This is a genomic window from Bacillus sp. AFS023182 (assembly GCF_002560575.1).
Taxonomy (GTDB): Bacteria; Bacillota; Bacilli; order Bacillales; family Bacillaceae_G; genus Bacillus_A; species Bacillus_A arachidis.
The window spans coordinates 230,687-273,249 of sequence record NZ_NTRO01000020.1 but is presented as its reverse complement, the minus strand read 5'-3'; the positions used below and the strand labels follow the sequence as shown (position 1 = coordinate 273,249).

The window sequence follows — 42,563 nt, the reverse complement described above, 5'->3', positions numbered from 1 at the left end:
AAATGGTGCCCGTGGCACTTACGTTTTCGTTTCATCCCGCCTGCTTCTATAGCTAGTTGATTAAGTGTAGCGGGAGACATATATCGATATAACTCTTCAGCAAATAAAGATAACTCTTGTTTTTGGTGCATATTCATAAAAAGCACGTCACCCTTTCTCATTAACATAAGAGAATAGTAACGTGCTTTTAGCTTCAAAAATAGTCTAAATCCTTAAGTTGATGGGTATGATCCTACACCCCCTTCTCAACCATTTCAAAAGAGCCTTCATTTCACATTTTTTTCACAAATTAATATCCCAAAATGTATAAGAATTCGCGGCTTTATAAGTTCTCATCATAGACATAGTTTTTATTGTATTAATGAACACTTTTTGAAAGCATATTCGGACGTGATGAAATTGTCTAAATTTTTTGTATTATGAAATTGTAAGATTTCATTTATCCAAGGAGGGGTATCATGGGTGAGCATAAACTGCATCAGCAACAATCCGAAAGTAATGAAAAAAATTCATTAAAAGGTACATTAATCTCTGTTTTTTTTGTTGGATTTTTCATTATTTTCACTTGGTTTAGCGTCTATCAAATTTTTGTCAATCGTTTATAACACATTGTTTTTTAAAGGAGAGATGGGGATATGCACTTACATAAATACGAAAAAATTTGGCTCATTTTCGGTGTCGGCTCACTGTTCGTATTTTTAGCTATTTTAGGAATTAGTGCTTTTTATATGGGAAACAAACCACCGAGTTGTTTAACTACAATTGACCCAGAAAAAGTTCATGCAACCGCACCATTTGATCAACCCGGTGTGAAACAAGTTGGAAAAAATCATTATCAAGTTACGATTGTCTCACAAGCTTTTTCTTTTACACCAAATACAATTAAAGTACCAAAAGGTGCAAAAGTAGATTTTGTTGTTGCGACAAAAGATGTTGTACATGGGTTTGAAATCGCAGGTACAAACGTCAATATGATGATTGAGCCTGGCTATGTAAGCACAGCTTCACAAGTATTTCAAAAAGCTGGAGAGTATTTAATTGTTTGTAATGAGTATTGTGGTACTGGTCATCATATGATGAGCGCGAAAGTGGAGGTGACAGAAAAATGATTGCACTGCAAGATAAAATAAGTAAACGAGATGCAAAATTAGCTATGGCTCATATACATGTCGCATTTATTGCTCTTTTTCTAGGTGGAATATGTGGCTTACTGCAAGTTCTCGTTCGTTCAGGTAAATTCAATTTACCTGCTGGGATTGGCTACTATCAAGTATTAACAACACATGGCGTTTTACTCGGACTTGTATTAACAACGTTCTTCATTATTGGCTTCTTATTTGCTTGTATGAGTAAAACAACGGGTGTCCTATCAAAAGGTGTTCGAAAAACAGGCTGGATTGGTTTTTGGCTTATGACAATAGGGACAACAATCACCACTATTTTTATTCTACTCAATAAAGCTACTGTACTCTATACATTCTATGCTCCATTAAAAGCACACCCTGGATTTTATATCGGACTTACCCTAGTTATTGTTGGAAGTTGGTTCAGCGGCTTTGCAATGTTTGCTCAGTATCGTATATGGAAAAAACACAACAAAGGAAAGATAGGTCCTCTGTTAAGCTTTATGGCTGTTGTAACAATGGCGCTATGGCTTGTTGCAACTCTTGGCGTTGCAGCTGCAGCACTTATTCAATTTATTCCATGGAGCTTAGGTTTAGTTGATAAAATCGATGTTTTAGTCAGCCGAACACTATTTTGGTACTTCGGTCATCCACTCGTTTATTTTTGGCTTCTTCCCGCTTATATGGCTTGGTATGTCATTATACCGAAAATTATTGGTGGTAAAATTTTCAGTGATTCACTAGCTCGGTTGTCATTTATTCTATTTTTACTATTTTCTATGCCTGTAGGATTCCACCATCAATTAACTGAACCAGGTATTGACCCAGGGTGGAAATACTTACAAGTTGTCTTAACATTTATGGTTGTTATTCCATCTTTAATGACGGCCTTCTCTTTATTTGCAACCTTTGAACAGTTCGGCCGTTCTAAAGGAGCTACTGGACTATTTGGATGGCTTCGTATGCTTCCATGGGGAGATGCTAGATTTTTCGCCCCATTCGTCGGTATGCTTATGTTCATACCAGCTGGTGCCGGCGGTCTTGTTAATGCAAGTAACCAACTCAATCAAGTTGTTCATAACACTGTATGGGTAACTGGACATTTCCATTTAACATTAGCGACTTCGGTTGTATTAACGTTCTTTGGAATTGGTTATTGGCTCGTTCCACATTTAACAGGACGCGTCATGACAAAAGAAATGAACCGCCTTGCTATCATCCAAACTTGCGTGTGGGCTATCGGTATGTTCTTTATGTCTGCTGGTATGCACTTTGCTGGACTACTCGGAGCACCTCGTCGCTCTGCATTTTCTACATATGGAAATTCACAACAAGCACTTGAATGGATTCCCTATCAAATTGCGCAAGCAGTCGGAGGAGCGATTTTATTTGTTGGAATCGTAATAGCGATTATTATTTATTTAGATCTTGTCTTCTTTGCACCAAAAGGTCAAACAGAGTTCCCAATCGGTGAAGTAGCGGATGCCTCTGAACGGACACCGATGGTTTTCGATAATTGGAAACTTTGGATTGGCATTACAGCGCTACTTATTTTATTCGCTTATACCATTCCATTTATTGATATGATTCAAAATGCTCCGCCTGGTTCGAAAGGCTTTAAATTATGGTAAGTGAAAAGCAGAGGGGAATCCCCTCTGCTTTATTTCGAGAATAGCTATTTAATCATGCACCTGCAGGCTTAATAAATATATTCCTTTCTCTATTTTAAAAATGTATTCTTCTGAGCTACAAGCATAATAACCATTTAGTTCTACTTGAACTAAATAAACCTCATCTGGTTCTTGTTTAAATTCCTCTAATAAAAGTTCTATTAAATATTGTTTTGGTGTAAGGCCATTTAATTCATATCCTTCTGGAAACTTCCCAAACCAATATATTTCACTACTAGGGTATTGCCTCAAAAACGCTTCCTTCCATTTATTTAATTTTATCAACTCAACTTTATATACATCTGGAAACTTTTCGAATAAATTTTTAATATCTTCATCTTTATTTGATGCTAGAATAACAAATTCATAGTAATTCATCACATATTCATCTGAATTAAATTTTGAAAAGTTATTCAAAAATCTATTAATGTCCTCCATACCCCTTCTTCTACTCTTGCTTTTTCATAAAATCGAACAATCTGGTGAGTCCCCTATAATAAAAAATCATATTGTATTCATTTTTTTGATTACCGACCTTGTAGCTTCTGAAGTAAAGCATATTTCTCCATTTTTATTTACAATTACTTTTTCTTGTATACGTTGCTCTAACCAATCCTCTATAAACGCGGGTGCATATCCGCCACAACTGAAGATATACTCTCCCCGTTTTCCAGCACATGCCATAATTTGAGAATAATCTTCAAAATATTTTTCTTTCGAAACTTTTTTAAACTGGCGAGTATATAACCAGAATTGCAAATCATATAGTAGCATTGACTTTTCATCAGCATGAAGTGAAAAGTGCCCTTTCTCTTCAATTATTTCAGTAGAAAGCGTTCTAATTTTTCTTTCAAGTTCCGGTATCTCATCTATATCTGCGGAAATTTCTAATAAATTCGGTGAAAACTTTGCATTCTTCGCCATTTCTAAATATTCTTCCCTGATTTGTTCGCTATCATCATAAACTTCTCCATTTACAAGCCCTCTAATAAAACTCTCAAAGTCTTTTGCTAACCATGTAATTTTATAATCATATTCTTGATCGATATGCACAACACAAGGCTCTCCTTTTGGGCCGCACTCCCTATAATCAAGAAATATCATATCGTGTCCAGCCGAGGGACAATCACAAATAGCCACTCCTATTTCAGGATATCCCCATTCTTCAATCCAAAATTCACTACCAAATTCTCCACCTAATGAAGAACTTTTTTTATATCCAATACCATAAATACCAGTTATAGCAACATGATCCTCTGCCCAACTTGTAGGAATATCTGTAGGAAAACAATCGTTTATCGGAATTCCCCCATTATACTTCTTCATTAACCAAATATAAGATTCAGGTAGCTTATATCCTAATTCATTTTCTAGTTTAGAAATCATTTCATCTGTAGGATATTCAGAAATATATTCATCCCTTGCATATTCGCTGTCATCCCAAAAGTTATTAAAATCGAAATTATCAAAACAACCCACTTTCATCCCCCCTAAATTTCAAAAAAATGTATTTTTTACATACGATAGAATCCATAAAAAAACATATATCACTACTAAACAAATCGTTTCAAAACTATGTTATCTTGATGGACATAAAGTCACATACATCATTTTTAAAAATTCAAAGCGACTTCCATTTGTCTCTTGAATAAAAGTTCCAACTCCATCAAATCCTGCCTTTTTATAAACTTTAATTGCCCTTTCATTGAACGTGGCCACTGATAATGTTATATACCGCGGTTTGTATTTCCCCTTACAAAACACTAAGCCAGCCTGTACAAAATCTGCTCCTAACCCATTTCCTGTTATACTCGGTTTCATTCCAAGGCCAATATCTACTGTATGTATATCTATTTTATGAAAACTAAAAAAACCAACAAGCTTATTATTCTCACTAACAGCAAATGTGGTTTCTTCGCGTATGTTAGGGTCTAAAAACTCAGCTAAATCTTCTTGATCTGCTTCCAAGTCATAAAAAGAATATTCCCCTTCATAATGCCAATTGTATGCAATATCCTCTGCCTGATCTTGTGTCATCACTTCAAAAGTATAATTCACTCTTCCTCCTCCTTAAGTAACGCACATATACAGTAAAATGTTAATCCATAAAAAGAAGCTGCACATAAAAGCAGCTCCTTCTCTTTTTTATAACCCATAAATCTCTTTATATTTCGCCTCTAAATAATCAGCTAAATAATTCGCATTTAGCCCTTCACCTGTTATATCTTCTAATATTTGTAATGGTTTTTTTGTTTTACCATACTGGTGAATATTTTTTGTAAGCCATTCACGAATTGGCGTCACATTTCCTTCTTCTAGCAATGCATCGAAGTTAGGAATTTCTTCTAGCATCTTATGTTTAAATTGCGCTGCGTACATATAACCAAGCGCATAAGATGGGAAGTAGCCAAACGATCCATCTGACCAATGTACATCTTGTAGCACACCTTGTGCATCCGTTTCTGGACGGATACCTAAATAACTTTCCATTTTATCATTCCACGCCGCCGGCAAGTCCTTGACTTCCAATGTTCCATCAAATAATTCCTTCTCCAGTTCATAACGAACCATAACGTGAAGCGGATATGTGAGTTCATCTGCCTCAATACGTATAAAGGAAGGTTTTGATTCATTAATAGCATCATAAAATTCATCTACAGACATATTTTCAAACTGCCCATCGCTAAATTGTTTCAATACATCATAATTTTTCTTCCAGAACGATTTATTACGCCCAATAAAGTTTTCAAAGAATAGTGATTGCGATTCGTGAATTCCCATCGACGTACCACTGCAAAGTGGCGTTCCTTCTAATTCTTCTGAGATATTTTGTTCATATACAGCATGTCCACATTCATGAATTGTTCCAAAAACCGCCATCCGGAAATCCTTCTCGTCATAACGAGTCGTAATGCGGACATCCCCTCTATTTAATGTAATTTCGAAGGGATGTATTGTTTCGTCTAGACGGCCAGCCTCGAAATTATAATTTAATTGTTTTAGTAACTCTAAAGTGAAATTCTTTTGTTGTTCTTTTGAGAAATGCTCAAATAAAGCATTTGTTTTTAATTTTTTATTTGAGTCAGCAATTTCTTTTACAAGCGGAACAATCCGCTCACGTAGTTGTCCAAACACATGGTCTAATACTTCTACTTTAACTCCTGGCTCATACATGTCTAAAAGCGTATTATATTTATAAGTGTCATAACCCCAATATGCAATAAATTTCTTCTTATATTCAACAATTTTTTCTAAGTATGGTCGGAACATTTCAAAATCAGATTTTTCACGTGCTTCTCCCCAAACACTTTCCGATTTTGCTTGTAATTTGACAAACTCTTCATACTCGGCCTGTGGAATTTTTTTATTTCGATCATATTCTTTGCGGCATTCTTCTACAATTTTCTTCGTTGTTTCAGAAATTTTATTATCTGCAATTAACTGTTCTAATTCTTTTAAGTATCTTCCCATCTCATCAGAAGTCGATAATGAAAACACCTCTGACGAAAGCATCCCTATTACCTCAGAGCGCTGATCCACACCTTTCTTCGGCGCACCTGTACGCAAATCCCAAAATATCAGACTCAATGCTTCTCCATAATTTTCTATCTTTTTCACGTATGCTAAAAATTCTTTTTCAATTTCATATGTAGCGATCGTCATATTGTATTGCCTCCTTTTTCTATCTCACCTATATTTCGACATAAAGATATAAAGTCCTTTTCTGCTAAAAAGAAAAAAAGCTCAGCAAATGCCAAGCTTTTACAATACTTTACCTTCTACTGGAAGTACTTTTTTTACAACTTCTATAACTTTTTCATTTTCATCTTCTGATAAGAATAACGAAATAAAACCTTTATCTTCACTTGTACGAATTAAGCGTCCAATTCCTTGACGAAGACGTAAAATCATATACGGTACATCTACATCCCAAAACGGATCATTAACGTGCTTACGTTTCGCTTCAAACACAGGATCGTTTGGAGGGAATGGAAGTGACCAAATAATCACATGTGATAGTGAAGAACCTGGAATATCTAAACCTTCCCATAAGTGAACCGCACAAAGTACAGTCTCTTCTTCATTTTGGAAACGTGAAACAAGCTGACTAATTTCTTGGTCTCCTTCATATAAGAACGGAACAGACATTTGCTCTTTATTCACATATTCTTTGAACGCTGCAAGCTCCCCTGTTGTACGGAATAATACAAGCGTACGTCCATTTGTTTTTTGAATGTTTTCAAGCGTATACTGACATTTTCGTTCCCATTCATTTTCCTGGTTATACGATGGTAAGTACACTTTCATTTGCTCTTCATAGTCAAATGGAGAAGCTACTGAGAATGATAAATAATCTTTTACACCTAAACTATTTGCTGTAAATGCAAACGAATCATTTTCAGATAGTGTAGCAGAAGAGAAAATATACGGAATTTTTTTCGAGAATACTTTCTCCTGTAGTACTTCTTCTACTGCACGCGGCATAATAACTAACGTGAATGCACCATCGCCTTCTTCTCCCCATGTAATTACATTTTTCTCATGCATGAAAAGACGAAGTGAATGCTCTAGTACATCTAAGTGCTCGTCAACGATATTTAAATCGTATGTGTTTACTGTATACATTTCACTTTCAAATACTAATGCATCACCGACTTCCGCGATTTTCGCATAGAGTCGTTTCGCCTCAGCAGTTACTTTTTCTGTCACAGTTATTTCTAGACGATCTGAAGCAGCAATTTCTTTTTTATTCTCTTGTAAAACATCAAAGAATCGCTCTGTTTGCCAAATTGTTTCTTCAACTAAATGAGCAAACTCTTCGCGAATATCATTTTGTAATAACCTTGTTAAGAGTTGTTCCATCATCGTTTGTTTTAAACGGTAAGTTAGTGCTTTTTGCGCTGCATACTCAACAAGATGTCCCTCATCAAAGACAACACAGCTACTTTCTGGTAAAAGTGGCATTTGTCCTTCACGCTTACGAGCATCATATGTCCAAATATGATCCATATAGAAATCTTGAGAACAAATAATTAAATCTGCTGCTTTACGGTAGTGTTCACGAGAGAGCGTTTGACCACAACGATGACGAGAATCACATGTGAAACAATCTTGGAAATAATCCCATGATACTTTTGACCATTCTTCGTCATTTAATAGTGGAAACTCTTTTCGATCACCGTAATGCGTAAAGTTTTGCATCGTTCCATGATCAAATACAAACTGAGGTAATTCATAATATAGATCTTCAATTACTTCTGGAGCTCGTCCACTCATTACATCTTCAAGTTTACGTAAACATAAATAATTATCCATTGATTTCGCTAGACGTACATCAACAGATAACCCTAATGCTTCTGATAATTTCGCAATGTCTCCTTCTTCTTTCACAAGCTGCTCAATTAGCGTTTCGTCTGCACAAGCAATAATAGCTGGCTTTCCTGTATAACGCGCATAACAAATTGCATATAAAAGATATACAATCGTTTTACCCGTTCCTACACCCGCTTCTGCGAACATTACTTTTTTCTCTTGAAACGCGCGTTCTAATTGAAACGCCATAAAAATTTGTTCATCGCGTTCTTCAAAACCTTTTTCCGGGAGGATGTCGTAAAACACATCTCCAATCCACTCATTCAACTTATCATAAAAATTATCTTGTTTCCCTACTTCAAATGGTAATCTCTTCTCAGTAAACATCCTCAGCCTCCAACCAAAAAGTTTTTCTATAAAAAGATATAGCAACTGCTATTTAGAAATAGCAGTTGCTTTCCCCTGTTGTAATACATAGAAATGCGTGAAAAAAGTTTTCCTTTATATAAAGGAAAACTTTTTTCACTCTATTAATGACTTTAAATAACGCTTATCAATTAATGTTTCATGTGATAACGCAGATAAATATTCTTCCTGCGCTCTTTGCATTTCATCTGCTACTGCACCTTGAAAATCGAGTTCTTTTCCGAGTTCATCATACGTACGATGAATCGCTTTTTGAATCATTGACAATTGGAACCCGTCCATAATGATTCCTCCTTTTGCACATTACATAATAGCCAGTATATGCGCAGAAAAGAGGTTTTATACTATGAATTACGAGGTGGGCGTTCCCCAAAGTACTGGTAATAATCTGTACGAATAAAGCCGTTAAATAACTTACGCTTTTTGGATGCATCTTGTCCATAACATTTTTCAAATGCTTCATAGCTCGTTAATAAATACAGCGACCAAGTATCTAACGGGCGGAATACTTCTCCCATTTCTTTATATAATTTTTCAACAAGTGCTTTTTCACTTAAACGTTCTCCGTATGGAGGATTCGTTACAACATAGCCATATTCCTCTTTTGTCGTGAAATCTTTTACTTGCATTTGTTTAAAGGAAATTAAATCACCTAATCCAACTTCATCCGCGTTATCTTGCGCAACTCTTATCATCCGGTGATCAATATCTGATCCGATAATTTGTAATGGCTGATCATAATTTGCTAAATCTTCTACTTCTTGACGTGCTTCTTTCCAATTTTGCTTACCAATCCAGCCCCATTCATCAGATGCAAATTCACGATTAAAACCAGGAGCAATATTTTGTCCAATTAGTGCCGCTTCGATTGGAATTGTTCCCGAACCACAAAACGGATCGACAAACGGACGATCTGGTTTCCAATTTGTCAGTTTAATTAAAGATGCAGCTAGTGTTTCTTTCAAAGGTGCTTCCCCTTGATCCACACGGTATCCACGCTTATGAAGTCCAACGCCACTTGCATCAATTGTCAATGTTGCAATATCTTTTAGCATTGCAATCTCAATGCGGAATAACGGTCCATCTTCTTCAAACCAAGTTGTACGTCTATAAGTTGATTTTAATTTTTCAACAACAGCTTTTTTCACTATACGTTGACAATCTGGAACACTAAATAATGTTGATTTTATTGATTTTCCGATAACAGGAAACTCACCATTTTCAGGAATATAATCTCCCCAATTTAATGCTTTTGTCTTTTCAAACAACTCATCAAAAGTTGTCGCCTTAAACTCACCAACTTTAATTTTTACACGATCTGCAGTACGCAACCATAAATTCGTACGACAAATCGCTTTCGCATCCGCTTCAAACGTTACTTTTCCGTTTTCTACTTGGCACTCATAACCAAGATCGCGAACTTCTCGTGCAACTAAAGCTTCGATACCCATTGCTGCTGTTGCAATTAAAGTAACTTTTCCCATTTGCATTCACCTCTTATGTATAATCAACAATAATTAACAGTTTTTTTCTATTAATTATTAAATATTACGAAGTATGTTCTTATTAACCATTTTAACTCACTAGTTATAACTTCATACAAATAAAAAGCCCTCCTCTTACAAAGGAGAGCTGAGTCATTCCATAATTGGTTCATAACGTTCTGTAAGCCATGTTCTGTTCCTTTGTACTGCAAACGGCCCACGCCTCGTACTCCGGTGGCAATCATCTATCTACAGACTATCAAGTCTGTCCTTTTCCATCGTTCATTTCCTTGGAAAAGATTCCCCTACCATTATTTGGGTTTCTCGCTCGTGGGGTTTACCTCGTTCCACTCCTATCATTTCTTCAAGGACTTCGTCACTGTGGCACTTTAAAGGTAGTCAAACCATATCCAAAAGGACTTAGGTTTTTTCCCTGCCGTTAATCCAGCCTTGCAGCCAGAATACCCTAGCTTATGAATTGGCTAGGCACGAACACTACGACCATCTCAGGTCGTGCGAGCATGGACTTTCCTCTACAACGTTGGCGTTGCAGCGATTACCCAAACGTTATGACAAACATTAGTATAGTGGAAACAAAAAGATTTTGCAATGCTTTTTTATATGTAAAATGCTTCAATCTTTTTCCATCCCTAGATTACTCGTATAACTTACTTCCAAATACAGCTTTTTCCAGATTAGATAAACGCTTTAAGATATCTGTATTCGTATTGTTGTATACAGGTTGTGCAACCGGTGTTGGAGCAGGTTGTTGCGGTGCTTGTGCTACCGCTACTTTCTGCTCTTCTAATTCACGTTTCAAACGAACGTTTTGTTGTTGTAATTGCTCAAGTTCCTTATGAAACGCTTCATAATCTTTAATAATCATATCAAGAAACTTATCTACTTCTTCTTGCTGGTAACCTCTCATACCCGTTTTAAATTCTTTTTCCAAAATATCTTTCGCTGTTAATTTAATTTTATCCGAAATCATTTTCTTCACCTCAAATTTTTACCAAAACTTTCATTAACTAAATTTTTTCAGAAACTACGTCTTTTGTCAATCAAATATACGTGAGCTATATTACATATTACTCTGCATTATTCCACTGTTCCTCTTCTATTATATCTTGTAAATCAGAAAAAAGAATGAAATAACTGTGATAATTTTCTATTTCTCCTCTTTTCTTTGCTACTTCTACGATATATTTAGGACTTCCTGGTTTTTCTTCGTCATACACAGCTAAAAAGGCATCACTTTTTTCAATAAAAAATTGATTTTTTAATCGAAACTGTTCTGGGCTTTCATATTTTCTTTTCGTAATGCTATCCACATGATCTGCTTGTCCTAGAATAAACTCGTATAGTTCTCGGTTTCCTTCTTTCCAATTTTCCTCTTGTTCTAAAAAAGGAGTAAACACAGCAAGCTTTAAATCAGGATATTCTAGCTGCAAGTCAAAGACAACTTCAGCTGTCCATAACTCTACTCCTAACTGCCCACTAATAATAACCCACTCCAATCCCTCTTCTATAAAAGCAAGTAACTTACGATGCAATGCTTTTTTTATACAAATAACACCTGGATGATCATCCTTAAATATCCCAAGTTCAAATGGTTTATATCCTGTCACCGCAACAACTTTCATGTCAACACTCCAATAAAAAAAGAACTAGCATTTTGCTAGTTCTAACATAACATTTACTTTTTAAACATTCCACCTACATTTGGTCCTACATTTGGCCCTGGTCCGAATGGAGATACTTGTGGCCCTACATTTGGTCCTGGTCCAAATGGAGATACTTGTGATCCTGGTCCAAAGCCCCCTCCGAATCCTGGAGCAACAGGTTCTACAACATTCACATTTGAAAATGTTTGCGGGAAGAAATGTTGATTTTTAACTTGTTGATGATGAACATGTGTTGTATGAGTTGGGTGAATATGTGGTACCACTGTTGTGGAAAAAGTGTTCGTTACACATTGTTTTGTTGGATGAATGACAGGAGGTGTTGTGCAAACAGGTCCTACAGGTCCAATAGGCCCTACAGGTTTATGCCCTCCAAAACAAGGATGACAATGATACATAGTTTTTTCTCTCCTCTCTCATAAAAAATCTGACTACACTTTACAATATGAGAAAGAGATAAAAGCCGCTTGTTATATATACCCATTTATTTAATGGAAATTTGTCTATATGACAGCTGTTTACATAAAATAACTTGGACACACAACTATCACCCTTTAGCAAAAAAGCCTCCAACTTGTTTTACAATCCCAGTGACCTGATTCATTGCATTCATCATTTGACCAGCTGTATTCATCATTTTATTCACATCATAGTTACCATCTGCGGTCTTAAATTGAGATACGAAACTAGAAAATTGACTTGGCTGTTGTTTTTGTTTTTGTTTGTTCATCGTTGGATATGGTTGAAAAGGCTGTTTTGGCGGGTAAAACATTGATGGTTGATTCATAAAGGATTGGGGTTGCTGTGGTACATAAAATTGTTGATTTGTATATGGCTGTTGTTGCTGTGGTACATCAGATTGTTGATTCGTATATGGCTGTGGTTGCTGCGGTACATCAAATTGTTGATTCGTATAAGACTGTGGTTGCTGTGGTACATCAGATTGTTGATTCGTATAAGACTGTGGTTGCTGATTCATAAAAGATACTTCAAATGGCTGATAATAATTCATTTGATTTCCGTAATTAGGAGCGAATGGATACATATTATAACGTAAATATGTATCCTCATTATATTGATAAGCATTGGGGTGTGTATATACATTTTGCTGCGTATATGCATGTTGCTGCGTATATGCATTTGGTTGTTGAAACATGTATTCTCCCTCCTCTAACTAAGTTTCTACCTATAGAATATGTACCTATAAAATAAAATGTGTAACCTGATAAATGTCTGTTTTTGTCGGAAGTTTAAATTTTTAAAAAAATAAGAAAGTAAGCCTTTTCATGTTACGATAATAGCGAGGAAGATTCTCATAGGGGAGGAATCAACATGAAATTAGGGGATTTAAAACAGGCTTTCACTCAAAAAAAGGGGTACGCTACAGAGGATATGAATGAGTTGCTTGATTTTGCTAGACATCACTACTTAGAAGGAAAAATCTGCATCTCAGAATATCGAGTATTAATACGTGAATTAGAAATAAATGGGGCGAAACCCACACATACAACTGTAGAATCATAAAAACAAGAGGGTTTCCCCTCTTGTCATTTACATTGTTCTACTATATTTTGCAATGTATATAAAATCGCCTGATGTGTTTCATAAAATCGCTTACCTTTTCCCTTATTTACAAAACATTGCAGTGCATTATTTTGTAAATTCTCATATACTTGATCAATTTGTTGCACATGTATATACTTAGGCTTTTCATGTTTTATCCATTGATAAGCTAATTCTTTCCACACTTCTAACTCCCGATCAACCATATCCACAAAAGGCTTCATATCCTGATAAAAATCAAACTCTTTTTCTGCTCTTTTTTTTATAATTGTTTCATCATTGTACTGTATTAATTTCATTGAAGACTGCATTAATGTTTCATAATCCAATTTATTTCCACCCTCTTATGCGCTTACTATGACATTTTGAAACGTTTGGAGCCAACTCCCTTTTTCTTCGTGATGTAATAATTTATCCTCCATATGTTGAATGTGCATCTCTGTTACTTCTCCTCTATTACATATATCTTCACGTTTATCTTTTAAAGAATGATTAACTCTAATTGAGACATTCATTTCCAGCAAATCAAGAGCACTTAACATTTGATCCATTTTTTTCATTACATTTTCCTTCTGAACCATCGCCATTTATAAAACGCCTCCTTCTTTGCTTTTCCTTTGTCCTGTTATTTCGACGATTCCCTTATCACTCCTGCACGACTGACAAAACTAGTTGATATTCGGCAAAGAAATCGGTTTGTATGGGTTTTATAGAAATGGTAACAATACAAAAGGGAGGTGTTTACAATGGTTAAAAATAAAAATGAGAAGAAGAAAAAACAAAACAAACAACAAAATAAACCTGAAACTGGAAATCCGAAGCTAGATGGCCCGAACTTTCCTGCTACATAAAGCGAAACAATAATCAATTTGAGGGATTCATTCCCTATTGGTTAGTAGCTCTTATCTTCACGGGCAACTTATCTTCCATCTAGCTCCTTTGCTTCCGCTAAATTTTAAGGCGGGAGTATGAATGCCCATGAATAGCGGGATAAAGTGAAATTTAAATGGTGTGACTTCTCCTTTCACCTAGCTTCTTTAATTTTTCGTACCTTTGTATAAAAAATGTCGATTCATTTATGTAATCAAGTAGTCCCACCTCCCTATAAGAGAGTGGGACTTTTCCTATTATATCATGAAGTCATTATTCCTTTTAAAAAAGCTATTCAAGGCAGAAAAAATATGTATTTGATGTTGTTTTTGTAGAAACCATTCTGTAATATCTATTTCTTCTTTCGGTTCCTGGAACAAAAATAATGGCTCAATATTCATTTTTGTATGAAACCAATCTTTCTCTAAGCTATTTTGATGCAGAACAACTGGAAAAGCATCTCTTAACCGGGGTGTATCTTTTTCTTTTGGATTTGTAAAATACTGCTCGTAATCCACTCTCGATCCTGTAGGAAATGTTCGCAAAGAAAAATCATAAAATAACACTTCATATTTAGGGTGAAATAATAACCACGCCAATTTTTTTCCCAATTCTATCCGTTTTTGTAATTCTTCAAATTGATAAACCGAAAAACCATATAGCTTTCCTTTTGTTGTCGGAAAAATTACAGCATTGAAATGAAAGAGCTCTTGAAATTTAAACAGTAAAGTTTGAAATACGTATTTTTGAAAATATGGGTGTTCAATAATCGGTTTTTGAATCTTATTTTGTTCATTAATAACAAGTGCTGTAATAAGACGTATGCAATCTCTTTTATTCCAAAAATCTTTCCATTCCTTCTCCATAAAAATGGATACATTAAAAAACTGTGATAAATGAAAAAGTGGTCTATTCATTTTTTTACTATACTCATATAACAACAATTGTGGGTATGCATCTGAAAAAATAAGCCAATTTGCACTTTCATAAGTAAGGAACAATTGCTTTCTCATTCTTTCAGATAAAACATTCGCATAGTATTCCCCCCCTAGATCTGTTATATTCCACCCAGCGTTTCTCGAAACCATACTCGCCAAAAATGACCACCGGATTTCTTTATTTCTTAAATAATATTCTTGATAAGTATGTGTACGTGAAATATTATCAATATTCGCTAGAGCTGTCTGCTGTTTAATATGCGTTATTAAGTACTTCTCTTCCATTGAACAAGCTATTCCACTACGCTCTCTATTTATTTTCTCATACTCATTCTGCATGAGCATATATGAATCACCACATCTCTCTTGAAAAAAATCGCATCTTTTTTGTTTTTTTTGATATAATCACCTTTGTAAGTGATTCTATGTAAGTTGGAGTGGACAAACTATGACCATTCGTTATCCAAACGGAAAAAGGTATAATCAAGCATTGCAACCTCAAAAAACACAATTTAAAAAGCATACTTATAGCAATAGAGGTATGTCTCTTGAAGAGGAATTAAATGAAACAAATCAATATTATTTAACTCATAATATTGCCTGTATACATAAAAAACCCACCCCTCTTCAAATTGTAAAAGTGGATTATCCCGCTCGAAGTGCTGCAGTTGTGAAAGAAGCTTATTTTAAACAGCCTTCTACAACAGACTACAATGGTGTATATAGAGGAAAATATATCGACTTCGAAGCAAAAGAGACAAAAAATAAAACAAGTTTCCCGCTGCAAAATTTTCATCTTCATCAAATTAAGCATATGGAACAAGTAATGGCTCATAACGGAATTGCATTTGTTATTATTAAATTTACACTTTATGATGAATTTTATTTACTAGATGCAAAACATGTCATTTCATTTTGGAATCGCCAAGATGCTGGTGGACGTAAATCGATTAAGAAACAAGAAATCGAAGAACACGGATACTTGTTATCATGCGGTTATCATCCTCGAATTGATTATATTCGTGTACTAGACATGGTTTATTTTTCGTGATAGAGTCAACAATAAGGCTCTTTTTTCGACTTTTGGGGAGAAAATGAAAGGTAGGAGAAAGTATAATGTCAGAGAATTATCGTTCTCGTACAGAACGAAAACATGCACAACATCAAAAACAAGAAACAAACAAAACGGAGAAACCAAAGAAGAAAGGTTCCTTTTTCAAGAAATTTTTAATTGGCTGCCTACTTCTTGGCATTGTTGGTCTTATAGCTGGAGTTTCCGCCTTTTTTATAATGGTAAAGGATGCTCCAAAGCTAGATAAAGCTAAACTTGTCAACCCACTATCAACTAAATTTTATGATAAAGACAAGAACTTCATTTATGAATATGGTGCCGAAAAACGAACGAATATTACTTACGATCAAGTTCCGAAAGTAGTAGAAAGTGCATTCCTAGCGACAGAAGATGCTCGCTTCTATCAACATAATGGAATCGACTTTAAACGTACAGGAAAAGCAATTCTTGAAAATGTCACAGGTGGTTTTGGTTCTCAAGGTGGTAGTACAATTACCCAACAAGTAATTAAAAACTATTTTCTAACGATGGAAAAAACATCAAAACGTAAAGTACAGGAATGGTATCTAGCTTATAAATTAGAGCAACAATATTCCAAACATGAAATTTTAGAAATGTATTTAAACAAAATCAACCTTGGCAATCGCTCTTATGGTGTTGCAACGGCAGCACAAAATTATTACGGGAAAGAGTTAAAGGATCTAAAATTACATGAAGCTGCGATGCTTGCTGGATTACCACAAGGTCCTAATATGTATGATCCAACAAAAAAAGAAAATATCGATCGAGCAACAAAACGTCGTAATACAGTCTTATCATTAATGAATCGACATGGCTTTATTTCAAAACAAGAAATGGATGAAGCGATAAAAATCCCAGTAACAGAAGGGCTTCTTCCATCTAAAGAAGTAACCGAAATGCCTTATCAAGCATTTATCGACGCGGCTGTAAAAGAAATCGAAAAAGAAATGCCCGATGTAAATATTGGATCTGACGGATTACAGATCTATACAACAATTGATACAAAAGCACAAGAATACGCTGACCAATTACTAGATGGAGATATTATTAACTATCCAAATGATCGTTTCCAAGGTGCTTTCGTATTTATGGATACAAAAAATGGTGAAGTTCGTGCAATTGGTGCTGGCCGTAAAGAAAATAAAGCAGCATTTAAAGGACATAATATGGCCGTTGATATGCAGCGCCAAGTAGGTTCAACTATGAAGCCAATCTTTGACTACGGTCCTGCTATTGAATATATGCAATGGTCTACATACCATCAATTAAATGACTCAGAATATACGTATTCTAACGGTAAAAAAATCCGAAATGCTACAAACAGCTATAAAGGTGACGTATCGTTACGTGAAGCATTGAAAAAATCATTAAACATCCCTGCTTTAAAAACAGCACAAGCAGTTGGATTAGACAAATCAAAAGCATTTGCTGAAGGACTTGGAATGACTTTCAAGGACAACACAGTATACGAATCAACAGCAATTGGTAGTAACACCGCTTCTCCATTACAAGTAGCTGGTGCATATGCTGCCTATGGTAACGAAGGAAATTATAACAAGCCACATTTCGTAACAAAAGTTGTCTTTCCTGATGGAAAAGAGAAAAGCTTTAAACCAAAAGAAGAACGAGTAATGAAAGACTACACAGCATTTATGATTACGGATGTTCTTCGTGATGTTGTAAAACCAGGTTCTGGTGGTACAGGTCCAACAGCTTATGTATCAGGAATTGATGTTGCTGGTAAAACAGGAACACAAAACTTTGATCCAGATACATTAAAAAAATATAATATTCCAGAAAGTGCTAACAGAGATAGTTGGTTTGCAGGTTATTCACCGCAATATACGATGTCGGTATGGACAGGGTATGAAAGAGATTCTGAAGAAAACTATATTCCAGATAAATCACCTTCGGTCCGAATAGCCCAACAAATTTTCAAAGAAATGATGAGTAAGTTCGCAACAGATACATCTCGTTTTGAGCAACCTTCTTCTGTAGAACGTTTAAATGACGAACTCTATGTGAAAGGTGCGAAAAAGGATGCTGTTAAGCAGATCAAAGTAGATCCACCGACTGGTGTAACGCCATCTTATGACGCAGCATCTAATACGATTTCACTAAGCTGGTCCGGTCCTTCAGATGCTGAATCATACTCCGCAAGCTATAAAGCGACTGATGGTTCTAGTGGCGGTCTCTCCGTAAGCGGCACAAAAGCTTCACTTAGCGGAGTGAAACCAGGTGTAACTTACAGCTTCTCAGTAGTAGCGAAAAAAGGAACAGGCACAAGCAATGCGGCTGGTGTATCCTTTACTGTTCCTGGCGAGAGTGAAGATGCTAAGAAGAAAACTGAGGACGAAGCTAAGAAAAAAGCTGAAGACGAGCTGAAGAAAAAGGCTGAGGATGAAGCTAAGAAAAAGCAAGATGAGCAGAAAAAATTAGAAGAAGTCAATAAAAAAGCTGAGGATGAAGCTAAGAAAAAAGCTGAAGACGAGCTGAAGAAAAAGGCTGAGGACGAAGCTAAGAAAAAAGCTGAAGAAGAAGCTAGAAGAAAAGCTGAAGAAGAAGCTAAGAAAAAGGCTGAAGAGGAAGCCAACAAGCCAAAACCAGATCAACCAACAGGTGGTGGAGATGTTCCTCCAGCAGAAAATGTTAATCCAGCACCATAATATAAAAAAGAAGTCACCTTTCTCTATTGAGACGGTGACTTCTTTTTTATTATAATTTTTTTCGCATATAGTTTTTCTATTTCTAGATACAGCTGCGTTAATTGAATATATGAATGATAATGATTTGGTTGCTCTATCATATATAAATATCGTTCCATAAAATTAACAGGTTTTATATTTAGCTCTTCAATTTCTCTACACATATCTTTCAGCCCTGGTACGCGTTTTCCATTTAACCAGTATAAAACTGATAATACATGAGCGATAAATTGAATCATGGGATCTCTCGCTTCTTTTCGCTTTCTATTTCGAAACAATCTAGCTATATCCCCTTGCTTACTTTTCCATACATCTAATACAATTGGGATACTCTTATCAATTCCATTCCATGGCTCGTATTGTTTTTCAATATCAAATAAAAAATAAGTACTTTGTAACAGTTCTTCAAAAGTTTGCTCTGAACAATATACAATCTTGTCTATATTCCCTTCAAAAAAAGGAGTGCATCGAAATTCATCCGGTATTTGTACGACTTGTTCCATCTTTTTATTTTCCTTTCGTTCGCTTCTTACCTTCACGGCACACTTCTAGTAGCGGACATACTTCGCATTGCGGTCGCTGTGCTTTGCAATGATAACGTCCAAAGAAAATCATGCGGTGATGCGTAACTCCCCACTCTTCCATTGGAACTTTCTTCATTAACGTTTTCTCTACCTCTAGCACTGAATCTTTCCAACGGCAAATAGCCAAGCGTTTACTTACCCGTTCCACATGTGTATCAACAGCGATAGCTGGGATATCAAATGCTACAGAAACAACTACATTTGCAGTTTTTCTACCAACTCCTGGTAGTTTTGTTAGTTCATCACGATCTTGTGGTACCTCTCCATTATAGTCTTCAAGCAACATTCGGCATAACTTTTGAATATTTTTCGCTTTGTTCCGATACAATCCGATCGAACGAATATCCTGTTGTAATTCTTCTAAAGATACATTTAGATAATCTTGGGGTGTCTTATATTTTTGAAATAAGCTTTTCGTTACTTTATTTACAAGGACATCTGTACATTGTGCAGATAATGCAACCGCAATTACAAGTTCAAATGGATTGTCATGATTTAATTCACAGTGTGCTTCTGGATACATTTCTGCCATTGTATCTAAACAGTAACGAATTTGTGTCTTGTTTAACATACCTTTCCTCCTATATCACTGCTCCAACCAATTATAAAAGGGAACTTTCCCTGTATATTTCGTCTCTTGTTTCGTTACTTGCTGCGATCGTTGTTGATTCGCTCTAAATTTTCGCCCTTGATCTTGCGCTTGATCAACCGTCTTAATTCCGTTCTTTTTCCACTCAAAGAGAATGCGATCAATATATCGAAAATTAAGTTTTCCACTCATTACAGATTCTCGAAGGGCTGCTTGAATTAAATTCGGATGATGTTGATCCTGATCTTGCCACATCGCTAATGTTTCACATTCAAAAGGCGATAACGGTCTACCAAATTCACGTTCAAAAATTGTATATAAATTTACTTGGAGCTGCTTTTGTTCTTCTTTTTCTTCTTCTATTGTCTCGTTCATTAAAAAATGCAAGATCTTTTCCCAAAGCGGTTGTAAGGAATAACTTTCGCACATCATCGCTTCAGATTTTTGACTACCTTCTAAGGCTAAAAAACCTTTTTGAATTAATGCTTGAATGATCTCCATACATTTCATTTCTGTTATTGTCATTCGTTCTGCAATCTCTGAAGGGGTTGGAAAAGAATTCCCCGACTCTAAAAAGGTATGGACATGGAGTACAACCATAAATTCCATCTCATTTAAACCTAATTTTCTATAATGCATCATAAGTAATTTCGGAATTGCGATGCTGCCTTGTTCAAACCATTGTAACATCATTTTTTTCTTCATAACCATACACCTCGCTTTCTAGTATAACACACCTGTTATGATTTCCTTTTACCACAATTCGTCAAAAAACCTCCCTATAGAATAGATAGGGAGGTCATTTTCATTTGCTCAGAGTTACTTATGTGATAAAAATGAACATAAGTAACTTTTTAAGCCTGTACTTTACTTCTCATAAACGTATTAATTCGCTCTAACGCTTTCTCTAATTGTTCAAGAGATGTTGCATAGGATAAACGAACATTGTTTGGTGCGCCAAATCCTGTTCCTGGAACAAGAGCGACTTTCTCTTCTTCTAATAACGCTTTTGCCCATTCATCAACTGTTTCATATCCAGCTAGCGCTACAGCTTCTTTTACGTTCGGGAATAAATAGAATGCACCTTGTGGTTTAATACAAGTGAAACCAGGAATTTGAATTAATTTATCATAAATAATGTTTAATCGTTCTTCGAATGCTTGACGCATCATCTCTACAGGCTCTTGCGATCCAGCATACGCAGCAATTGCACCGTATTGAGCAATTGAAGTAGGGTTTGACGTACTATGACTTGCTAAGTTTGTCATCGCTTTAATAAGCTGCTTATTTCCTGCTGCATAGCCAATGCGCCATCCTGTCATAGAGTGCGATTTTGATACACCATTAATAATAAGTGTTTGTTCCTTTAATGCATTAGAAAGCTGAGCAATAGATGTATACTCGATTCCACCATAAACCAATTTCTCATAAATCTCATCAGAAACGATTAAGATATCGTGTTCTAAACATACTTCTCCAAGCTGCTGTAATTCTTCCTTACTGTAAATCATCCCTGTTGGATTGCTCGGCGAATTAATAATAACAGCTTTCGTTTTCTCTGTAATTGCCCCGCGCAGCTGCTCTGGCGTAATTTTATACTGATTGTCTTCTAAGCCTTCTACATAAACCGGTTTACCACCAGCAAGCTTTACTTGTTCTGGATAACTTACCCAATAAGGAGTCGGAATGATAACTTCGTCTTCTTCATCAAGTAACACTTGAAACAACGTATAAAGTGCATGTTTTGCTCCATTACATACGATAATCTCAGTAGGATCATAGGATAATCCTTGATCACGACTAAATTTCTTCGCAATTTCTTGTTTTAATGTAGCTAATCCACCAGTTGGTGTATATTTTGTATGTCCTTCTAGCATTGCTTGATGTGCGGCATTCATAATATGTTCTGGTGTATTAAAGTCAGGTTCCCCTGCACCTAATCCTATTACATCATGCCCCTCGGCTTTTAATGCTTGTGCCTTTGCTGTAATTTCTAAAGTTGAAGACGGTGTTAAGGCAGCTACTCGCTTTGCTAATTTCATTTGTGGTTCCCCCTGCATCTATTTTTCAATGCTGTAATATCCAGCATATTTCCCATCTTGAAATTCTAGATAATAATACGTATAACGACCTTCTTGATCAATATATGTAATTTCCCACAACGGAACATCGTTTTCAGCACCTAATTTTGCCTTTACAAATTCTTTTGGATTACGGTCACTAGCCACAATCTGTAAAGCTTTCTTTTCAGAAATGCCTTCGTTCTTTTTTCGTACTAGAACATTTCCTTCTTTCTCAGGTACCCAAACGATAGTTTGTTCTCTTTTTTCATTTAAACCTTGTACGACTGTATATGAAGATTTTCCATTATAATAGTCAACGGTTTTTACCTCTGAAAGTTTTCCTTTTTCTTTCGCAATCTCTACGACTTTTGACTCTTTCGGAATTTTCTTTTCCATTGTCGCATTATAAACATGCACCCCATATAGCACAACGGCAACGATAACGATAATGATGGCAAAGATCCACTTTTTCATTGTATCACTACGTTCTGTATATCGTAAATACTGCTGTTTCTTTTTCGTTTTCGTCTAATGCCAATCCGAACATGAGGTCTTGCTCTTTTAAAGTGCGATTTAAACTATCAACGATTTTATATAAGTCAGACGAATATTTAATACGCGTCGTTGATAGCACTTCGATTTTCTTTTCCATGAAAACTCCTCCGTTACACAAAAATTTCTAATTATAGAAGAACGCAATGCGGTTACAATAAGAGTACATTCTTTACAACCCCTGCTTCATCACCCATCTATTATAGCAGGACATGTTCAGCAAAAAAAGGTTTCAAATTGAAAACCGAAACATTTGTATACAAGAAGTAAGAAAAAATAAATTTCCTCCTACCCACATTTCATGCCTGAAGTACATCGTACTTCAGGCATATTTTTATTTATTCCACTACTTATGGATCGTAACCTTTCCTACCTCTAGGAATAATACTTAGACAAGAGTACACTTTTCGTCTAAAAACCATTTGTAAAAACGAAGAACCGGTATAGAATGAAGAAACTCCTACTAACTAAAGTTTCCTTGTTTCGGCATTATTGTTCTAAGTGCTCTAATAGTTGTTCTAATGTCCCTTCATAAAGAGGAACATTCGGAATAGATTGCATAAACCTTTTTCCATAGAAAGAATTAGTTAAACGACGGTCTAACACAAACACCGTTCCAGTATCCGTCGTTGTACGAATTAATCGACCAAATCCTTGTTTAAAACGAAGAATCGCTTGCGGAAGTGCCAACTTCGTAAATACATCTTCCCCTTTATTTTTCAACCATTCGCTTTTAGCTTCCATCATCGGCTGATGAGGCGGTGTAAATGGTAATCGAACAATAACAAGACAGCTTAATGCATCTCCAGGAATATCAATCCCTTCCCAAAAACTACTTGTTCCTAACAAAATTGATTTATCAAACTCTTGAAACTTCCGAACTAAACGACTTCGACTACGATTATGAACACTTTGTGTTAGTAATACAAAATCTTCTAATTCCTCCGCTTGTTTTAAGTTTGTATATGCTTTCTTTAACATTTCATATGATGTAAATAATACGAGCATCCTTCCATTTGTCGCTTTAGCAATCTTCGTAATATGATAGGATACTTCTCTTATGTACGTATCCTCGCTTACTTCCTTAATAAGAGGGACATCAGTAGGAACCATTAATTTCACTTGCTCCTCATAATGAAATGGCGATGAAACTGTTAATGTATCTGGTGCAAAGTCATATAAGCCAAGTTGTTCCTGCATATAATCAAATGTATTATTAACTGTCAAAGTCGCCGAAGTAAAAATAACGCTTCTCTTTTTTGTTAAGAACTCATCCGCAAATCTTTCGCCTATATGGACAGGTTGTGCATATAACACAGTGGAATGAATTGTACCTTTCGTTTCTGTTTCCATCCATGTCACATATGCTGTTTTTTCTAGTATAAGCAATTGTAATGAGTCGGCCATTTTGCGCAATATTTCAAGTAAATGCATAAATTCGCCTGTAACAACATGTATCTCCCATTCAATTTTACTTTGTAATATATCCGCTTGTTTATCTAGCACAGTAAGTATTTTTCTCAACTCGTATACGAAGCGATTAGTTAACTCGACTATACTCCTCCATAGTTTTCCATCCTCTTGATCCGCATTATATCGATAAATAAGTGGTATATTATTTGCCCCTTGTTCTTGCTGTGTTTGCTGAAATATAAATGTACGTAACATTTGAAATAATTCATCCGCATCAAATTTAATTTCTTTCAACCTATGACTTAACATCCGAAAAGTTGATCGTGGTGAATTTTTAGATTTTCCCACCAATTCATACACCTTTGATAGTACATCATCTGTTTCTAACGTACCCAATCGTGATAAGATCAATTGAAAATACATGCATGAAAACTGGTCTCCAAGTGTCCGAGTCGCTGTTTCTTCAATATGATGAGCTTCGTCAAAAATAATATATTCACATGATCCCAACAATGGATCTTCGCTAACAAAGTCTTGAAATAGTAATGCATGATTTGTAATAACAATATCTGCGAACAACGCTTTATTTTTTGCACGTTGATAAAAACAGCGACTAAACCAATTGCTTTGCATTCCACCTGGACTATATGTGTCACTACATATACGATCCCACAGTAACTTCCCACCCTCTGGGATATTAAGCTCATCACGATCACCAGTCTCTGTTTGCAGTAACCATACTAAAATTTTTGCTTTCGTAAGCGCAGCATCATAGTTCTTCTCTTCTTCTTGCAATGCATATTCAAATTTATGTAAACAAAGGTAGTGTTTCCTTCCTTTTAAGAGAGCCACTTCGAATGGAAATGGTAGTATACTTTGCAATAAAGGAATTTCATTTTCAATCATTTGTTGTTGCAATTGTACCGTTTGCGTACTAATAATAACTGGCTCTTCTTTTTTCTTTGCAAAATAAATACTTGGAAGCAAATAAGCAAGTGTCTTACCTGTACCCGTACCAGCTTCAATTAATGAAAAACGAGAATCTCTTAACGCTGTATATATTTCCTTCATCATTCGCTGTTGACTTTCCCTTTTTTCAAAAGTTGGCATCTTTAATTCAAGTTGTTCCATTGACTTGTATAAAAAAGCATCAAATTTAGATGAACAATCATCACCCATTTCTAATGCATAATTTCGTTTTCGCAGCGCAATATTTCGGTATACTTCGTACTCATTTGCCTCTTCTGTACCAAGCATCACTTTATTTAAAATATTTTCTGAAATGATATTCGCTATATCACTTTGTAATACATCGCTTAGCTCATAAAAAGATTGTAAGGTGACAAGGGGGAGTTTTTCTAATTGATTTAGAAATTGTAAAAATAATTCTGCTGTCACAAGAGCATCGCTATCCGCACGATGCGGTTGATCGTGTTCCAATTCATGTTTTTTTGCTAAATCGCGCAATTTATAGCTATCAGCTGTCGGCAATAAAATTTGTGCCAATTCAACCGTATCAATTTTTGGGCAGTTTACTTCTCCATATCCAGCCTGCTTTAATTCTTCCTTCAAAAAATTCCAATCAAAGTGAACGTTATGTGCAACAAAATAAGCACCATGTAATAGTTCAGCTACCATTGGCGCAATATCGCAAAATAGCGGGGCTTGTTTCACAAGATTTTCATCAATCCCTGTTAATTCTGTAATAAATGGGGGAATCTCTCTCTTCGGGTTAACAAAAGACGAAAAAATTTCCAGTATTTCTCCATCTTCTACTACAACAGCTGCAATTTGTGTAATTCTGTCCTTCCCATCTTTCCAGGAGTTCCCTGTCGTCTCTAAATCGACAACGACATAACGCTTACTCATATGTAACACCTCAATTTCTTACCCTTTCAAACAATAAAAATTCATATATTGTTACTATACCACGTTTTATATCATCTTAATGAAAAGATGCACAAAATGAAATGATTTCATTTCAAAATAAAAAAGCTATTCCATAAGGAATAACTTTTCTTTTGTTTCTCTCAATCGGTGAGGATGAAGTCCCCGACTAATTAAAATTCTACTTTATAAAATCGTGCCAGCTTTTTCAGCACCTAACATTTCAATAATTTGATTGTTATCATCTAACACCGCAATTTTTGGTGCTTGCTTATATACTTCTTCTGCCGCTACGAGGCCGTAGCAAATAATAATAACTTTATCTCCAGGTTGTACAAGCCTTGCAGCTGCACCATTTAAACAAACAACGCCGCTTCCACGTTCTCCTTTAATCACATACGTCTCTAAGCGAGCTCCGTTGTTATTATTTACAATTTGTACTTTTTCATTTTCTACAATCTCGACTGCATCCATTAAGTCTTCATCAATTGTAATACTACCTACATAATTTAAATTTGCTTCCGTTACAGTCGCGCGGTGTAACTTTGCTCTCATCATTGTGCGAAACATAGATGTTCCCCCTTATTTAACTGTTAATGTTATATTGTCAATTAATCGTGCATTTTCAAATTTCACTGCAATTGCAAGAATAATACGTCCTTGAATTACCTCTAACTCTGTCAAAGCTGGATACGTATATAGATCTGCATAATCAACAGTACCTTGTGTATTTTTTTCAATGTATTCTTTCACGAGGTTTGTAACCACTTGTGGATTACGCTCTCCCTCTTCAATCCGCTCTTTCGCTATACATAAGCTACGATATAACTGCGGCGCTTCCTCGCGCTCTTTCTCCGATAAATATACATTGCGAGAACTTCTTGCTAATCCGTCTTCTTCCCTAATAATATCAACAGGTACAATTGTAATTGGAATATTAAAATCACGTACAAACCCTTCAATAACAGCAACTTGCTGTGCGTCTTTCATACCAAAATAGGCACGATTCGGCATTGTAATATTAAATAGCTTCATCAATACAGTCGCAACACCAGAAAAATGAACTGGTCGTTGCTTACCGCATAACACGTCTGTCCGCTTTACAACCTCAACTTTTGTAGTCTGTTCTGCTGGGTACATTTCTTCCACACTCGGATAAAATAAATAATCGACTCCAGCTTCTTTTGCTACCTTCTCATCCCTAACAATGTCCCGAGGATAGCGATCCAAATCTTCATTCGGTCCAAACTGCAATGGATTTACAAATACACTTAAAATAACCACTTCATTCTCTTCTCGTGCTTGACGTAATAAAGTAGCATGCCCTTCATGTAAATATCCCATCGTTGGAACAAAGCCACTTTCTTTCCCACTTGCACGAATTTCACTGGCAATTCTCTGCATCTCTTGCACTGTTGTTACAATTTTCATTACTGTTTCCCTCCGTATAACGCTAAGCACTCTTCCTCTTTCATTGTGAATGAATGTTTTTCTTCAGGAAATTGTCTTGCTTTTACTTCAGCAACATATTGTGAGATCCCACGTACAATTTCTTCCTGAACAGACGTATATTGCTTCACAAATTTTGGAACACGCTCCACTCCATACGTAATGAGATCGTGATAAACAAGCACTTGGCCGTCTACTTTACTCCCTGCACCAATGCCTATTGTAGGAATTGTCAGTTGCTGTGATACAAGCTCTGCTAATTGCATTGGTACGCATTCTAAAACGATTGCCATCGCACCAGCTTCTTCACACCTCTTCGCATCTTCTAACAATTTCTTTGCACTTTCCGCATCTTTTCCTTGCACTTTATAACCACCTAATACCCCCACAGATTGAGGTGTTAAACCAAGATGGGATACAACAGGAATTCCTGCATTCGTTAAGAAGCGAATGATTGAGACTACTTCATCAGCCCCTTCCACTTTCACTGCATGTGCTCCGCTCTCTTGAATAATACGACGTGCATTATGCATTGTTTCTTGCAAAGATACATGGTAAGACATAAACGGCATATCCGTTACAATAAAAGTGTCCTTAGCTCCACGGCGCACTGCTTTCGTATGATGAATCATATCATCTACAGTTACTGGAATCGTTGAATCGTATCCAAGTACAACCATTCCAAGAGAATCCCCTACTAAAATCATATCGACTTCAGCTTCTTCTGAAAGCTTAGCAGATGGATAATCATACGCAGTAAGCATCGTAATCGGCTCACCTTTCTCTTTCATTTTCAAAAAATCTGTTGTCGTTTTCAAAAATTACTCCTCCTTTATTTCAGGAGAGAGGAGATGACCGAAATCATATAAAAAACCCCTCTGGCCACAAAAGAGCAGAAGGGTTGTGTTAGTCGGCAAAATTCATCCCTCTGTCCCAGTCCGTTGTTGGATCAAGGCAGAATCCAAATTATTTTTCTTCATCGCTTGAAATAACGGTGCAGTTCACTCAGATACTGCCCATGTTCGAACTAATTATAGCAAACAAAGAAATAAAATTACTACATTTTTTTGAAAAAATAATTTTCTATTTTATTACAGTATGTGAAATTTTCAAAATACCAATTAACGGTTATCCACAATTTGATTCCTATCCATCAAATATACAAATAAAAAGAAGCTCCCAAATTGGAACTTCTCTTCACTTAATTTCTATATCCGCAGAATGAATATGATGGATCTGCCCCTTATCATCTTCTAACATAAGTACACCATCTGCTGTAATTCCTCTTGCGATACCTGTAATCGTATCTTTCATCGTTCTAGCCGTAATTTCTTTTCCTATACTTATCGCATAACTTTCCCAAAGAAGTTTAATAACCGAAAAACCATTCGTTACATATTCTTGATATAACTTCTCCATTTGTAAAAAGATCTGTTGCATCAGCTCCGCTCGAACAATTGGTTTACCTGATTCAATCGCTAAAGAAGTTGCGATTTGCTTAATCTCATCAGCAAAATGCTCTTGCTCCTGGTTTGCATTAATGCCTATTCCCATAATAACAGCGTTAATTTTATCTGGATCAGCCTGCATCTCTGTTAAAATACCAACAGCCTTTTTACCTTGTATTAAAATATCGTTAGGCCATTTAATTCCAACATGTACACCTACACATTTTTCAATCGCTTGAGCTACACTAACAGCTGCTAATAGCGTAAGTTGAGGCGCATGATGAACTGGAATAGCCGGACGCAAAATGATACTCATCCAAATTCCTGTCCCTTTTGGTGAATGCCATTTTCTACTCAAACGACCGCGCCCTGCCGTTTGTTCTTCCGCCACAACAATCGTTCCTTCTGCTGCACCTTCATAAGCAAGTTTTGCTGCAATATGCTGCGTAGACTCTACAGATTCTTCAAAATAAACTGTTCTCCCTATAAATTCTGTCTGTAAGCCTAATTGAATTTCATTCGCTGTTACTTTATCTGGTTTACTAGCAATCCGATAGCCAAGACGGCGTACAGCTTCTAGTTCATACCCTTCACTTCGAAGATCCTCCATATGTTTCCAAACAGCGGTTCTTGAGCAGCCAAGCTTGTCACTAATTATTTGACCAGATACAAACTCACCATCCGCTTCAGAAAAAACTTGTAATAATTGTTTTCTTATAGTAGATTGCATCCGTGTAGCCACTCCCTTATTTTTTCTTTCTCATTTTCTAATCGTTCTTGTAAAATTTCTTCTTCAATTCTTTGCAACACTTCTGCCACCCATGGTCCCGGCTTTTTTTCTGTCCAACCTAATAAATCATTACCACTTACCTTCATTTCCTGACGATTATGGATAGATAATGAATTAAATAATGACTGCACTTGATTTACAGAAGACATATCATATTTTTCTATAATAGCTTGATATACTCTTTCAGCCATTAAAGCAGTCTGCAAACCTGTTTTGTATAGAAAGACTGCATCCCAAGACTTTGTTTTTCTAGAACGGATTGCTAATATAACAGCTACAATATCTTTTATTTTTTTATTTGAAAATTTCCATTGACGCAAGAAAACTGATGGATGTTCTTCACCAATACAATATAGGAAAAATGCCCACGCCTCAATTTCCGTTTCAAAAGAATCCCATTTATATTGCGCAGCTTTTAAAATTCTCTCTTCTGACATTTGTAAATACGGTAAATGCGTAAATAATTTTGTCTCTACTAGTTTTTGAAGCCCCTTTACACAATATGTACCTGTCAACAGCTTTTCAAACTCAACCGTAATTCTTTCAATCGCTATATGTTCCAACAAATGTCCATACTTTTCAATCGCATACTTCGTTTGTTCCTCTAAAGAGAAGCCTAAAGTACTAACAAAGCGAATACCACGCATCATACGTAGTGCATCTTCTTGAAAACGAGAAGATGCATCTCCTACAGTTATAATTTCTTTCGTTTTAATCGCCTCTTGCCCACCAAATAAATCAATGATTTTTCCCTGTTCAGTCATCGCAATTGCATTCATTGTAAAATCACGTCTCTGCAAGTCCTCTTCTAATGAACGCACAAATTGAACAGTGCTCGGTCGTCGAAAATCCTCATATTCGCTTTCTGTTCGAAAGGTCGTCACTTCATAAGGAACTCCTTCTTGTAAAACAATAACAGTACCGTGTTCAAGACCGACAGGAACATGACGCGGAAATAGATTCATTACTTCTTCTGGTAAAGCCGATGTTGCAATATCAATATCACCAATCGGTCTACCAATAATAAAATCACGAACACTTCCACCAACGAAATACGCCTCATGTCCATGTCGGTTTAATATTTCAATAATCTCTGCAGCCTGCTTAAATCGTTTCATGTTTGTCATCCCTTAGTATGTCATAATAAATCTCCTCATATTGTGAAACAATTTTTCCTGAACCAAATTGCTCATATACAGCTGCCATCGCTTGCTCTGCCATATTTTGATGAAGCTCTTTATTCTTAAGGAGTTGTATTGCTTGTTTTGCTATGCCTAACGTATCACCAACTTTGCATATATATCCCGTTTCACCATGTTTAATAACCTCTGGAATGCCCCCAACCCGTGTTCCAATACATGGCACACCACAAGCCATTGCTTCTAGTAAAACAAGACCAAAGCTTTCTTTTTCCGATAAAAGTAACATTAAGTCACTCATGGCAAGAAGCTCTGCAACATTATCCTGTTTTCCTAAAAACAAAACATGTTCTTCAATATGTAAGCTTTTCACCAACTGTACAATTGTACAAAATTCTGGTCCATCACCAACAAGTAATAATTTCGCATCCACTTCTTTTACAATGTTAGCAAATGACTGGACAACATCTTGTACACGCTTGACCTTACGAAAATTCGAAATATGAATTAATACCTTTTCACCTTCACGTATGCCATACTCTTTTTTTAGTTGGGACATATCTCTCTTAAAATAGACACGCTCATCAATAAAATTATATACAGTCTGAATTTCTTTATTTGGCTTTACAAGCTCATTTGTTTCTTGAATTAACGAGTGAGATACAGCTGTAACAGCATCAGATCGCTCAATACCAAACCGTATTAAATTATTTAGAGAAGGGTCTGAACCAAGTACAGTAATATCAGTTCCATGTAACGTCGTAACGATTTTAATATCGTCTCCAATCATCTGCTTCGCTAAGTATGCACAAATTGCATGTGGTATTGCGTAGTGCACATGTAAAATATCCAAGTTTTCTCTCTGCGCCACCTCTGCCATTTTACTTGCTAATGCTAAATCGTAAGGTGGATATTGAAAGACAGAATATTGATTTACCGTTACTTCATGAAAATAAATGTTTGGATATACTTTATTTAATCGGAATGGAACTCCAGAGGTAATAAAGTGAATTTCATGACCTCGTTCAGCCAATTGCTTTCCAAGTTCCGTACCCACAACTCCAGAACCACCCACAGAAGGATAACATGTTATACCTATTTTCAATTTCATTTACATCCCCCTATTAAATCAGCATGTAATAAAACTGGCTTTTTACTCATAAATCCTTCAGCATACATAACTCCAACTTCTTTTCCAAACATTTTCTCACGAGCGATAATCGTTTCAACATACCCTTCCGTTAAAGGTGTCTTAACCCCATCACTTCCAGTTGTAAACTGACTTTCATACGCTTCTAACGCTGCTATCTTTTCAGAAAGCTGCTTACTAATATCTATACAGAAATTGGGTTTATGAAAACCATTAATCATATAATAATAAAAAGATTGCGCACGGTGTGGCGGAATTTCTGGCATATATTTACGAACACCCGCTGAAAATACCGCTTCTTCCACAAGTTTTGCACAATTCGCATGATCTGGGTGACGATCTTCATAATATGGTGCAAAAATTAGCGTTGGTTTATATGTACGAATAATCTTTACGATTTCCCGTATATATTCTTCTTTCATATACAAACCACGGTCCGGCATTGCTAAATTAATCCGCGTTTCTACTCCCATAATACGAGCAGCTGTCTGGGCCTCTTTTTTTCTTAATTCGACCGTTCCGTTTGAAGATAAATCAGCCTCTGTTAAATCACAGATGCCAACTTGATATCCTTGTTTCGTATATTTTGCAATGGTGCCTGCCATGCCGATTTCAACATCATCGGCATGGGCACCAAACGCTAATATATGTAATCCACTCATAATTGTTCCCCTCATTTTCTTAACTTTCGGTAGTCCAAATCCCCTCGATCTAATGCGTGCATTAACATTTCTGCACTTGCCATGTTCGTTGCAAGCGGAATTGCATATACATCACATAAACGAAGCAACGCATTTACATCCGGTTCATGTGGTTGTGCTGTTAATGGATCTCGGAAGAAAATCACCATATCTAAATCATTTTTTGCAATCATTGCACCAATCTCCTGGTCACCACCAAGAGGACCAGATTGATATCTTGTAACTTCTAAACCTGTCGCTTCCATAATACGAAGACCCGTTGTTCCTGTTGCAAAAAGTTCATGTTGTTCAAAGATTGGTTTATATGCGTATGCGAACGAAACCATATCATCCTTCTTTTTGTCGTGTGCGATTAAGGCAATCTTCATCCGTTTTCTCCCCTTTAATCGATGATATTCTCTAATCCATATACAAGATGATCAAGATTCATTACTGTTTCGATAGATAATTTTACTCCAGACATAAATGATGCTCGATTGAATGAATCATGACGAACCGTTAACATCTGTCCGTCTCCACCAAACAATACTTCTTGATGCGCAATAAGGCCTGGTAAACGTACGCTATGAATGTGAATCCCATCTACATTCGCACCACGTGCTCCTTTTAATTGTTCTGTTTCATTTGGATGACCTTGTTGTTTTGGTTCACGATTTTGACGGATTAAGTCTACTGTTTTTACAGCTGTTCCCGAAGGAGCATCTAGTTTTTGATCATGATGTAATTCAATCACTTCAACATCTTGGAAATATTTCGCTGCCATTTGCGAAAACTTCATCATAAGTACTGCACCAACTGCAAAGTTTGGAGCAATAATTGTACCTACTTGTTTTTCTTTCGCAGTATCTGTTAAATGTTGAAGTTCTTCTTCTGTAAACCCTGTCGTACCGATAACAGAACGAAGACCATGTTCAACAGCAAGTGTAACGTGTTTTTTTCCGATTTCTGGTGTCGTTAAATCTAGCAATACATCCGCTTCTACTTCATTTAAACAAGTATGTAAGTCCGCATAGATTGGGGCATCTAATGCTGGCATTCCTGGAAGATTTGAAATTTTGTCACCACCATGTTTATAATCAACTGCTGCTACTAATTGAAAATGTGGTGTTCTCTCCATTAGAAGTACAGCTTCATATCCCATGCGTCCTCTTGGTCCAGCAATAATTACTTTAATATCTTTCATTACTCTTTCTCTCCCTCTTCAATACGTGTCCAGCGATCTTTATCACGTATATTAAATTTATTCATTACAATGTTATGTGCTGTTTCTAAATCAATATGTAAGCTATTTGCCATACAGATCATAACAAATAATACATCTCCAAGTTCCTCTTCAATTGTTCGAGCTTTTTCAGTCGTTTTCTTCGGTTTTTCACCGTAATAGTGATTCACTTCTCTTGCAAGTTCACCCATTTCTTCTGTCAAACGTGCCATCATTGCAAGCGGACTGAAATAACCTTCTTTAAATTGACTAATATATGCATCAACTTCTTTCTGCATATCTTTCATCGTTTTTTGTTCCATATTGTTCACCTCTAATCCTTCCTCTTTCATGTTAGCCAATTCATGGCGATTTGACAAATATTATTCCTCTTCCCCCCTATTTGCCACGTATTTTTGGATAGACTATAATAAAGTGAAACTTTCTTTCGCAAACGCTCTTCTTGCAAAAGATTAGCCCTAGCCAATCTGACTCTTACGGATGGTCCGCCCATTCTTAGCTTTATCTCCTACCAACCGTTGGCGCAGGGCAAAGTAAAACTATTTTCTGTATTTTATCGTTTTAGCGGAGCAAAGTAACAATTACATATTAGGGGGCTTACGGCATGAAAACTAACTTGAAGATTCAAAACATTATATTTATTTTGATTGGTTCCGCTATCTTCTCTTTTGGCATCGTAAATATTAATATTGAAAATCACTTAGCAGAAGGTGGCTTTACAGGAATTACGTTATTACTTTATTTTCTATTTTCACTTGATCCATCATATACAAATTTACTCTTAAACATCCCTCTCTTTTTCGTCGGTTGGAAGTTACTAGGACGAACAACTTTCTTATATACATTAATCGGAACATTTAGTGTTTCTTTATTTCTTTGGATTTTCCAACGCTATGAATCATTAAATTTACATTTAAATTTGCAAAACGATATGACGTTAGCTGCATTGTTCGCAGGTGCCTTTATTGGCATTGGCCTCGGAATTATATTTAAATACGGCGGGACAACTGGCGGTGTCGATATTATTGCGCGATTAGCACATAAATATATTGGCTGGAGCATGGGAAAAACGATGTTTATGTTTGACGCTGTTGTCATTGTCATCTCAATTCTCACATACTTATCTTATCGCGAAGGCATGTATACGTTAGTTGCTGTCTTTATCGGAGCGAAGGTGATTGATTTTATGCAAGAAGGGGCATATGCAGCGAAAGGAGCAACCATTATTTCTGACAAAAATGACGAAATCGCAGCCAAAATTCTATCCGAAATGGAGCGCGGGGCTACCTTTTTAAAAGCTGTTGGTTCCTATACAAAGATTGAACGAAATGTCCTTTATTGTGTTGTTGCAAAAAATGAAATCGTAAAATTAAAAAATATTATCACTTCTGTGGATCCTCATGCATTTGTTGCAGTAAGCGATGTACATGATGTAGTTGGTGAAGGATTTACACTAGATGAGAATAAAAACCCGTTACATAATTAACTACATGAATTCTTCAAGCGTAAACCCATATGTGTACCTAGAAAAGCTTTCAAGCCCAAATAAGCTTTTCTAGGTGTTTTACCATTCTACTTTATATACTCCCTCAACTTTTCTAAATCAGCATAAATTAATTCCAATAAGCTTCTATTATAAAAAATTGAAGCTGGATGAAATGTCGGAAAGATATTATACACTTGCTCAGTCCATACAAAATCTGTGCTTTGATTATTTTTCAATTTCCGCACTGGTTGTTGTAATAATTCCCCATGAACATCAGTAATCTTTTTACCTGATCCCACTAAACGCTTTAGTGCAATATTTCCAAGTGTGACAATAACCGGCGCTTGCACATGCTCTATCTCATAATCTAACAAAGGAGCATGTGCAAGTACTTCTCTCTGATTAGGAGTTCGATTGTATTTCTTCTGAATAATTTGCCCGCTCCGCTCTCTTTTCTCTCTCCACGTATAAGGCCGACTACGAACAGCACTTGTAATATATACTTCTTCTCTTTTTAGACCAATATGTTCTAAAAAAACCATTAACTGCTCTCCTGCTCTTCCACTAAATGGAATACCATTATGAATTTCAGTTTCTCCAGGTGCTTCTCCAACAAGCATCAATTTCGGCTTTTCAGGACCTTGTCCACTTATAAATCCCTCTACGGCATAGTTAACACTACGCTCTTTCACATGCATCACTAATGAAGCTGGATATTGCATACTCATCACCTTTAATCTTAATCATTCTACCTATTCTTATTATAACTTTCTCTCTAGAATTCTATTACCGAATTACACGTAGAACAAAAAAACAAATGAAATTAAACCTAGTAAAAAAATTCCCATCTTCTTATTCTATAAAGATGAATTTCATCTCTACAAAAATTCACATTAGAATTCGTTCCAACAGTTAAGTTTGAGTTACCAAATTCTCCTAAAATCCAAGCATAATAAAAAAGACTATCAAAATTGATAGCCTTTAATCGTCACTACGTTGCATACCCGTATATACTAACACTAGACGAAGCAATTCAAATACTGCAACTGCTGCTGCTGCCACATATGTTAATGCTGCTGCGTTTAATACTTTACGAGCTTGCCCATATTCATCTGTCGATACAATTCCAAGAGCTTCAATTTGCTGCATTGCACGTTTGGATGCATCAAATTCAACTGGTAATGTAACAAGTTGAAACAGTACACCTGCAGCCATTAAAATAATCCCTAGTAACAATAAACCAGTCATTTGTGCAAACATACCAATTAAGATAAAAATCCATGACATATTTGATCCAAAATTCGCCATAGGCACTAATGAATGACGAAGACGCATAAAGTTATAATCATTTGCATCTTGAATCGCATGTCCTACTTCATGAGCCGCTACCGCTGTTCCCGCAACAGAATGACCATAATAGTTATCCGTTGATAAACGAACGGTCTTTGCTGTTGGATCATAATGATCTGATAAATGACCTGGTGTTTCTTCTACAGCTACATTGTATAATCCATTCTCATCTAAAATTTTCCGAGCCACTTCCGCTCCTGTCATACCGGATGTTGAATACACTTGTGAATACTTACTGTAAGCACTACGTACTTTAGACTGTGCATACAACGGTATGATCATAATGATCGCGAAGTAAATTAAATAAAACATCATGAACCTCCAGTGAAGTCTTAATTATTTAGTACTTTCCATTCTATTTTCTTCTTTACACATTGTCAATAAAGAAACCTTACAATCCTTGTCTATATTCGTAATATTATCGATTTTTAGAATGCATCCCGCTGGTACGCTTTGCTTTCTCTCCCTTATATTTTCTCCAGCCAACGTATGTTAATGTAAACAAAATGATCCCACCTGTAATTGTCATAAACCATATGAGAGACGAATCCACTTCATCTTTCTTTGCTGTTTGGAATATTTTTTGTAAATCTTCTTTTATAATCCCTAATTGCGTTTGTCCACTTTTATTTTTTAACATAACATTACGAAATTCATCCAAATACGATAAATGCGCATTTACACGCTGCGATTGATTTTCTGGCAATGCAATCATTAAACTTGGATAAATCACATCAAATTCACGTAGAAATGTATTTAACGATCGTTGGAAACCTTCATTATCTCCTGCTTGAAGTGTTTTTTCAACTTTAGCAAAAGCCCCCATAACACGTCCTTCTCGTTCTATCCAAAGCGGTTGATACTTAGATACCTCCGCATCTACCGCCAGTTGTAATGCTAATACATCATCTATTTTTATTTGACGATCTACACTTTCTTCTCCAAGCGATTGCTGTGCCTTGTCATATGCTAAAGAAATTATGCGAAAATGCATAGGTGTTAGTTTATTTTCCTTTGTGTTCTCTCGTAATACAAATCGCTCTGAAAAACTTCGCAATACTTGCGTTGCTTTCTCATATTCTTCCTGTTTTACAAGTTGTAAGGAATCATCTAGTAGTACCGTTAACTCAGTCCATTTTTCAGCATATATGCGTACTGGAAACAATATAATCAGAAATGCTATCATTCCAATTAAGACTCTTTTCATCCCGGTCCCCCCTATAACTACTAGTACAAAATATGTTAAGGTGGACAAGAATAGAACAGAACAAGGTTGAAAAATATTTTATGTTAATTGTTAAGGGATGAACTCTCGACTAATGAAAGTTTTACTTTATGAATAAAGATTCTTCATTGAAGTTTTACTCTTTTTTCGTAAATAACGATACATAAAATAACAAATCGCACTACCGCATAAAATCAATAATAAAATAACACATGCTGCATGCATAAAAAACTGTTCTGGTAGCATTAAAATAACCGGATCCGTTTCACTATCAAACTGCCAATAATCATTAGTAAAAAGAAGTTTATGAAATAGTACAAAACTCTTTTCAAAATTAATGGCAATGGGTAAAGTAAGCGCAATCGGAAATATAATAGTCAAAATTGCACCATGTAATAAAAACTTCACCTTTCTTTTTCGTAATAAGTACCACCCACCCAATAAAACAATACCAAGCGCCATACACATTCCGTATTGAATTTTCACTAAAATATTTTTCACATCAACAAAATGAATTCTTCCGCTTGTTGACATATCCAGTGTAGGAAACTGTAATGACCCTTGATAAAAAGGAGAAAGATATGTAATCAGCACATCATAGTTTCTCTTAATTTCAGACTCTGTCATATTTGCTAAATCTGGTATATTTAAAAAATGTATATCTGCATAATATATCCATTTTCCATATACAACAATTGTAGTTGCAGCAGCAAAAATAAAAAATGCGATACAGTATGAGACAATAGAATTTATACAGCTATCCAGCACTCTTGGTCCTATCTTATTTGCATTCATTCATTTCCCCCAATTCCTCATTTAAATTCATAACAAAAACTGCTTTCGATTCCTTCTCAAACAATAATAATATGTAATAGCTAGTACAACAATACTTAGCCAAAATGTAAAATAACCAATCTGTTCAACAAACAAATGCATAATACCATATCTCGGCATTTGCCAAAATAAATAGTCGATTACATCATTATGTAATGTCCATATACTCGCTACAATGAAATGCCACTTTTTAATACGGTAAAACGGAGCATACAATAAACCTTGCACGGCCATTGCAAAATGAGAAAATACCAACATATAGCCCATAAACCCAAGATCGCCCTGAACCATAAACATAATACCATTTACAACAACAGCCCAAATACCATATTTCATTAACGAAACGATTGCTAACGCTTCTATTAGTCCCCAATTTTTATTTCGTAAAAATGCGAATAACACGATTACAAAAAATAAACTTGCGATAGGGCTATCCGGAACAAATGGCCAGAATATCATTGAAGTTTCCATCAGTTGTTCTCCATACCAAACAAAACCAAATATTGTTCCTAGAATATTAATAATAAGTAAAAATATTAAAACTGAACGCTGTCTTAATAATGCATACAAATAAGCCAATCTATATGTACAACACCTTTCAAATATAGTAATTCTTTATAAAAACCAGTCCTTTTAAGTAGGAGAGAGCATCCGTTCATGCATAGTAGTGGTCAGATCCTTTACCTCATGCCAAGTGAGAAACACAACGAGAAAACAAATAGCGATTACCTTTTGTTCTTCATAGCAGACACTTTTAAATTGAAAAACAAAATGTATATATATTATAACAAACTTCCTCTTCCAAATAGAAAAACTGACTACAAAAAATTGCAGTCAGCCTTCACTTATTTCTTATTATATTTCGCAATAAATTCTGAAAGTTTCTTTACCTCTTCATCCGTACCTTTAAATACCCCTTTAGGCATTGCACCTTTTCCATCTTTCGCAATCTTTGCAATTTCTTCTGGTTTTAACGTTAAGTTTTGTAATGCTGGTGCTGCTGCACCCCCTTGTAAGTTATCACCATGACATGTTAAACATGTATTTTTTTGCATTAATTTATAACCATCATCATTTTTATCCACCTGTGTCGTTTTAACAATTGCACCCTGTTTTTTTGCAGCTTCCCAGTCATGATGTGCCACAGACTCCCATGTTAAAAAGATGATAGAAGCTATCGCTAATAGCATAAATCCAGTTGCCACTGGACGCTTCAACGGACGTCTTTCAGGGCCTCGATCGAGAAATGGAGCCAATAACAATGCTCCAAACGCAATTCCTGGCATAATAAATGCACCGATTACAGTATATGAGCCTGATGCGTATGAATATTTTAACAATTGATATAAAAATAAGAAGTACCAGTCTGGAAGTGGTATATATCCTGCATCTGTAGGATCCGCCATTCTCTCAAGTGGTGACGGATGCGCCACTGTTAAACATAAATAACCGATTAAAAAAACCGCACCAACCATCCATTCTTTTAACAAGAAGTTCGGCCAAAAAGCTTCTGTTTTCCCTGGATATTCAGAATAATCTTTTGGGATATTCGGTTTACGTGCTACAGGTACTCGTGAATCTCCCACAAACTTCATCCCTTTACCGCGATGCATAATCTCCCTCCTTTAATTCAGTTTTTCTTCTATTCTTTTAAATTAGCAATCTCTTATAGCGGACCAGAAATACCTTGTTTGCGAATCATGATGAAGTGGAAGGCCATTAGACCTAGAAGTGCTGCTGGTAAGAAGAAGACGTGAATAGCAAAGAAGCGAGTTAATGTTTGAGCCCCGACAATTTCGGAGTGACCAGCAAGTAATGTTTTAATATAAGGGCCGATAAGCGGTGTTTGCTCCGCAATTTGAATCCCTACTTTTGTTGCAAATAGTGCTTTCATATCCCATGGTAATAAATATCCAGTAAAACCAAGACCTAGCATAACAAAGAAAATAAGAACACCGACAATCCAGTTTAATTCACGAGGTTTCTTATATGCACCTTGGAAGAAGACCCTAAGTGTATGTAAAAACATCATTACAATTACCAGACTGGCACCCCAATGGTGCATGCCACGAACAATTTGCCCATATGCAACTTCATTTTGTAAATAATAAACTGATTCCCAAGCATTTTTAATATCAGGTACATAATACATTGTTAAAAACATTCCTGACAAAATTTGAATTACAGTAACAAAAAACGTAAGTCCCCCAAAGCAGTAGACGAATGCAGAAAAATGATGCGCCGGATTTACATGTTCGGGTACTTCATGGTCTGCAATATCACGCCATATCGGTGTAATATCTAGCCGCTCGTCCACCCAATCATAAATTTTATTTAACATCTATTTCGCACCCCCTCTTGGCTTTGCTTTTCCTAAATAAAGCGTTCCATCCTTCACTTTAGATTCATACACATCAAGTGGAGCAAGAGGCGGCGTTCCTTTTATGTTTATGCCATCTTTTGTGTAACGTCCTCCGTGACACGGACAAAAAAATTGATTAGGATGCGACTTATCCGAATTCCAGTTAACCGTGCACCCCAAATGTTTACACACTGGCGAAAACGCTACAATGTCTCCGCTTTCATCTTTGTGCACCCAAGCAGATTTAGGTTCTTCGGACTTGTACCAACCATCAACCTGCTTTACCTTAAAGTCAAAGCGTTTTGGTTCTGTTGTAACCTCTTTAACTTGTGCAACAGGAACCATCTCTCCCCCCGCCTCTTTCCTTAAAACCGGATCAAGTGCAAAACGCGTCATCGGCATTAAAATACCAGCTGCCATAAACCCCCCTACACCTGTAAGCGTGTAGTTTAAAAACTGTCTTCTTGACACACGATGTTCTTTCTCGCTCACGAAAATTTCCCCCCTCTATCAGAAATTGTCCCCTCGTGACAAACCAGTATAAAAAATAAAAAATAGGACACTTTCATGATATAATACCCACATGCACAGGTCAATATCATACTACTCATAATCATAAGAACTATCTGTTTATTATTTATTTTCCCACTTTTCAGTCAATAGAGACATTATATTTTTTACATGTGCCTGAATTACTTCTCTTTTCGCTTGATCACTAAATTGTTCTAACGATAGAGATGGTAACCAAAACAAATGACCTGGTAGCATATCTTCAGCCTCTTTCCATCCCAAATCACTGGTAACATACGCAATATGTTTCAGTCCTTGGTCTTGTAAATGGCTTGCCCACTCTTGCAATCGCGCTTGCTCTTTCTTTTGTTGCTCCGCTAAATAAGTAAAAGGAGGTAGTAAGAGTACTCTTCCTTTATATTCTCTTTCTAATTCCATACTTAAAGTTTGAATAAATTCTCCTTGCTCTACAATCCCCTTCATTTCTTTTGCTACGGAAATAGAAAGAAGGGGTATAATACCAGTATCCACATACTCCCTAGCTTGTTCAAATTGCTCCGCATCTTTTACAACCCATTTCATCATAATTCCCTCCTTTACTTGTTATTTCAATCTAAATGACAGAACTTTCACTTTATATCTATTAAACCATACTAAAACGGGTAAAAAAAGAAAAACTACCTAATATAGGTAGTTTTTCTTTAAGTAGTCGGAAATTTGTCAAAATTAAATAAAAAATTATTCCTTATAAGCTTTTTAATTCCTCGGTTAACTTACAAAAAGTTTCCTTATCCTGATTGTCGAGCGCTTCATCAATTTGCTTTAAAAGTCGGTCTCTTCGAAATGAAAATACACTCTCTTCTAAAAATCGTTCCGCAAGTAAACGATCTTTTTCATTTACTTCAATATGCTTTGGTAAGTACGGATTTTCTTCTAATACT

Annotated in this window: 48 protein-coding genes and 1 other RNA gene (1 of these 49 cut by a window edge); 7 read left to right on the top strand and 42 right to left on the bottom strand. The window is 36.0% G+C overall.

All coding sequences use genetic code 11. The features are described 5' to 3' along the window. The first annotated feature begins 458 nt into the window (after positions 1 to 458). From CN288_RS10510 to CN288_RS10500, 3 genes are read left to right on the top strand one after another with little or no spacing between them, the layout of a single operon-like run. The gene (locus CN288_RS10510) at positions 459 to 605 is read left to right on the top strand and encodes a cytochrome c oxidase subunit 2A (RefSeq protein ID WP_090691183.1); all 147 of its coding nucleotides are present in this window, start codon (positions 459 to 461) and stop codon (positions 603 to 605) included. Positions 606 to 635: 30 nt separating this feature from the next. Beyond that, the gene (locus tag CN288_RS10505; RefSeq protein ID WP_026591148.1) at positions 636 to 1,109 is read left to right on the top strand and encodes a cytochrome c oxidase subunit II; all 474 of its coding nucleotides are present in this window, start codon (positions 636 to 638) and stop codon (positions 1,107 to 1,109) included. After that, the gene (locus tag CN288_RS10500; protein WP_098302236.1) at positions 1,106 to 2,755 is read left to right on the top strand and encodes a b(o/a)3-type cytochrome-c oxidase subunit 1; all 1,650 of its coding nucleotides are present in this window, start codon (positions 1,106 to 1,108) and stop codon (positions 2,753 to 2,755) included. Before CN288_RS10505 ends, CN288_RS10500 begins: the two co-directional genes overlap by 4 nt. 48 nt (positions 2,756 to 2,803) lie before the next feature. Here the strand turns inward: CN288_RS10500 and CN288_RS10495 are convergent, their stop codons facing one another. From CN288_RS10495 to CN288_RS10440, 12 genes are all read right to left on the bottom strand, one after another. Next, complete coding sequence (locus CN288_RS10495; RefSeq protein WP_441296553.1) at positions 2,804 to 3,211, bottom strand: hypothetical protein; 408 nt, start codon at positions 3,209 to 3,211, stop codon at positions 2,804 to 2,806. Between the two features lie 87 nt (positions 3,212 to 3,298). Next, the gene (locus CN288_RS10490; RefSeq protein WP_231503917.1) at positions 3,299 to 4,273 is read right to left on the bottom strand and encodes an SMI1/KNR4 family protein; all 975 of its coding nucleotides are present in this window, start codon (positions 4,271 to 4,273) and stop codon (positions 3,299 to 3,301) included. A gap of 99 nt (positions 4,274 to 4,372) precedes the next feature. Further along, complete coding sequence (locus tag CN288_RS10485) at positions 4,373 to 4,852, bottom strand: GNAT family N-acetyltransferase (RefSeq protein WP_098302234.1); 480 nt, start codon at positions 4,850 to 4,852, stop codon at positions 4,373 to 4,375. 87 nt (positions 4,853 to 4,939) lie between these two features. After that, positions 4,940 to 6,457 (bottom strand): carboxypeptidase M32, encoded by a 1,518-nt coding sequence (locus CN288_RS10480; protein ID WP_026591153.1) that lies wholly within the window; start codon positions 6,455 to 6,457, stop codon positions 4,940 to 4,942. Between the two features lie 99 nt (positions 6,458 to 6,556). Further along, complete coding sequence (locus tag CN288_RS10475) at positions 6,557 to 8,494, bottom strand: ATP-dependent DNA helicase (RefSeq protein ID WP_098302233.1); 1,938 nt, start codon at positions 8,492 to 8,494, stop codon at positions 6,557 to 6,559. 135 nt (positions 8,495 to 8,629) lie between these two features. Then, positions 8,630 to 8,815 carry a DUF3921 family protein gene (locus tag CN288_RS10470; RefSeq protein WP_026591155.1) on the bottom strand — a complete coding sequence of 62 codons (186 nt, stop codon included), beginning with the start codon at positions 8,813 to 8,815 and terminating at the stop codon, positions 8,630 to 8,632. Between the two features lie 62 nt (positions 8,816 to 8,877). After that, positions 8,878 to 10,017, bottom strand: a complete 1,140-nt coding sequence (locus tag CN288_RS10465) for a THUMP domain-containing class I SAM-dependent RNA methyltransferase (protein WP_098302232.1) — start codon at positions 10,015 to 10,017, stop codon at positions 8,878 to 8,880. A 177-nt stretch (positions 10,018 to 10,194) separates the two neighbouring features. Then, an RNA gene (gene rnpB, locus CN288_RS10460) (RNase P RNA component class B) lies at positions 10,195 to 10,585 on the bottom strand. Positions 10,586 to 10,672: 87 nt separating this feature from the next. After that, positions 10,673 to 11,008 (bottom strand): cell division regulator GpsB, encoded by a 336-nt coding sequence (gene gpsB / locus CN288_RS10455; protein WP_026591157.1) that lies wholly within the window; start codon positions 11,006 to 11,008, stop codon positions 10,673 to 10,675. Positions 11,009 to 11,105: 97 nt separating this feature from the next. Then, positions 11,106 to 11,660: a DUF1273 domain-containing protein gene (locus tag CN288_RS10450; RefSeq protein WP_026591158.1), complete on the bottom strand. Its 555-nt coding sequence runs from the start codon at positions 11,658 to 11,660 to the stop codon at positions 11,106 to 11,108. Between the two features lie 53 nt (positions 11,661 to 11,713). Beyond that, positions 11,714 to 12,097, bottom strand: a complete 384-nt coding sequence (locus CN288_RS10445; protein ID WP_098302231.1) for a CotD family spore coat protein — start codon at positions 12,095 to 12,097, stop codon at positions 11,714 to 11,716. Positions 12,098 to 12,246: 149 nt separating this feature from the next. Then, positions 12,247 to 12,855: a YppG family protein gene (locus tag CN288_RS10440; protein WP_098302230.1), complete on the bottom strand. Its 609-nt coding sequence runs from the start codon at positions 12,853 to 12,855 to the stop codon at positions 12,247 to 12,249. 176 nt (positions 12,856 to 13,031) lie between these two features. Here CN288_RS10440 and CN288_RS10435 point away from each other — a divergent pair, with 176 nt between their 5' ends. Continuing rightward, positions 13,032 to 13,223: a YppF family protein gene (locus CN288_RS10435; protein ID WP_026591161.1), complete on the top strand. Its 192-nt coding sequence runs from the start codon at positions 13,032 to 13,034 to the stop codon at positions 13,221 to 13,223. Positions 13,224 to 13,246: 23 nt separating this feature from the next. Here the strand turns inward: CN288_RS10435 and CN288_RS10430 are convergent, their stop codons facing one another. The 3 genes from CN288_RS10430 to CN288_RS10420 all read right to left on the bottom strand — a co-directional run bounded on the left by CN288_RS10430 (position 13,247) and on the right by CN288_RS10420 (position 15,415). Next, entirely contained in the window at positions 13,247 to 13,591 is a 345-nt protein-coding gene (locus CN288_RS10430) for a YppE family protein (RefSeq protein ID WP_026591162.1), read from the bottom strand. Between the two features lie 15 nt (positions 13,592 to 13,606). Continuing rightward, entirely contained in the window at positions 13,607 to 13,849 is a 243-nt protein-coding gene (locus CN288_RS10425; RefSeq protein WP_026591163.1) for a hypothetical protein, read from the bottom strand. Positions 13,850 to 14,389: 540 nt separating this feature from the next. After that, positions 14,390 to 15,415, bottom strand: coding sequence for a DUF2515 domain-containing protein (locus CN288_RS10420; protein ID WP_090691169.1), 1,026 nt, complete (start codon positions 15,413 to 15,415; stop codon positions 14,390 to 14,392). A 103-nt stretch (positions 15,416 to 15,518) separates the two neighbouring features. Here CN288_RS10420 and recU point away from each other — a divergent pair, with 103 nt between their 5' ends. Beyond that, complete coding sequence (gene recU / locus CN288_RS10415) at positions 15,519 to 16,121, top strand: Holliday junction resolvase RecU (protein ID WP_026591165.1); 603 nt, start codon at positions 15,519 to 15,521, stop codon at positions 16,119 to 16,121. A 65-nt stretch (positions 16,122 to 16,186) separates the two neighbouring features. Next, entirely contained in the window at positions 16,187 to 18,829 is a 2,643-nt protein-coding gene (locus CN288_RS10410) for a PBP1A family penicillin-binding protein (RefSeq protein ID WP_026591166.1), read from the top strand. A 23-nt stretch (positions 18,830 to 18,852) separates the two neighbouring features. On the opposite strand, the gene CN288_RS10405 is transcribed toward CN288_RS10410, so the two are convergent. The 17 genes from CN288_RS10405 to CN288_RS10320 all read right to left on the bottom strand — a co-directional run bounded on the left by CN288_RS10405 (position 18,853) and on the right by CN288_RS10320 (position 34,157). Further along, positions 18,853 to 19,371, bottom strand: a complete 519-nt coding sequence (locus CN288_RS10405) for a YpoC family protein (protein ID WP_026591167.1) — start codon at positions 19,369 to 19,371, stop codon at positions 18,853 to 18,855. Positions 19,372 to 19,375: 4 nt separating this feature from the next. Beyond that, positions 19,376 to 20,023, bottom strand: coding sequence for an endonuclease III (nth, locus tag CN288_RS10400; RefSeq protein ID WP_026591168.1), 648 nt, complete (start codon positions 20,021 to 20,023; stop codon positions 19,376 to 19,378). Between the two features lie 15 nt (positions 20,024 to 20,038). After that, entirely contained in the window at positions 20,039 to 20,746 is a 708-nt protein-coding gene (gene dnaD, locus CN288_RS10395) for a DNA replication protein DnaD (RefSeq protein WP_026591169.1), read from the bottom strand. 149 nt (positions 20,747 to 20,895) lie between these two features. Next, positions 20,896 to 22,083 carry an aspartate transaminase AspB gene (gene aspB / locus CN288_RS10390; RefSeq protein ID WP_026591170.1) on the bottom strand — a complete coding sequence of 396 codons (1,188 nt, stop codon included), beginning with the start codon at positions 22,081 to 22,083 and terminating at the stop codon, positions 20,896 to 20,898. 18 nt (positions 22,084 to 22,101) lie between these two features. Continuing rightward, complete coding sequence (locus CN288_RS10385; RefSeq protein ID WP_026591171.1) at positions 22,102 to 22,578, bottom strand: cell wall elongation regulator TseB-like domain-containing protein; 477 nt, start codon at positions 22,576 to 22,578, stop codon at positions 22,102 to 22,104. 7 nt (positions 22,579 to 22,585) lie between these two features. Next, positions 22,586 to 22,756 (bottom strand): YpmA family protein, encoded by a 171-nt coding sequence (locus CN288_RS10380; RefSeq protein ID WP_000412180.1) that lies wholly within the window; start codon positions 22,754 to 22,756, stop codon positions 22,586 to 22,588. 389 nt (positions 22,757 to 23,145) lie between these two features. Then, on the bottom strand, positions 23,146 to 25,938 hold the full coding sequence (gene dinG / locus CN288_RS10375; protein WP_026591172.1) for an ATP-dependent DNA helicase DinG: 2,793 nt from the start codon (positions 25,936 to 25,938) through the stop codon (positions 23,146 to 23,148). 204 nt (positions 25,939 to 26,142) lie between these two features. Continuing rightward, positions 26,143 to 26,526, bottom strand: a complete 384-nt coding sequence (panD, locus tag CN288_RS10370; protein WP_026591173.1) for an aspartate 1-decarboxylase — start codon at positions 26,524 to 26,526, stop codon at positions 26,143 to 26,145. A gap of 12 nt (positions 26,527 to 26,538) precedes the next feature. Then, on the bottom strand, positions 26,539 to 27,387 hold the full coding sequence (panC, locus tag CN288_RS10365; protein WP_098302229.1) for a pantoate--beta-alanine ligase: 849 nt from the start codon (positions 27,385 to 27,387) through the stop codon (positions 26,539 to 26,541). Beyond that, a complete protein-coding gene (gene panB / locus CN288_RS10360) occupies positions 27,387 to 28,223 on the bottom strand; it encodes a 3-methyl-2-oxobutanoate hydroxymethyltransferase (RefSeq protein WP_090691146.1) in 837 nt (278 codons plus the stop codon). The genes panC and panB overlap by 1 nt, the downstream gene beginning before the upstream one ends. Before the next feature lie 379 nt (positions 28,224 to 28,602). Further along, entirely contained in the window at positions 28,603 to 29,583 is a 981-nt protein-coding gene (locus CN288_RS10350; protein ID WP_026591176.1) for a biotin--[acetyl-CoA-carboxylase] ligase, read from the bottom strand. Then, positions 29,568 to 30,761 (bottom strand): CCA tRNA nucleotidyltransferase, encoded by a 1,194-nt coding sequence (locus CN288_RS10345; RefSeq protein WP_026591177.1) that lies wholly within the window; start codon positions 30,759 to 30,761, stop codon positions 29,568 to 29,570. Before CN288_RS10345 ends, CN288_RS10350 begins: the two co-directional genes overlap by 16 nt. Next, the gene (gene bshA, locus CN288_RS10340) at positions 30,748 to 31,893 is read right to left on the bottom strand and encodes an N-acetyl-alpha-D-glucosaminyl L-malate synthase BshA (protein WP_026591178.1); all 1,146 of its coding nucleotides are present in this window, start codon (positions 31,891 to 31,893) and stop codon (positions 30,748 to 30,750) included. Before bshA ends, CN288_RS10345 begins: the two co-directional genes overlap by 14 nt. Further along, positions 31,890 to 32,594 (bottom strand): bacillithiol biosynthesis deacetylase BshB1, encoded by a 705-nt coding sequence (gene bshB1 / locus CN288_RS10335; protein WP_026591179.1) that lies wholly within the window; start codon positions 32,592 to 32,594, stop codon positions 31,890 to 31,892. Before bshB1 ends, bshA begins: the two co-directional genes overlap by 4 nt. Before the next feature lie 11 nt (positions 32,595 to 32,605). Beyond that, on the bottom strand, positions 32,606 to 33,001 hold the full coding sequence (mgsA, locus tag CN288_RS10330; RefSeq protein ID WP_026591180.1) for a methylglyoxal synthase: 396 nt from the start codon (positions 32,999 to 33,001) through the stop codon (positions 32,606 to 32,608). Between the two features lie 14 nt (positions 33,002 to 33,015). Continuing rightward, complete coding sequence (dapB, locus tag CN288_RS10325) at positions 33,016 to 33,816, bottom strand: 4-hydroxy-tetrahydrodipicolinate reductase (protein WP_026591181.1); 801 nt, start codon at positions 33,814 to 33,816, stop codon at positions 33,016 to 33,018. Continuing rightward, positions 33,816 to 34,157: a nucleotide pyrophosphohydrolase gene (locus CN288_RS10320; RefSeq protein WP_051588565.1), complete on the bottom strand. Its 342-nt coding sequence runs from the start codon at positions 34,155 to 34,157 to the stop codon at positions 33,816 to 33,818. The genes dapB and CN288_RS10320 overlap by 1 nt, the downstream gene beginning before the upstream one ends. 302 nt (positions 34,158 to 34,459) lie before the next feature. Between CN288_RS10320 and CN288_RS10315 the strand changes: the two genes are divergently transcribed. Then, positions 34,460 to 35,341: a YitT family protein gene (locus CN288_RS10315; RefSeq protein WP_026591183.1), complete on the top strand. Its 882-nt coding sequence runs from the start codon at positions 34,460 to 34,462 to the stop codon at positions 35,339 to 35,341. 86 nt (positions 35,342 to 35,427) lie between these two features. Here the strand turns inward: CN288_RS10315 and CN288_RS10310 are convergent, their stop codons facing one another. The 10 genes from CN288_RS10310 to CN288_RS10265 form a co-directional block, all read right to left on the bottom strand. Then, positions 35,428 to 36,069 carry a uracil-DNA glycosylase gene (locus CN288_RS10310; RefSeq protein ID WP_026591184.1) on the bottom strand — a complete coding sequence of 214 codons (642 nt, stop codon included), beginning with the start codon at positions 36,067 to 36,069 and terminating at the stop codon, positions 35,428 to 35,430. Between the two features lie 253 nt (positions 36,070 to 36,322). Further along, positions 36,323 to 37,006, bottom strand: coding sequence for a zinc metallopeptidase (locus CN288_RS10305; RefSeq protein WP_026591185.1), 684 nt, complete (start codon positions 37,004 to 37,006; stop codon positions 36,323 to 36,325). A gap of 103 nt (positions 37,007 to 37,109) precedes the next feature. Next, positions 37,110 to 37,898: a sporulation protein YpjB gene (gene ypjB / locus CN288_RS10300; protein ID WP_026591186.1), complete on the bottom strand. Its 789-nt coding sequence runs from the start codon at positions 37,896 to 37,898 to the stop codon at positions 37,110 to 37,112. Positions 37,899 to 38,024: 126 nt separating this feature from the next. Next, the gene (lit, locus tag CN288_RS10295; RefSeq protein WP_026591187.1) at positions 38,025 to 38,711 is read right to left on the bottom strand and encodes a lipoprotein intramolecular transacylase Lit; all 687 of its coding nucleotides are present in this window, start codon (positions 38,709 to 38,711) and stop codon (positions 38,025 to 38,027) included. A gap of 27 nt (positions 38,712 to 38,738) precedes the next feature. Continuing rightward, positions 38,739 to 39,329: a DUF1405 domain-containing protein gene (locus CN288_RS10290; protein ID WP_026591188.1), complete on the bottom strand. Its 591-nt coding sequence runs from the start codon at positions 39,327 to 39,329 to the stop codon at positions 38,739 to 38,741. A 266-nt stretch (positions 39,330 to 39,595) separates the two neighbouring features. Beyond that, positions 39,596 to 40,363 (bottom strand): menaquinol-cytochrome c reductase cytochrome b/c subunit, encoded by a 768-nt coding sequence (qcrC, locus tag CN288_RS10285; protein WP_026591189.1) that lies wholly within the window; start codon positions 40,361 to 40,363, stop codon positions 39,596 to 39,598. Between the two features lie 53 nt (positions 40,364 to 40,416). Further along, on the bottom strand, positions 40,417 to 41,091 hold the full coding sequence (gene qcrB, locus CN288_RS10280; protein WP_000932700.1) for a menaquinol-cytochrome c reductase cytochrome b subunit: 675 nt from the start codon (positions 41,089 to 41,091) through the stop codon (positions 40,417 to 40,419). Beyond that, positions 41,092 to 41,604, bottom strand: a complete 513-nt coding sequence (gene qcrA, locus CN288_RS10275) for a menaquinol-cytochrome c reductase iron-sulfur subunit (RefSeq protein WP_098302228.1) — start codon at positions 41,602 to 41,604, stop codon at positions 41,092 to 41,094. A 141-nt stretch (positions 41,605 to 41,745) separates the two neighbouring features. After that, complete coding sequence (locus CN288_RS10270) at positions 41,746 to 42,207, bottom strand: YpiF family protein (protein WP_081810985.1); 462 nt, start codon at positions 42,205 to 42,207, stop codon at positions 41,746 to 41,748. A gap of 160 nt (positions 42,208 to 42,367) precedes the next feature. Continuing rightward, positions 42,368 to 42,563: the 3' end of a ReoY family proteolytic degradation factor gene (locus CN288_RS10265; RefSeq protein ID WP_026591192.1), read on the bottom strand. It continues 341 nt past the right edge of the window; only the last 196 of its 537 coding nucleotides appear in the window; its start codon lies beyond the right edge, outside the window — the gene reads right to left on this strand; it ends in the stop codon at positions 42,368 to 42,370.

Excerpts from the sequence above, each read along its gene's own strand:
- CN288_RS10305 (WP_026591185.1), bottom strand. The coding sequence starts at position 37,006 with ATGATGTTTTATTTAATTTACTTCGCGATCATTATGATCATACCGTTG.
- CN288_RS10345 (WP_026591177.1), bottom strand. The coding sequence starts at position 30,761 with ATGAAACGATTTAAGCAGGCTGCAGAGATTATTGAAATATTAAACCGA.
- dapB (WP_026591181.1), bottom strand. The coding sequence starts at position 33,816 with ATGAAAGATATTAAAGTAATTATTGCTGGACCAAGAGGACGCATGGGA.
- gpsB (WP_026591157.1), bottom strand. The coding sequence starts at position 11,008 with ATGATTTCGGATAAAATTAAATTAACAGCGAAAGATATTTTGGAAAAA.
- CN288_RS10350 (WP_026591176.1), bottom strand. The coding sequence starts at position 29,583 with ATGCAATCTACTATAAGAAAACAATTATTACAAGTTTTTTCTGAAGCG.
- bshB1 (WP_026591179.1), bottom strand. The coding sequence starts at position 32,594 with ATGAGTGGATTACATATATTAGCGTTTGGTGCCCATGCCGATGATGTT.
- recU (WP_026591165.1), top strand. The coding sequence starts at position 15,519 with ATGACCATTCGTTATCCAAACGGAAAAAGGTATAATCAAGCATTGCAA.
- CN288_RS10405 (WP_026591167.1), bottom strand. The coding sequence starts at position 19,371 with ATGGAACAAGTCGTACAAATACCGGATGAATTTCGATGCACTCCTTTT.
- dinG (WP_026591172.1), bottom strand. The coding sequence starts at position 25,938 with ATGAGTAAGCGTTATGTCGTTGTCGATTTAGAGACGACAGGGAACTCC.
- dnaD (WP_026591169.1), bottom strand. The coding sequence starts at position 20,746 with ATGAAGAAAAAAATGATGTTACAATGGTTTGAACAAGGCAGCATCGCA.
- CN288_RS10440 (WP_098302230.1), bottom strand. The coding sequence starts at position 12,855 with ATGTTTCAACAACCAAATGCATATACGCAGCAACATGCATATACGCAG.
- CN288_RS10310 (WP_026591184.1), bottom strand. The coding sequence starts at position 36,069 with ATGAGTATGCAATATCCAGCTTCATTAGTGATGCATGTGAAAGAGCGT.
- CN288_RS10500 (WP_098302236.1), top strand. The coding sequence starts at position 1,106 with ATGATTGCACTGCAAGATAAAATAAGTAAACGAGATGCAAAATTAGCT.
- CN288_RS10315 (WP_026591183.1), top strand. The coding sequence starts at position 34,460 with ATGAAAACTAACTTGAAGATTCAAAACATTATATTTATTTTGATTGGT.
- CN288_RS10385 (WP_026591171.1), bottom strand. The coding sequence starts at position 22,578 with ATGAAAAAGTGGATCTTTGCCATCATTATCGTTATCGTTGCCGTTGTG.
- CN288_RS10450 (WP_026591158.1), bottom strand. The coding sequence starts at position 11,660 with ATGAAAGTTGTTGCGGTGACAGGATATAAACCATTTGAACTTGGGATA.
- CN288_RS10445 (WP_098302231.1), bottom strand. The coding sequence starts at position 12,097 with ATGTATCATTGTCATCCTTGTTTTGGAGGGCATAAACCTGTAGGGCCT.
- CN288_RS10510 (WP_090691183.1), top strand. The coding sequence starts at position 459 with ATGGGTGAGCATAAACTGCATCAGCAACAATCCGAAAGTAATGAAAAA.
- mgsA (WP_026591180.1), bottom strand. The coding sequence starts at position 33,001 with ATGAAGATTGCCTTAATCGCACACGACAAAAAGAAGGATGATATGGTT.
- ypjB (WP_026591186.1), bottom strand. The coding sequence starts at position 37,898 with ATGAAAAGAGTCTTAATTGGAATGATAGCATTTCTGATTATATTGTTT.
- CN288_RS10465 (WP_098302232.1), bottom strand. The coding sequence starts at position 10,017 with ATGGGAAAAGTTACTTTAATTGCAACAGCAGCAATGGGTATCGAAGCT.
- CN288_RS10475 (WP_098302233.1), bottom strand. The coding sequence starts at position 8,494 with ATGTTTACTGAGAAGAGATTACCATTTGAAGTAGGGAAACAAGATAAT.
- CN288_RS10480 (WP_026591153.1), bottom strand. The coding sequence starts at position 6,457 with ATGACGATCGCTACATATGAAATTGAAAAAGAATTTTTAGCATACGTG.
- CN288_RS10410 (WP_026591166.1), top strand. The coding sequence starts at position 16,187 with ATGTCAGAGAATTATCGTTCTCGTACAGAACGAAAACATGCACAACAT.
- nth (WP_026591168.1), bottom strand. The coding sequence starts at position 20,023 with ATGTTAAACAAGACACAAATTCGTTACTGTTTAGATACAATGGCAGAA.
- CN288_RS10470 (WP_026591155.1), bottom strand. The coding sequence starts at position 8,815 with ATGGACGGGTTCCAATTGTCAATGATTCAAAAAGCGATTCATCGTACG.
- CN288_RS10435 (WP_026591161.1), top strand. The coding sequence starts at position 13,032 with ATGAAATTAGGGGATTTAAAACAGGCTTTCACTCAAAAAAAGGGGTAC.
- CN288_RS10270 (WP_081810985.1), bottom strand. The coding sequence starts at position 42,207 with ATGATGAAATGGGTTGTAAAAGATGCGGAGCAATTTGAACAAGCTAGG.
- CN288_RS10425 (WP_026591163.1), bottom strand. The coding sequence starts at position 13,849 with ATGGCGATGGTTCAGAAGGAAAATGTAATGAAAAAAATGGATCAAATG.
- panD (WP_026591173.1), bottom strand. The coding sequence starts at position 26,526 with ATGTTTCGCACAATGATGAGAGCAAAGTTACACCGCGCGACTGTAACG.
- CN288_RS10505 (WP_026591148.1), top strand. The coding sequence starts at position 636 with ATGCACTTACATAAATACGAAAAAATTTGGCTCATTTTCGGTGTCGGC.
- CN288_RS10380 (WP_000412180.1), bottom strand. The coding sequence starts at position 22,756 with ATGGAAAAGAAAATCGAAGTGCTATCAACGACGCGTATTAAATATTCG.
- CN288_RS10320 (WP_051588565.1), bottom strand. The coding sequence starts at position 34,157 with ATGGAACAAAAAACGATGAAAGATATGCAGAAAGAAGTTGATGCATAT.
- lit (WP_026591187.1), bottom strand. The coding sequence starts at position 38,711 with ATGAATGCAAATAAGATAGGACCAAGAGTGCTGGATAGCTGTATAAAT.
- qcrC (WP_026591189.1), bottom strand. The coding sequence starts at position 40,363 with ATGCATCGCGGTAAAGGGATGAAGTTTGTGGGAGATTCACGAGTACCT.
- qcrB (WP_000932700.1), bottom strand. The coding sequence starts at position 41,091 with ATGTTAAATAAAATTTATGATTGGGTGGACGAGCGGCTAGATATTACA.
- CN288_RS10420 (WP_090691169.1), bottom strand. The coding sequence starts at position 15,415 with ATGCTCATGCAGAATGAGTATGAGAAAATAAATAGAGAGCGTAGTGGA.
- bshA (WP_026591178.1), bottom strand. The coding sequence starts at position 31,893 with ATGAAATTGAAAATAGGTATAACATGTTATCCTTCTGTGGGTGGTTCT.
- panC (WP_098302229.1), bottom strand. The coding sequence starts at position 27,387 with ATGAAAATTGTAACAACAGTGCAAGAGATGCAGAGAATTGCCAGTGAA.
- aspB (WP_026591170.1), bottom strand. The coding sequence starts at position 22,083 with ATGAAATTAGCAAAGCGAGTAGCTGCCTTAACACCGTCTTCAACTTTA.